The 55,794-nt window shown below is 61.1% G+C and carries 57 protein-coding genes and 4 tRNA genes (2 of these 61 cut by a window edge); 18 read left to right on the top strand and 43 right to left on the bottom strand.

Annotated elements, in window-relative coordinates; all coding sequences use genetic code 11:
* Positions 1-254: the 5' portion of a 50S ribosomal protein L14 gene (gene rplN, locus VLL26_RS10520; protein ID WP_342319019.1), read on the bottom strand. 115 nt of this gene lie to the left of the window's left edge; the window shows 254 of its 369 coding nt (coding positions 1-254); the start codon lies at positions 252-254; the stop codon falls past the left edge of the window.
* Positions 255-555: 301 nt separating this feature from the next.
* On the opposite strand from rplN, the gene VLL26_RS10515 reads away from it, so the two are divergent.
* The 6 genes from VLL26_RS10515 (at position 556) to VLL26_RS10490 (ending at position 7,348) form a co-directional block, all read left to right on the top strand.
* Entirely contained in the window at positions 556-1,038 is a 483-nt protein-coding gene (locus tag VLL26_RS10515) for a carboxymuconolactone decarboxylase family protein (RefSeq protein ID WP_342319018.1), read from the top strand.
* A gap of 57 nt (positions 1,039-1,095) precedes the next feature.
* Positions 1,096-1,428: a DUF6457 domain-containing protein gene (locus VLL26_RS10510; RefSeq protein ID WP_342319017.1), complete on the top strand. Its 333-nt coding sequence runs from the start codon at positions 1,096-1,098 to the stop codon at positions 1,426-1,428.
* A gap of 21 nt (positions 1,429-1,449) precedes the next feature.
* Complete coding sequence (fdhD, locus tag VLL26_RS10505) at positions 1,450-2,283, top strand: formate dehydrogenase accessory sulfurtransferase FdhD (protein ID WP_342319016.1); 834 nt, start codon at positions 1,450-1,452, stop codon at positions 2,281-2,283.
* Positions 2,284-2,438: 155 nt separating this feature from the next.
* Positions 2,439-4,127, top strand: a complete 1,689-nt coding sequence (locus tag VLL26_RS10500) for an ABC transporter (RefSeq protein ID WP_342319015.1) — start codon at positions 2,439-2,441, stop codon at positions 4,125-4,127.
* Positions 4,114-5,742, top strand: a complete 1,629-nt coding sequence (locus VLL26_RS10495; protein ID WP_342319014.1) for a GTPase — start codon at positions 4,114-4,116, stop codon at positions 5,740-5,742. The genes VLL26_RS10500 and VLL26_RS10495 overlap by 14 nt, the downstream gene beginning before the upstream one ends.
* Before the next feature lie 61 nt (positions 5,743-5,803).
* The gene (locus VLL26_RS10490; RefSeq protein WP_342319013.1) at positions 5,804-7,348 is read left to right on the top strand and encodes a bifunctional hydroxymethylpyrimidine kinase/phosphomethylpyrimidine kinase; all 1,545 of its coding nucleotides are present in this window, start codon (positions 5,804-5,806) and stop codon (positions 7,346-7,348) included.
* 20 nt (positions 7,349-7,368) lie between these two features.
* Here VLL26_RS10490 and VLL26_RS10485 read toward each other — a convergent pair whose 3' ends face one another.
* The 12 genes from VLL26_RS10485 to rpsJ all read right to left on the bottom strand — a co-directional run bounded on the left by VLL26_RS10485 (position 7,369) and on the right by rpsJ (position 14,815).
* The gene (locus VLL26_RS10485; protein ID WP_342319012.1) at positions 7,369-9,453 is read right to left on the bottom strand and encodes a PhoX family protein; all 2,085 of its coding nucleotides are present in this window, start codon (positions 9,451-9,453) and stop codon (positions 7,369-7,371) included.
* Between the two features lie 188 nt (positions 9,454-9,641).
* Entirely contained in the window at positions 9,642-9,926 is a 285-nt protein-coding gene (gene rpsQ, locus VLL26_RS10480) for a 30S ribosomal protein S17 (protein WP_342319011.1), read from the bottom strand.
* A 2-nt stretch (positions 9,927-9,928) separates the two neighbouring features.
* A complete protein-coding gene (gene rpmC, locus VLL26_RS10475; RefSeq protein WP_342319010.1) occupies positions 9,929-10,159 on the bottom strand; it encodes a 50S ribosomal protein L29 in 231 nt (76 codons plus the stop codon).
* Positions 10,159-10,575 (bottom strand): 50S ribosomal protein L16, encoded by a 417-nt coding sequence (gene rplP / locus VLL26_RS10470; RefSeq protein WP_342319009.1) that lies wholly within the window; start codon positions 10,573-10,575, stop codon positions 10,159-10,161. The genes rpmC and rplP overlap by 1 nt, the downstream gene beginning before the upstream one ends.
* Positions 10,576-10,578: 3 nt before the next feature.
* Positions 10,579-11,322 (bottom strand): 30S ribosomal protein S3, encoded by a 744-nt coding sequence (gene rpsC / locus VLL26_RS10465; protein WP_342319008.1) that lies wholly within the window; start codon positions 11,320-11,322, stop codon positions 10,579-10,581.
* A complete protein-coding gene (gene rplV / locus VLL26_RS10460; protein WP_342319007.1) occupies positions 11,322-11,681 on the bottom strand; it encodes a 50S ribosomal protein L22 in 360 nt (119 codons plus the stop codon). Before rplV ends, rpsC begins: the two co-directional genes overlap by 1 nt.
* A gap of 3 nt (positions 11,682-11,684) precedes the next feature.
* The gene (gene rpsS, locus VLL26_RS10455; protein WP_018017481.1) at positions 11,685-11,960 is read right to left on the bottom strand and encodes a 30S ribosomal protein S19; all 276 of its coding nucleotides are present in this window, start codon (positions 11,958-11,960) and stop codon (positions 11,685-11,687) included.
* Between the two features lie 16 nt (positions 11,961-11,976).
* Entirely contained in the window at positions 11,977-12,816 is an 840-nt protein-coding gene (rplB, locus tag VLL26_RS10450; RefSeq protein ID WP_342319006.1) for a 50S ribosomal protein L2, read from the bottom strand.
* A 25-nt stretch (positions 12,817-12,841) separates the two neighbouring features.
* Complete coding sequence (rplW, locus tag VLL26_RS10445; RefSeq protein ID WP_342319005.1) at positions 12,842-13,147, bottom strand: 50S ribosomal protein L23; 306 nt, start codon at positions 13,145-13,147, stop codon at positions 12,842-12,844.
* Positions 13,147-13,809, bottom strand: a complete 663-nt coding sequence (rplD, locus tag VLL26_RS10440) for a 50S ribosomal protein L4 (RefSeq protein ID WP_342319004.1) — start codon at positions 13,807-13,809, stop codon at positions 13,147-13,149. The genes rplW and rplD overlap by 1 nt, the downstream gene beginning before the upstream one ends.
* Positions 13,806-14,462, bottom strand: coding sequence for a 50S ribosomal protein L3 (rplC, locus tag VLL26_RS10435; protein WP_342319003.1), 657 nt, complete (start codon positions 14,460-14,462; stop codon positions 13,806-13,808). The genes rplD and rplC overlap by 4 nt, the downstream gene beginning before the upstream one ends.
* Positions 14,463-14,509: 47 nt before the next feature.
* Positions 14,510-14,815, bottom strand: coding sequence for a 30S ribosomal protein S10 (gene rpsJ / locus VLL26_RS10430; RefSeq protein WP_003848085.1), 306 nt, complete (start codon positions 14,813-14,815; stop codon positions 14,510-14,512).
* Positions 14,816-15,417: 602 nt separating this feature from the next.
* Between rpsJ and VLL26_RS10425 the strand changes: the two genes are divergently transcribed.
* From VLL26_RS10425 to VLL26_RS10400, 6 genes are read left to right on the top strand one after another with little or no spacing between them, the layout of a single operon-like run.
* Entirely contained in the window at positions 15,418-15,981 is a 564-nt protein-coding gene (locus tag VLL26_RS10425) for an Asp23/Gls24 family envelope stress response protein (protein WP_342319002.1), read from the top strand.
* A complete protein-coding gene (locus VLL26_RS10420) occupies positions 15,982-16,284 on the top strand; it encodes a hypothetical protein (protein WP_342319001.1) in 303 nt (100 codons plus the stop codon). It begins immediately after the preceding gene.
* Between the two features lie 39 nt (positions 16,285-16,323).
* Positions 16,324-16,524: a hypothetical protein gene (locus VLL26_RS10415; protein ID WP_342319000.1), complete on the top strand. Its 201-nt coding sequence runs from the start codon at positions 16,324-16,326 to the stop codon at positions 16,522-16,524.
* Positions 16,524-17,315, top strand: a complete 792-nt coding sequence (locus VLL26_RS10410) for an Asp23/Gls24 family envelope stress response protein (RefSeq protein WP_342318999.1) — start codon at positions 16,524-16,526, stop codon at positions 17,313-17,315. Before VLL26_RS10415 ends, VLL26_RS10410 begins: the two co-directional genes overlap by 1 nt.
* Positions 17,305-17,889, top strand: a complete 585-nt coding sequence (locus tag VLL26_RS10405; RefSeq protein WP_342318998.1) for a DUF6286 domain-containing protein — start codon at positions 17,305-17,307, stop codon at positions 17,887-17,889. The genes VLL26_RS10410 and VLL26_RS10405 overlap by 11 nt, the downstream gene beginning before the upstream one ends.
* A complete protein-coding gene (locus tag VLL26_RS10400) occupies positions 17,886-18,449 on the top strand; it encodes a hypothetical protein (protein WP_342318997.1) in 564 nt (187 codons plus the stop codon). Before VLL26_RS10405 ends, VLL26_RS10400 begins: the two co-directional genes overlap by 4 nt.
* Here the strand turns inward: VLL26_RS10400 and VLL26_RS10395 are convergent.
* The 5 genes from VLL26_RS10395 to rpsL all read right to left on the bottom strand — a co-directional run bounded on the left by VLL26_RS10395 (position 18,446) and on the right by rpsL (position 24,041).
* Positions 18,446-19,138, bottom strand: coding sequence for a hypothetical protein (locus VLL26_RS10395; protein WP_342318996.1), 693 nt, complete (start codon positions 19,136-19,138; stop codon positions 18,446-18,448). The two genes, VLL26_RS10400 and VLL26_RS10395, sit on opposite strands and share 4 nt — an antisense overlap.
* Before the next feature lie 88 nt (positions 19,139-19,226).
* Positions 19,227-20,417, bottom strand: coding sequence for an elongation factor Tu (tuf, locus tag VLL26_RS10390; protein ID WP_342318995.1), 1,191 nt, complete (start codon positions 20,415-20,417; stop codon positions 19,227-19,229).
* A 374-nt stretch (positions 20,418-20,791) separates the two neighbouring features.
* Positions 20,792-22,912, bottom strand: a complete 2,121-nt coding sequence (gene fusA / locus VLL26_RS10385; RefSeq protein WP_342318994.1) for an elongation factor G — start codon at positions 22,910-22,912, stop codon at positions 20,792-20,794.
* 283 nt (positions 22,913-23,195) lie between these two features.
* Positions 23,196-23,663 carry a 30S ribosomal protein S7 gene (rpsG, locus tag VLL26_RS10380; protein WP_342318993.1) on the bottom strand — a complete coding sequence of 156 codons (468 nt, stop codon included), beginning with the start codon at positions 23,661-23,663 and terminating at the stop codon, positions 23,196-23,198.
* 6 nt (positions 23,664-23,669) lie between these two features.
* Complete coding sequence (rpsL, locus tag VLL26_RS10375; protein WP_342318992.1) at positions 23,670-24,041, bottom strand: 30S ribosomal protein S12; 372 nt, start codon at positions 24,039-24,041, stop codon at positions 23,670-23,672.
* A 259-nt stretch (positions 24,042-24,300) separates the two neighbouring features.
* Here rpsL and VLL26_RS10370 point away from each other — a divergent pair, with 259 nt between their 5' ends.
* Complete coding sequence (locus VLL26_RS10370; RefSeq protein ID WP_342318991.1) at positions 24,301-24,909, top strand: DUF1707 SHOCT-like domain-containing protein; 609 nt, start codon at positions 24,301-24,303, stop codon at positions 24,907-24,909.
* A gap of 6 nt (positions 24,910-24,915) precedes the next feature.
* On the opposite strand, the gene VLL26_RS10365 is transcribed toward VLL26_RS10370, so the two are convergent.
* Entirely contained in the window at positions 24,916-26,556 is a 1,641-nt protein-coding gene (locus tag VLL26_RS10365) for a cytochrome c biogenesis protein CcdA (protein WP_342318990.1), read from the bottom strand.
* A gap of 180 nt (positions 26,557-26,736) precedes the next feature.
* On the opposite strand from VLL26_RS10365, the gene VLL26_RS10360 reads away from it, so the two are divergent.
* The 3 genes from VLL26_RS10360 to VLL26_RS10350 are packed head-to-tail and all read left to right on the top strand — an operon-like array spanning position 26,737 to position 28,191.
* Positions 26,737-26,982 (top strand): hypothetical protein, encoded by a 246-nt coding sequence (locus tag VLL26_RS10360; RefSeq protein ID WP_342318989.1) that lies wholly within the window; start codon positions 26,737-26,739, stop codon positions 26,980-26,982.
* Positions 26,983-27,040: 58 nt separating this feature from the next.
* Complete coding sequence (locus tag VLL26_RS10355; protein ID WP_342320203.1) at positions 27,041-27,586, top strand: sigma-70 family RNA polymerase sigma factor; 546 nt, start codon at positions 27,041-27,043, stop codon at positions 27,584-27,586.
* The gene (locus tag VLL26_RS10350; protein WP_342318988.1) at positions 27,586-28,191 is read left to right on the top strand and encodes an anti-sigma factor; all 606 of its coding nucleotides are present in this window, start codon (positions 27,586-27,588) and stop codon (positions 28,189-28,191) included. Before VLL26_RS10355 ends, VLL26_RS10350 begins: the two co-directional genes overlap by 1 nt.
* A gap of 156 nt (positions 28,192-28,347) precedes the next feature.
* On the opposite strand, the gene VLL26_RS10345 is transcribed toward VLL26_RS10350, so the two are convergent.
* The 4 genes from VLL26_RS10345 to VLL26_RS10330 form a co-directional block, all read right to left on the bottom strand.
* Complete coding sequence (locus tag VLL26_RS10345; protein ID WP_342318987.1) at positions 28,348-32,346, bottom strand: DNA-directed RNA polymerase subunit beta'; 3,999 nt, start codon at positions 32,344-32,346, stop codon at positions 28,348-28,350.
* A 109-nt stretch (positions 32,347-32,455) separates the two neighbouring features.
* Positions 32,456-35,950, bottom strand: coding sequence for a DNA-directed RNA polymerase subunit beta (locus VLL26_RS10340; protein ID WP_342318986.1), 3,495 nt, complete (start codon positions 35,948-35,950; stop codon positions 32,456-32,458).
* Between the two features lie 376 nt (positions 35,951-36,326).
* Positions 36,327-37,280 (bottom strand): DUF3068 domain-containing protein, encoded by a 954-nt coding sequence (locus VLL26_RS10335; protein WP_342318985.1) that lies wholly within the window; start codon positions 37,278-37,280, stop codon positions 36,327-36,329.
* A gap of 55 nt (positions 37,281-37,335) precedes the next feature.
* Positions 37,336-38,832: a succinic semialdehyde dehydrogenase gene (locus tag VLL26_RS10330; RefSeq protein WP_342318984.1), complete on the bottom strand. Its 1,497-nt coding sequence runs from the start codon at positions 38,830-38,832 to the stop codon at positions 37,336-37,338.
* Between the two features lie 80 nt (positions 38,833-38,912).
* Here VLL26_RS10330 and VLL26_RS10325 point away from each other — a divergent pair, with 80 nt between their 5' ends.
* Complete coding sequence (locus VLL26_RS10325; RefSeq protein ID WP_342318983.1) at positions 38,913-39,710, top strand: SDR family oxidoreductase; 798 nt, start codon at positions 38,913-38,915, stop codon at positions 39,708-39,710.
* Positions 39,711-39,785: 75 nt separating this feature from the next.
* On the opposite strand, the gene rplL is transcribed toward VLL26_RS10325, so the two are convergent.
* The 11 genes from rplL to VLL26_RS10270 all read right to left on the bottom strand — a co-directional run bounded on the left by rplL (position 39,786) and on the right by VLL26_RS10270 (position 45,940).
* Complete coding sequence (rplL, locus tag VLL26_RS10320) at positions 39,786-40,175, bottom strand: 50S ribosomal protein L7/L12 (RefSeq protein ID WP_342318982.1); 390 nt, start codon at positions 40,173-40,175, stop codon at positions 39,786-39,788.
* A 71-nt stretch (positions 40,176-40,246) separates the two neighbouring features.
* Positions 40,247-40,768 carry a 50S ribosomal protein L10 gene (gene rplJ / locus VLL26_RS10315; protein ID WP_342318981.1) on the bottom strand — a complete coding sequence of 174 codons (522 nt, stop codon included), beginning with the start codon at positions 40,766-40,768 and terminating at the stop codon, positions 40,247-40,249.
* A gap of 355 nt (positions 40,769-41,123) precedes the next feature.
* Positions 41,124-41,834, bottom strand: a complete 711-nt coding sequence (gene rplA / locus VLL26_RS10310; protein WP_342318980.1) for a 50S ribosomal protein L1 — start codon at positions 41,832-41,834, stop codon at positions 41,124-41,126.
* Between the two features lie 77 nt (positions 41,835-41,911).
* On the bottom strand, positions 41,912-42,340 hold the full coding sequence (gene rplK, locus VLL26_RS10305; RefSeq protein ID WP_342318979.1) for a 50S ribosomal protein L11: 429 nt from the start codon (positions 42,338-42,340) through the stop codon (positions 41,912-41,914).
* Between the two features lie 176 nt (positions 42,341-42,516).
* Positions 42,517-43,353, bottom strand: a complete 837-nt coding sequence (nusG, locus tag VLL26_RS10300; RefSeq protein WP_425292321.1) for a transcription termination/antitermination protein NusG — start codon at positions 43,351-43,353, stop codon at positions 42,517-42,519.
* A gap of 309 nt (positions 43,354-43,662) precedes the next feature.
* Positions 43,663-43,983, bottom strand: a complete 321-nt coding sequence (gene secE, locus VLL26_RS10295) for a preprotein translocase subunit SecE (RefSeq protein ID WP_342318977.1) — start codon at positions 43,981-43,983, stop codon at positions 43,663-43,665.
* Positions 43,984-44,004: 21 nt separating this feature from the next.
* Positions 44,005-44,080: transfer RNA gene (locus VLL26_RS10290), tRNA-Trp, on the bottom strand.
* 63 nt (positions 44,081-44,143) lie between these two features.
* A tRNA-Met gene (locus VLL26_RS10285) sits at positions 44,144-44,215 on the bottom strand.
* Positions 44,216-44,250: 35 nt separating this feature from the next.
* Positions 44,251-44,323, bottom strand: a tRNA-Thr gene (locus VLL26_RS10280).
* Positions 44,324-44,764: 441 nt separating this feature from the next.
* Positions 44,765-44,847 (bottom strand) — tRNA-Tyr (locus VLL26_RS10275).
* Positions 44,848-44,923: 76 nt separating this feature from the next.
* Positions 44,924-45,940, bottom strand: coding sequence for a polyprenyl synthetase family protein (locus tag VLL26_RS10270; RefSeq protein ID WP_342318976.1), 1,017 nt, complete (start codon positions 45,938-45,940; stop codon positions 44,924-44,926).
* 153 nt (positions 45,941-46,093) lie between these two features.
* Between VLL26_RS10270 and VLL26_RS10265 the strand changes: the two genes are divergently transcribed.
* Complete coding sequence (locus VLL26_RS10265) at positions 46,094-47,320, top strand: geranylgeranyl reductase family protein (RefSeq protein ID WP_342318975.1); 1,227 nt, start codon at positions 46,094-46,096, stop codon at positions 47,318-47,320.
* A gap of 2 nt (positions 47,321-47,322) precedes the next feature.
* On the opposite strand, the gene VLL26_RS10260 is transcribed toward VLL26_RS10265, so the two are convergent.
* The 9 genes from VLL26_RS10260 to feoB all read right to left on the bottom strand — a co-directional run.
* Complete coding sequence (locus tag VLL26_RS10260) at positions 47,323-48,009, bottom strand: demethylmenaquinone methyltransferase (RefSeq protein ID WP_342318974.1); 687 nt, start codon at positions 48,007-48,009, stop codon at positions 47,323-47,325.
* 23 nt (positions 48,010-48,032) lie between these two features.
* Entirely contained in the window at positions 48,033-49,259 is a 1,227-nt protein-coding gene (locus VLL26_RS10255; protein ID WP_342318973.1) for a glycosyltransferase family 4 protein, read from the bottom strand.
* A 68-nt stretch (positions 49,260-49,327) separates the two neighbouring features.
* A complete protein-coding gene (locus VLL26_RS10250; RefSeq protein WP_342318972.1) occupies positions 49,328-49,756 on the bottom strand; it encodes a DUF3592 domain-containing protein in 429 nt (142 codons plus the stop codon).
* Between the two features lie 9 nt (positions 49,757-49,765).
* Positions 49,766-51,388, bottom strand: coding sequence for a 2-succinyl-5-enolpyruvyl-6-hydroxy-3-cyclohexene-1-carboxylic-acid synthase (menD, locus tag VLL26_RS10245; protein WP_342318971.1), 1,623 nt, complete (start codon positions 51,386-51,388; stop codon positions 49,766-49,768).
* 14 nt (positions 51,389-51,402) lie between these two features.
* Entirely contained in the window at positions 51,403-51,990 is a 588-nt protein-coding gene (locus tag VLL26_RS10240; protein WP_342318970.1) for a hypothetical protein, read from the bottom strand.
* A 43-nt stretch (positions 51,991-52,033) separates the two neighbouring features.
* Positions 52,034-53,614 (bottom strand): SLC13 family permease, encoded by a 1,581-nt coding sequence (locus VLL26_RS10235; protein ID WP_342318969.1) that lies wholly within the window; start codon positions 53,612-53,614, stop codon positions 52,034-52,036.
* 85 nt (positions 53,615-53,699) lie between these two features.
* Complete coding sequence (locus VLL26_RS10230; protein WP_342318968.1) at positions 53,700-54,650, bottom strand: o-succinylbenzoate synthase; 951 nt, start codon at positions 54,648-54,650, stop codon at positions 53,700-53,702.
* Positions 54,651-54,659: 9 nt separating this feature from the next.
* The gene (locus VLL26_RS10225) at positions 54,660-54,920 is read right to left on the bottom strand and encodes a MarR family winged helix-turn-helix transcriptional regulator (protein ID WP_342318967.1); all 261 of its coding nucleotides are present in this window, start codon (positions 54,918-54,920) and stop codon (positions 54,660-54,662) included.
* Positions 54,921-55,794, bottom strand: partial view of a ferrous iron transport protein B gene (feoB, locus tag VLL26_RS10220; RefSeq protein ID WP_425292270.1) — the 3' end only. Its footprint extends 1,064 nt past the window's final position; 874 of the gene's 1,938 nt are visible here — the last part of the coding sequence; its start codon lies off the right edge, out of view — the gene reads right to left on this strand; it ends in the stop codon at positions 54,921-54,923. It abuts the gene before it with no gap.

Below are 55,794 nucleotides of genomic sequence, written 5' to 3'. Positions count from 1 at the left end.
ACGGCAGCGTTTTCGTCGAATGAGATGTAGGAGCCGTCTGGGCGACGGGTTTCCTTTTTGGCGCGCACAACGACGGCGCGCACAACTTCGCCCTCCTTGACGTTGCCGCCGGGGGCGGCTTCTTTCACGGTGGCGACGATTGTGTCGCCAATGCCGGCGAAGCGTCGAACGGAGCCGCCGAGCACGCGGATGCACAGGATTTCGCGTGCACCGGTGTTGTCGGCGACCTTCAGACGCGATTCTTTCTGAATCACTATGGTCTCCTGACCTGGTTGTCTGTGCGCGAGATTTCCGTCCTGCACGCACGTGGTCAATTACGTTTGCACTTTCGCTTATCGACGAACACCCGCTACCGTTGGCACAGTTGACGGGCGTCGAAGGGTCTCGGGGCGCATACTCGGAAACACGTATCCACCCCGACCAGCTTGAGGCAACTGTGGTATTGAACCACACTTGGGGCTTTAAACCCAAATTTGTTCCTGCTCTTTCAGGCGTGGAAGCGGTTGGGTTTCCTTCCGCCTGTAAAGAGGGTGTCACATCACGTAGTCTGGCGGTATGGCTGAAATGCGTCCCCAATTAACCGGCGAGGGTTTGCGCTCTTTGCTTCCGATGGTGAAGTACTCATCGAAGAATACTCCGGAGCGTTACCGCCACTTAGTGTCCTTGCGCGCCTCCGTCATTAACGACTGCCGTGCCTGCATCACAACGCACCGCCGCGATGCGCGGCGCGACGGGTGGAGCGAAGATCGTATTCTTCGCGCCGAGGATTGGACTAACTACACGGAGTCCTACGACGAGAAAGAAACCATTGTGCTGCGTTTGACCGATGAAATTACCCACATCGACGGCTACGAATCGATTTCTGACGAATTGTGGGACCGGGCCGTAGAGCTGTTCGGCATCGCCGGCACCCACAACATTTTGGTCAGTATCTTCGCCATCAATACGTTCAACCGGCTCAGTATCACTACCCGCACAGACCCGCAGATCATTAAGGGCACTATTGACTTCGACCTTGACTACGACGCCCACCTGTAGCCACCCCCGTGACTATCGTTGTCACGCAGTCGTTTAACACAGCGAAGGAGCACCATCGTGCCTGAATCGGATTCGCCTTCCGAGCGCCTTAACTCCACCCATGCCTGGCTTCATTGCTTATCTGAGGCTTTCGGTGTCTCCCCGGAGATTACCCGGCAGGCTGTGGGCCCTGTCCTTGACATGACTGCGCGGGTGGCCCACAACGGCCCGGCGCGACCCGCAGCACCAACTACCGCTTTCCTCGTCGGGTTGGCTGCTGGCCGCGCAGCAGGTGGAGGTGCCGAGACTAACGCTGAGGTCATGGCCCGAGTCGAGGAACTCATTGACAAGGTCGATGAGCTCCTCGCTGCCCGCGCCGCGGCCGCTGGCGATAACGGCTCGCGCGCCTAATCTGCGAAGGGTTCGCTCATAATGGGAAGGCTCAACCGTAAATTCGCAGTCACCCGCGTCAGCTCAACCGCCGACGGCTTCTATCAGGACACCCGCGCCGACACAGTCAGTGTGGAAGAACCTCTCGAGATCCGGGTCGGTGGCACAACGCTTACCTCAACCATGCGCACCCCAGGCCACGATATTGAGCTTGCCCACGGCTGGCTCTACGCCGAGGGATTGATCACCTCGCCGGGCGACGTTTCCACCGCGCGTTATTGCGCGGGGGCGGTCGGCCCCGAAGGGGAAAACACTTACAACCTGCTCGATATTGACCTTGCGGGTGCTGCGCGCCAGATTCCGCTTGAGGCCATCAGGCTGACACCGACTTCCAGCGCCTGCGGGGTGTGCGGGACGCAATCGATTAGCGAGTTACTGCACCGCACCCACGCGCCGATCTCACCCCTCGCGCTGGATCCGGGTTTGGTGATGCTCCTGCCAGAAAAGCTGCGTGAGCACCAGAAGCAATTTAACAAAACCGGCGGCATCCACGCCGCCGGCGCTTTCGACTTAGAGGGCAACCCCATCGTGGTGCGCGAGGACATCGGCCGGCACAATGCGGCGGACAAAGTCATCGGTCATCTGCTGCTCAACGGTGCGCTGCCCGCGAAGGACACGATCCTCGTCATGTCCTCCCGGGCTTCCTTTGAGCTTGTGCAAAAAGCAGCCATGGCCGGGTTTCCGGCCTTGGTGGCGGTTTCTGCTGCGTCCTCCCTGGCGGTCGAGCTCGCCCGCGAAGCCGGGATGGCATTGGTGGGCTTCGCGCGCGGCGATCGGTTCAACCTCTACGCCGGAGAGTTGTCGCGGTCACATTAGGTCGCTGTGGGCCATGCTTTGCGACGTCAGCGTGATAACCGGCGCCTGTCAACGTCACCTGGGTTGCCTTCTGGTTTTGCGGCACGGCGCGGCCCTGACCTTTCCGCCGGGGTTTTCATCCGCGGTGGACGCGCTGGTCTGGAACAATATGAGAGATGACGCATCCTGACACCAGTGCCGTCGCCCGGCTGCGCGACGCCCTCCGCGAGCTGCGGTTGGAGGGGGCGGGGGCCGAGGAAGCCACGGCTGTCGCCGACCAGCTCGACGACTACATCTTGCCGCGCCTGACCAACATTGACGCTCCCCTGCTTGCCGTGGTCGGCGGATCAACCGGATCCGGGAAGTCCACGCTGGTCAACGCCGTTCTCGGCGAGCAGGTAACAAACCCGGGTGTGATCCGCCCGACTACCCGCCAGCCCATTTTGGTGGTCAACCCGGCCGATGCGGACTGGTTCGGATCCTCACAGGTGTTGCCGGGATTGGCGCGCTCCCACGGCGCGGGCGATGAGCAGTCCACAACTTTGCGTGTGGTGTCTACCGCTGCGGTGCCCGAGGGTTTGGCGCTTCTCGACGCCCCCGATTTCGACTCCATCGACGACCGCAACCGCGCTTTATCCTCCCAACTGTTGGCCGCCGCGGACCTGTGGTTGTTCGTCACCACCCCGGCGCGCTACGCCGACAATTTGGTGTGGAACTTCCTGCACGACGCCGCCGGGCGCGACATTGAGGTCGCGGTGGTGCTCAACCGTCTCGACGCGGACGCCGCAGAGACCGTCCCGGACGACTTGCAGCGCATGATGGCGCAGGCCGGATTAGGCGGTGCTGGCCTCTTTCGCGTGCCCTTCATTCCCGGTCTGGAGGCTAACCTGCCTCAGGAGGCGATCGACCCCTTACGTGAGTACCTGCACAAGTTGGCGAAAGACACCGCTGCCCGTCGGCAAGTTGCTGGCAAAACCGTCGCCGGTGCGTTGGAGGCTGTGGCGGGGCGTGTGCTAAAACTCGCGCAGATTCGCGAGGACCGTGAAGCTTTCGCGAAGCAACTCGCGGCGGCTATCGACGAGCACTACGCGGCTGCGGTCGCGCACGTGGGCGATGCGACGTCCGACGGCAAACTGTTGCGCACCGAGGTTTTGGACCGCTGGCAGGACTTTGTGGGAACCTCGGATCTTTTCCGCGGTGTGGAGAAGTGGTTTTCCCGCACCGTTGACCGCCTCGGATCGGCGCTAAGCGGGCGGCCCACCCCCGTGCGAGAGGTCGAAACCCAATTGGAAACCGGCCTGCACGCAGTCATTGTCGACGCGGCCGATACTGCCGCGACCCGCTCCTGGTCCCACCTTGGCGCCGTGGCCCCCGACGTGCGGGCTGCGGCTGCTCCTTCGCTGTCTCGCGCCAGTGCCGACATTTCTGAGAAAGCCTCCGCTTTGGTGCGGGCTTGGCAGGAAGACTTACTCAATCACATTCAGGAAACCGCGGGCCAAAAACGGCAGCGTGCCCGCATCATGTCCCTCGGCCTCAACGTCGCCACCGTGGCCCTCATGTTGGTCGTCTTTGCCTCTACTGCTGGGCTTACCGGTGGCGAGGTTGCCATCGCGGGAGGCTCTGCGGTCGTGGGACAAAAACTGCTGGAAACTATCTTCGGTGAGGACACGGTGCGCCGCATGGCGGCCCGCGCCCGTGAAGATCTAGACGCTCGCCTCAACGCGCTCTACGCCGCGGAGCGTGACCGCTTCGACCCAATTTTCGACGAGCTCAATGCTGGCATCAGCGCCGCTGATCTGCGCGAGAGCGCGAAGCGGGCCTTGGTTGGCGGGGCAACAAAAGGACCTGACGATGGCGCTGTTTAAGAAGAAGACTTCACTAGGTGAGCGCCTTCAGGCTCTTGCTGAGGCCGCTGCTGTGGCCGCAAACTACCTCGCACCCGCCGATCTCCAGCGGCTTGAAGCCGTGGCCACGGCGGGCGCCGAGCGCCGCGCATTGTCGGCTGAACACACGGTCATTGGGTTTTTCGGCGCCACCGGATCCGGCAAAACTTCACTGTTCAACGCCGTCGTTGGTGAAGATTTGGGAACAGCGGCGGCACGTCGGCCCACGACCTCCTCGCCGTTAGCTGCGGTGTGGGAACCGGCCGGTGCCGAGGAACTGCTGGACTGGCTTGATGTGGAGGACCGCCGCAACCGCGTTGGCGAGTTCGCGCCCGGCGCCGGTCCGGTGATCCTGCTGGACCTTCCGGATTTTGACTCCGTTGAGCTGTCGAACCGTGAAATCGCCTCCAGGCTCGCTGCCCAAGTCGACGTGCTCGTGTGGGTCACGGACCCGGAGAAGTACGCCGATAGCGTCATCCATGACCATTTCATCCGCCCACACGCCAACCATTCAGCGGTCACACTCGCTGTTTTGAACAAGGCGGATAAGCTCGCCGAAGCTGATCGCCCTGTGGTGTCCAACTCTTTCGCGGGCCTGCTGCGCGCAGATGGCTTGCGCAACGTCCAGGTCATTGCCACATCCGCCACCACCGGGCTGGGGGTGGCGGATCTGCGCGGGGCGATTGCCCGCGTCGCGCAGGCCCACACCGCACAGACCGCGCGCATCGAGGCCGACATTCAGGCGGTGACACGACCGTGGGTGGAGGCAGATGGGCGCAAAGTGAAGGTACCGGGGGACGTCGACAAGCGTGCCAAGCGCGACATGGACGACGTGCTCACAAAAGCCGCGGGTGCGGACCGGCTAAGCCAGGCGACCGCTGCTGCCTACCGCAAACGCTTGCATCAGCGCACCGGCTGGCTGCTTACCTCCTGGATCTCGCGGCTGCGCCCCGACCCGCTCAGGCGCATGGGATTGCGGGACGAAGCAGATGAGTTGGGGGTGCATCGCTCCTCAATGCCGACACTTGACGCCGCGTCGAAGGCCGTGGCTAACAAAGGGGTGCGCGGTTTTGCTGCACGTGCTTCTGAGGGGCTGCCGCAGGCCTGGGCTTCGGCGATCACGGAGCGCGCCGAAGCTATCACCACAACTTTGCCCGCCGAGTTGGACCGCGCTGCTGCGCGCACTCGCCTGCCCGCCGAACCATCGAAAGCCTGGGCTCTGGCAACTGTGCTGCAGTGGATCGCTTTATGCACAGCTTTTTTCGGTGTGATGTGGTATCTCGTCGCCGCGTTGTTGCCGGGGGCGTTGCTGCCGCTGATGGGTACGTTGGGCTATGGCACTGAGCTTATCCCCCAGATCGAAGGGTGGCCCATCCCCACCCTGTTGATTTTGGCAGGAGTCATTTTCGGCATCGTGCTCGGCATGGTCGCCGGTGTTTTCGGTGGCGTGATCGGCTCCGGGATCAAAAGACGCACCCGCGCCGCGCTGCGCCGGGAGGTGGAGGCTACCTCCGCCCAACACGTCGTCGAACCGCTGTCCAGTATCAGGCGGGACTACGCGAGTTTTTTGGCCGCGGTCACTACCGCTGGGCCCTAAACTGCGGGCGGGGCCGTGGAAGATCCCCCGGTGGCCGCCGAAAGCGTGTAGATAGTGTGGTATGACAAAGCAGCAACCTCGAGTTCTCACCATCGCCGGAACCGACCCGACCGGCGGGGCCGGCGTGCAGGCCGACCTGAAATCCATCGCCGCGGCTGGCGGCTACGGGATGTCCGTGGTCACCGCGCTCGTCGCCCAGAACACACGCGGAGTTCGCCAGGTTCACACCCCGCCGCAGGAGTTTCTGCGCGCGCAGCTTGACAGCGTGTTCGATGACGTAAGCGTCGACGCAGTCAAGGTGGGCATGCTTGGCGACGCCACCACAACCGCCACCGTGTCCGATTACTTAGCTTCCCACCCTGTGGGCACCGTTGTCGTTGACCCCGTCATGGTGGCTACCTCCGGCGACCGCCTGCTCAGCGAAGACGCCGAGGACGCCCTGCGGCAGTTCATCCGCGACCACGCTACCGTGGTCACCCCGAATATCCCGGAGCTGTCCGTCCTCACCGGCACCCCAGCTGCGAGCACTTTTGATGAAGCCATCGCACAAGGTGCCAGCTATGCCCGCAACACAGGCGTCTTTGTTTTAGTCAAGGGCGGCCACCTTAGCGGAGATGACGCCTCTAACGCCCTGGTCACACCGTCCGGCGAAGTGCACCGCGTGCATGTTGCCCGCGTGGACACCCCCAACACGCACGGCACCGGTTGCTCTTTGTCTGCAGCCCTCGCAACCCGCCTGCTTATCGACGCCACCCCAGCCCACGCCACCGAATGGGCATCTGCCTGGCTACATGAGGCCATCGCCAACGCGGACGCTTTAAACGTCGGGCAGGGCCACGGTCCGGTCGACCACTTCCACAGGATCAGGCGCTTGGCGGCTTCCGCAGACACCACGCCGTGGGAGGTCAACCCGCCCTTGCCCACCACGGAGCTCATTGCCCCGCGGATTGCCGCGGCTGGGCCGCACACGCAGGCGTTGTGGGACCGCGCCGCCGCGAAGGTGTGGCCGGACACGCTTGCCCTGCCGTTTATTGCGGCGCTTCGCCACGGCACCCTCTCCCCGCAGGACTTCGAGTTCTACCTCGCCCAGGACGCCTATTACCTCGGCGAATACGCCCGTGCCTTGGCAGCGGTTGCCGCCAAGGCACCGGACACCGAAACGCAGATTTGGTGGTCGCAGTCCTCTGTCGAAGCCACCGCTGGTGAAGCGGAGCTGCACCGCACCTGGTTTGCAGCGCGCGGTATGGACACCACTGTCGAGCCTTCCCCCGTCACCCTGGGCTACGTCAGCTTCCTCAAGTCGGAAACAGCTTTGTCCGATTACGTTGTCGCCGCCGCGTCCGTGTTGCCCTGTTTTTGGCTTTACGCGGAGGTCGGCTTAACTCTTGCCGACGCCAACCACCCCAACCACCCTTTCGCCGAGTGGCTCAACATGTACGGCGGCGAAGACTTCATTGAAAGCGCGGCCAAAGCCATCGCGGCGACGGAGGCCGCGCTTGCCGACGCCACCGAGAAACAACGCGAACTGGCCGCCCGGGCGTTTATGAACGCGTGCTTCTACGAGCGCGAGTTCTTCGACCAGGCGGCCCGCCGCGGAGCCTCATGATCCCTACTTAACTAACCACGTTAGGCTTCGACGCCGATCTTCTGGCCGTTTTCACGCCACACCATGGCAACAGCCGGGCGCGGCACGGCGGAGCCACCCTCAGGCCAGTGCGACCCAGGGTTTTCAAAGGTGGCGTCGTCGAGCTCGCCCGGGTGCTGCACGTTGACCAACACACGCTGATCGTCGACGATCGGTCCGCAGGTTTCGGCGCCGACCGGCACGGTAAGGAAGCACTTCACCTGGCCGCGGTTGTCCCCTTCGAGGCCAACGGCGTACAGGCCGTCATTGCTTTTAAGCGCATTGCCATCCGTGGAAATCCACAAGTTGCCATAAGTGTCGAAGGCAATGTTGTCCGGGCAGGAAATCGGCGAAACCTTGGACTTGTCGAAGCCCCCGAAGTAGGAACTGGCAGCCTCAGGATCGCCGCAAACCAACAGCAGGTTCCAGGTGAAATCCTCGCCCGCGTGGTCATCGTCGATCTCCATGACAAGACCGTTTTTGTTCTCCGCGATTGGGGCGTACTCCATGACGCCCTCCTTGCTCTTTGCGGCGTTTTCGCCGGTCGCACCGCGGTAGGAATTGTTAGTTAGCGCCAAGTAGAGCTTGCCGGAAATTGGGTTGGCCTCGAAGTCCTCCGGGCGATCCATCTTGGTTGCGCCGACTTCGTCGGCGGCCAAACGGGTAAACACTGCGACCTCCTCAGCGCTAAAGCCCTCCACGTGGGATTCGGCACCGTCAGCGGTGGCGGTGAGCAACTTGTGCCACTTGCCGGTGCCGTCGAACTTGCCGTCCTGCGGCAAAGCGCCGTCGCCAAGGATCTCCTCAGCGGGAGAGTTACCTTCGAAGGAGGCGACGTAGAGCGTGCCCTCGTCCAGGATGGTCATGTTGTGCTGGATGTCACCCTCCTTGATTTTCTTGGAGGAGACGAACTTGTAAATGTACTCGAAGCGTGCGTCGTCGCCCGAGTAGCAGACCACGGTTCCGTCCTCCGTCACGTAGATATTGCCAGCTTCGTGCTTGAAGCGGCCCAGTGCGGTGTGCTTGACCGGGGTGGAGTTCGGTTCGAGCGGATTGACCTCCACAAGCCAACCAAAACGGTTCAACTCGTTGGGTTCTTTGGCCAGGTCGAAACGGTCGTGCACCGTTTCCCACTTGCGTTCAGAGGCCCCCTCCACAGCACCGAGACGTTTCGCGTCTTCGGCGGCGCGCTCGTTGTCAAGCGCCTCCCGGTTGGCAAAGTACTGCTCGAAGTTCTCCTCCCCCGAAAGCACCGTTCCCCACGGAGTGATGCCACCAGAGCAATTGTTAAACGTGCCCTCTACGCTTTTGCCCTCCGGATCAGTGCTTGTCTTAAGCAGATCCGAACCCGCTGCCGGACCCGTGACCTCAAACATGGTGTTCCCGGTGATGCGGCGGTTCAGCGGACCGAACTCACGCTTGAGCTCTCCAGTTTCTCCCACCTTGGACACCTCAACGATGGAAAGACCGTGGTTTGCAATACCAATGTTGATCTGTTCCTCGGTCGGGTTTTCCTTATCGTAATTCGGGAACATGTGCGGCTCGGTCGTGTATTCGTGAGAGCAGACGTAGATGAGACGGTTCGAGTCGTCCGGGTGCTGTAGGAGACCAGCGAAGTCGTTATTGAAACCGAATTGGCGCGCAGCATCCGCAGCCGTCTGGTTCTCAGCATCAAACTCGGGGGCGTCCTCATAAATCGGATCCCCCCAGGCGATCAGAACAGAGGTCGCGTAGCCTTTCGGCACAATAACCTTATCTTCCGTATTTGCTTCGACGCTGCTGAACTGCATTCCCTTACGCGGTTCGATGTCGGCTCCGGTCCCTGCGTTAGACGGAGCGGCAGCGGTGGCTGACCCCGACGGGTTTTGCTCCCCATCTGCCCCGCACGCCGCCAAAGCGGCGCCGCCACCGATGGTGACCACGCCGAGGCCGAAGCCCTTGAGCACACGGCGACGCCCCATCACATCACCGAAATAGGCGTTGTTTGAAGTATTGGTACATTCCCCGAAGCAAGCGTTACCACACTTGTACGTGCAGGTTAACGATGAACGGCTGGAAGCGAACAAGTTGAAGCCCTTGAGTGTCACGGTAAGATTCCCCAATCTCGGATGACGTGAAAAAGTCCTTTCGGCACACTAGCCAGGCGGAATCTTATGAAGCGTGGTTTACCAGACAATGACGCCTGAGTGAAAACTTGGCGACAATTTGGCGCTGGATGCGAGCAAGGGAAAAGCCCCGCACGCAGGCGGGGCTTCACCTAGTGAAAAGGGCTGCTTTAGCGGGCCTTCTCAATGATCTCGATGAGACGGAAGTGCTTGTCCTTCGACAGCGGGCGAGTCTCCTCGATGCGGACAAGGTCGCCGACACCGGCGGAGTTGTCCTCGTCGTGCGCCTTGACACGCTTGGTGGTGCGCACGATCTTGCCGTACAGGCTGTGGGACTTACGGTCCTCAACCTCAACCACAATGGTCTTGTCCATCTTGTCAGATACGACGTATCCGCGGCGGCGCTTCTGCACCTTCTTCTCGTTCGTTGCTTCGTTCACGTTTGCCTCAGTCATGGTTATGCCTCAGCTCCCGGAACGACAGACAAGCCGAGCTCGCGCTCGCGCAGCACGGTGTAGATGCGTGCGATGTCGCGCTTGACAGTGGAGATGCGGCGGTTGTTGGTCAACTGACCGGTAGCGAGCTGGAAGCGCAGGTTAAACAGCTCCTCCTTCGCCTCGGCCAGGCGTGCGCGCAGCTCGTTGTCGTCGAGCTCGCGGAACTCAGATGCGGGGGTACCGATAGCCATTAGAACTGGTCCTCCTTCTTAATGATGCGAACCTTCACCGGCAGCTTCGCACCAGCACGGCGCAGAGCCTCCATAGCGATCTCCTGGTTCGGGTAGGACATCTCGAAAAGGATTCGTCCCGGCTTGACGTTAGCGACCCACTTCTCCACCGGGCCCTTGCCGGAACCCATACGCACGCCGAGCGGCTTTTGGGTCAGCGGGCGGTCCGGGAAGATATTGATCCAGACCTTGCCGCCGCGCTTGACGTGGCGGTTGATCGCAATACGTGCGGACTCGATCTGACGGTTGGTGATGTATCCCGGCTCGAGAGCCTGGATAGCGTAGTCGCCGAAGTTGATGGTGTTGCCACCCTTCGACATGCCGCTGCGCTTCGGGCGGTGCTGGCGGCGGTACTTCACGCGCTTAGGAATAAGCATGTTTTAGCCCTCCTGCTTCTGCTCTGCGCGCTGGCGGCGCTGGCCACCGCGACGGGGGCGGCGATCGCCACGGCCGCGGCGCTCACCAGACGGAGCGTTAAGCTCAGACTCGCGCACGCCACCGACGACGTCACCCTTGTAGATCCAAACCTTGACGCCGATGACGCCGAAGGTCGTGTGTGCTTCCGCAATGCCATAGTCGATCTCCGCACGGAGCGTGTGCAACGGCACTCGACCCTCGTGGTAGCGCTCGACGCGAGACATCTCGGCGCCGCCCAAACGGCCGGAGGTCATGACCTTAATACCCTTGACCTGCGGGTTACGCATGGCGGATTGGATAGCCTTGCGCATCGCGCGACGAAACGCGACACGGTTGACAAGCTGCTCAGCGATGGACTGCGCCACCAAAGCGGCGTTCGCATCGACGTTTTTGACCTCGAGGATGTTCAGGGCAACCATCTTGCCGGTGAGCTTTTCCAGCTCACGGCGGATGCGCTCTGCCTCGGAGCCACGGCGACCGATGACGATGCCGGGGCGAGCCGTGTGGATGTCCACGCGGACGCGGTCGCGGGTGCGCTCGATGACGACGTCGGCAATGCCGGCGCGCTCGAGGCCCTTGGACAAAAACTCACGGATCTTGATGTCTTCTTTGACGTAGTCAGCGTAGTTCTTGTCGGCGTACCAGTGGGACTTCCAGTCTGCGGTGATGCCCAGGCGCAGGCCGTGTGGGTGAATTTTCTGGCCCATTACTTAGCCCCTTCCTTGGACTCGACAACGACAGTGATGTGGGAAGTGCGCTTCCTAATTTGGAAAGCGCGGCCCTGAGCGCGCGGCTGGAAGCGGCGCATGGTCGGGCCTTCGTTGGCGTAAGCCTCGGAGATGACCAGGGTGCGCGGATCCAGGCCGAAGTTGTTCTCGGCGTTGGCGGCTGCGGAAGCAACAACCTTTGCAATCGGCGTTGCGGCGGACTGCGGTGCGTACTTCAGGATTGCGAGGGCCTCGGACACGGACTTGCCGCGGACGAGAGCCAACACGCGGCGGGCCTTCATCGGGGAAGTGCGGACGAACTTGGCCGTCGCGGATGCAGTGGTGATCGTGTCAGCCATTGCTTATCGACGTCCCTTCTGTTCCTTAACGTGACCCTTGAAGGTCTTGGTTGGTGCAAACTCGCCGAGCTTGTGGCCGACCATGGACTCATCGACGAACACCGGGACGTGCTTGCGGCCGTCGTGGACGGCGAAAGTGTGACCGATGAAGTCGGGAAGAATGGTCGAACGGCGAGACCAGGTCTTGATGACCTGCTTGGTGCCGGCCTCGTTTTGAGCATCCACCTTGTTGAGGAGGTGCTCATCGACGAACGGGCCTTTCTTAAGGCTGCGTGGCATGTCTGTTTACCTCCTCTTAGCGCTTCTTGTTCTTCGAGCGGCGACGGCGCACGATCATGTTGTTGGAGTAACGGTTCGGGTTGCGGGTGCGGCCTTCCTTCTGGCCCCACGGCGACACCGGGTGACGGCCACCCGAGGTCTTGCCCTCGCCACCACCGTGCGGGTGGTCAATCGGGTTCATGACAACACCACGAACCGTCGGACGCCATCCCTTCCAACGCATACGACCGGCCTTTCCCCAGCGGATGTTGATCTGGTCGGCGTTGCCGACCTCACCAACGGTGGCGCGGCAGCGGATGTCAACGCGGCGGATCTCGGTCGACGGCATACGCAAAACAGCGTAGGAACCTTCCTTACCGAGAAGCTGGATGGAAGCACCAGCGGAGCGGGCCAGCTTGGCGCCAGCGCCCGGCTTGAGCTCCACTGCGTGGATGGTGGTACCGGTCGGGATGTTGCGCAGCGGAAGGTTGTTGCCAACCTTGATGTCCGCGTTCGCACCCGACTCGACGATGGTGCCCTGGGTCAGACCCTTCGGCGCGATGATGTAGCGCTTCTCACCATCGAAGTAGTGCAGAAGTGCAATGTTTGCGGTGCGGTTCGGGTCGTACTCAATGTGAGCAACCTTGGCCAGCACGCCGTCCTTGTCGGAGCGGCGGAAATCGATCACGCGGTAGCGGCGCTTGTGGCCGCCGCCGCGGTGACGAGTGGTGATGTGGCCGTGCTGATTGCGGCCACCCTTCTTCGGGAGCGGGCGCAGCAGGGACTTTTCCGGAGTGGAGCGGGTAAGCTCCTCAAACTCGGAAACGGAGCTGGCGCGGCGACCCGGGGTTGTCGGCTTGTACTTGCGAATAGCCATAATGTGTCCTTTTCTATCGAGTCACTTAGACGGCTGCGCCGCCGAAGATGTCGATGGAGTCGCTGCCCTCGCGGAGGGTGACGTAGGCGCGCTTGGTGTCCTTGCGCTTGCCGTAACCAGAGCGGGAGCGCTTGCGCTTGCCCTCGCGGTTGACGGTGTTGACCGAAGCGACATCCACGCCGAAGATCTCCTCCACGGCGATCTTGATTTGGGTTTTGTTCGCGGACGGGTTGACCAGGAAGGTGTAGGTATCCTGCTCCATCAGCGCGTAGGTCTTTTCGGAGAGAACCGGTGCGATGATGATGTCACGCGGGTTGACAATCTTTGCCATTACTTATCCTCCTCCACAACGCTGGCGCCGGTGTTGCCGGCATTCGCGAGGGTGTGGAGTGCCTGCACCGAAAACACGAGGTCGTCGGCGTTGAGCACGTCGTAAGTGTTAAGCTGCGCCGGCTCAAGAATGCGCACGCCCGGCAGGTTCCTTGCGGACAAGCGGGAGTTGCGATCCTCACGGCCGATCACAAGCAGAACGCTTTTGCGGTCGGTCAGGCGCTCAATGAAGGCGCGGGCGGACTTCGTCGACGGGGTCTGGCCCGGGACGAGATCCTCGACTACGTGGACGCGGTTGTTGCGTGCACGGTCGGTCAAAGCACCTGCGAGAGCAGCCTTGATCATCTTCTTGGGGGTGCGCTGCGCATAGGAACGCGGCTGCGGGCCGTGGACGATGCCGCCGCCGGTAAAGTGCGGCGCGCGGATCGAGCCCTGGCGGGCCCGACCGGTGCCCTTTTGGCGCCACGGCTTGCGGCCGCCGCCACGGACTTCACCACGGGTTTTAGTAGCGTGGGTGCCCTGACGGGCAGCCGCAAGCTGCGCGGTGACGACCTGGTGCATCAGCGGAATGGATGCCTCACGGTCGAACAGCTCTGCCGGCAGGTCAACGGAACCGTTGGTCTTACCGTCAGCAGTGTGAACGTCAACAGTCAGGTTCGTCATGCGTGAGCACCGCCCTTCACTGCGGTCTTGACGGTAACAATGCTGCCCTTGGCGCCGGGGATAGCACCCTTAACCAGGATCAGGTTGTTGTCGCCGTCGATGCGTTGGATCTTCAGGTTCTGGGTGGTAACGCGGTTGCCGCCCATCCGACCCGCCATGCGCTTGCCCTTGAAGACACGGCCCGGGGTGGCACAGCCACCGATGGAGCCGACGCGGCGGTGAGACGCCTGGTTACCGTGGGAGGCGCCCTGGCCAGCGAAGCCGTGACGCTTCATGGCGCCAGCGAAGCCGTGGCCCTTGGTGGTGCCGACGACGTCGACGTAGGTGTCACCGTCGAAGATGTTCGCGGTGATCTCCTGGCCGACCTCGTATGCCGAGGTGTCATCCATGCGGATCTCGGTGACGTAGCGGCGCGGGTTAACGCCGGCCTTCTTGAAGTGGCCGGTGTTTGGCTTGTTGACCTTACGGGCAGCGATGTCGCCGTAAGCAATTTGGATGGCAGAGTAGCCATCGGTTTCCGGGGTGCGAATCTGGGTGACCACAGCAGGCCCAGCTTCGACGACGGTGACCGGGATAACTCGGTTTTCCTCGTCGAAGATCTGGGTCATACCGAGCTTTTTGCCCAGAATGCCCTTGATCTGGTTGTCAGACATTATTTGTTCTCCACTAAGAGTTGGGGGTTCTCGGTGTTTCTCAGTTACTACTGAATGTTCACGTCGACGCTGGCCGGAAGGTCGATGCGCATGAGGGCGTCAACCGTCTTCGGCGTCGGGTCGAGGATGTCGATGAGGCGCTTGTGAGTGCGCATCTCGAAGTGCTCGCGAGAATCCTTGTACTTATGCGGAGAACGAATAACGGCGTACACGTTCTTTTCAGTGGGCAACGGCACCGGCCCAACGACGCGGGCACCCGTGCGGGTGACCGTCTCGACAATCTTCTTCGCGGATGCGTCGATTGCCTCGTGGTCGTAGGCCTTGAGCCTGATGCGGATCTTCTGTCCCGCCACGCTTACCTCTTCCTCGCATCCCCACATTCCATTAACAGGAAGCGGTGGGGTTGTAGCTTCTAGTTTCTCTATAACGTTGTCCGGGCTGGGCCCTTGGCTCAACGCCAGTGTCTTTTCTGACTGCCATGACACATCCGGGAGATGAGGCGCACGGCAAAATAAGCGTGCTGCATCAGTGCTTCCGCCAAAGCGAACAACAATCTCGCTCGGGTGTCAGACTCGAAAGGGCGCGTGACCCTTGCGTACTGCCGCTGTTGATTTGCCATGGCCCTTCTCCGGTCCCCGCGAGCGGGGGCCTTCATGTTGAAGGTGTCATGTTTGCCCACCATCGCACGCCTTGAAAGGCGCACCATGCTCAGGCAACCTGCCTATTTAAACATGCCTCCAGCACAAATGCAAGCCGCCTCGTGCCGCCCACCTTTGTATCTCAAGTTCATACCAACTCAGCAACGTCCCCCTGCCCCTCAGCAAACGGGTGTAGCCTCCGGTAGAGAACCCCATTTTTTTCGTCGCGGCGATGCCATCGCTTCTGGCGCGCAGACGCGGGGGATGCCCAACAACCGAAGTTCATTGCGCACATCCAAACGTCCAGGAGGACAAACATGACTGACAACACCAGCAAGAACACCAATTCCACCCCGAACCCGGGAACCGTCGCAGCAGAGAACACTTCCTCCGGGGCCTCCGCCTCCACTACGGCCGGCGAGCAGGTTCGCCCGCGCAACGAGAACCTCGACACCGACCACGGCACGACCGTGATCGACGACACCGTTGTGGGCAAGATCGCAGGAATCGCCGCCCGCGAAGTCTCCGGGGTACATAACTTGGGTGGCGGCGCCGCGCGCATGTGGGGAGCGGTGCGCGAATCGCTAACTTCTTCCACCAACGTTCAGCAGGGCGTCAATGTGGCGGTCGAAAGCGGCCACGCCTCCGTGGCCGTGGCGATTATCGCCGAGTACGGTGTGGCCATCCACGAACTGGCCAACGCGATTCGCGAAAACGTCACCGTCGCAATTACCCGCATGACCGGCCTCGTCGTCGACCGAGTCGATGTGACCGTCCACGATGTGAACCTGCCCCACCAAGACACCGACACCACTGAGTCGCTGGCGCAGAACTCTGGATACGATGCCTCCGTCTCCGGCCAGCAACGCCTGGAGCAGTAGATGACCTCCCCGGTACTTGACCGTGCGCTTGTGGAGGCCGCGCGGGACGCGGCCCTGTCCGTGCCCGGCGTCGCTTCGCTGCACGCCGGTCGTTACGGCGAGGTGGCGGTGCTCCTTCCCGGCACCCGGGTAATGGGTCTGCGCCGCGTTTCACGCGCCGGTGAAGACGGTCTTGAGGTACACCTCGTTGCGCAGTACAAGGCGTCTCGCAACATGCACGACGTCGCCGATGAGGTGCGCACCGTCGTGTCCGAGGCGACCGGTTTGCCCTTCGTCGACGTGGTCGTCGCCGACGCCCAGTAGAGAGACGCCAAGTAGATACTCGAAGAAAGAAGTAGCGCTATGAATTTGCTGTCCAATAAGACTGCCATGGGGGTGCTGCTCGGTGTCGTCGTGGCGTTTTTCGTCACCTTCGGCGGCTGGCTCGGGCTCATGTGGCTTATCCTTTTTGCCGCCCTCGGTGGTGTCGTCGGTGCCCAGCTTGATGGCCGCCTCGACTTGGCGACGATGATCAGCACGACCTCCGGCAGGGGACGAAGCTAATGGCTTCTTCCTTCCATCTCAACGAACGGGCCGTCTCGCGCATCGCTGAGGCCGCAGCCATGGATGTACCCGGATGTCTGAGGATAGATGCGAAGTTGGCGGGGCTGGCCAGCCGCGGCCTGCCACGGGTGGAGTCCCGCATCAACCGGGTGGCCTCCTCCGTTGTCGTTGAAGTGGAGATCGCGACGGCTTTCCCTGCCCCCATCGCAAACATCACTGAGGTCGTGCGCGAAGCCATTACCAAACACATACAAGCCCAAACAGGGTTGGAGGTAACCCGCGTGGACATCACCGTCGCGGACACGATCGCCTCGGGTTCGCTTTCTCCCGCCGGGCGAGTAACGCGCGAGGAGGTGGCCTCCCACCCGACCTTCTTCGTCACTACACCAATTACAGTTACAGCCTCCCGCGTGTCCGCTCCGGTTACTGCACCGCGCAAGGAATTGGTGCCGGTCGAGGTTTCGCCGCTGCTGAAAGAAGTTCGCTCACCTACCATGGCACCTCGCGTTTTTTTGAGGCCGATCGAAACGCCACCACCGGTGGCTCTGAAACAGGTTGAGGCTCCGAAAGCAACCGCTGCACGAAGCGTGAAAGCACCGAAGCCCCTCAAGTTGCGAGACATCACTGTCTCGCAGACACGAGCAACCTCACGCTCGGTTGCGGCTGCTCCCGTGGAAGTTCGCCACGTGCGCCGCCCTTCCCCCTCACCTGTTTATATCCCTCGCGCGCCGCAGCCGCAGCCGCTGCGGCCCGTCACAATCAACCCGGCGGTGAAGTACCTTGACCTCTAAAGAAAACGACTCGCCTCGCGGCCCATTTCCCGGGCACGAGCCACGCGGTGTCGCAACGGTGCGGTGGTTGACCATGCTCATCGGCCTCGCCGTTGTGGCTGTCGCGGCCGTGGGTGGTCGAGATCTGTGGCAGCGCTACGGCGCGAAAACCACTGATGACTCCTGGATTGCCAAGGCGTTGAGCTGGCTCGGCACCTACCCCGTTGATATCGCCGCCGTGATCGTCGGCATCTTCATATCGGTGCTGGGACTTTACCTCATTTTTCTGGCGGTCAAACCGCGGCCGCGCACGCACGTGCCGGTTGATTCGACAGCCTCCATTTGGTTGCGGCCGGTCGACATCGCCCGCAAAGCGACGCATACCGCACAAGAGCAGACGGGAACCCACCACATCCGCTCCCAGGCCACCCGTTCGCGGCTTCGCGTCCAGGTGCAAGACGACGGCAACGGAGAGCTTTTACGTGAGCGTCTCGCCGCTTCTTTGGCGGAACAATTCCAGGGACTTCGCAAACCACCCACCATCAACGTGAAGTTGACCCCCGGTGCGCAGGGAACCCAGGAGGTAACACCATGACCCGAGCACTAGCCGTTTTTGATCGCTTCATCGTTTTTATTTTCGGTCTTTTGTTGCTCGCTGGCGGGCTCATTCCGGCCGCGTACTATTGGGAGATCCCTTACGTCTCCCATTTTCTTGATACGCAGATCGACCGTGGCAAACTTGTCAATGTCCAATCCTATTCGTGGTTTGACACCGCGTTAATCGTCACGACAGCGCTTTTGGCGTTGCTAGGGCTGTGGTTTTTACTCGCCAACATTCAAAACCGCTCTTTTAGCAACTCGCCTCTTTCACGCGACGATGGAGACGGTGGAACGACAACCCTCAACATCAGACGCATTGCGGAGGCTGCGTGCGAACAGCTCGAACTGAGCCCATTGATTAGCGCTGCCAAACCGGCCGTCCAGATGTTGGGTAAACGCCCCACTGCAACCTTCACTGTTTCAGCTCCTCCTGGCGCACCTTTAAAAGAGGTGACGCGTCTTTTAGAGCTAAGCGACGAAGACATCGCGCAAGCCTGCGAGGGAGTCGATTTCGACACCGTCTACAAGCTGCAATTTAACCGTGTGGGCACCTAGTTAACTTCCAACGCCACGATTCTTTCTACGCGCCCCAGCTCCACGGCCTCACCGCCGTCGGCTGGGGCGAGTATCATCTCCGCCCCCACTTCGCAGTACATACTGCTCCAATCCAACTCGCTGAAGCTGATTGTGCGGCGCGCCTGCACCCACAGCTTTACCCTCGGCCCGACGATCACCCGCGCGTCGCCGCGAAGCTGAACAAACCAGCGCCTGCCACCAACGTCGCTGCGCCGCAAATGCCCTATTTCGTGCGCGGTGTCGGCAATTCTGGTGGCTAGCTTGACCACACCCACTCGGTGCTCAATTCCCTGCTCGTCCTTCATCACTAAGGGACGCCCGGGCCCGGTGCGCCGCAAAGATACAAAGCGCCACACGCTAGGCATGGAGTGTTTTCCTCGCCCATCGCGCACAACCACCGTGTCACCAGCCAAGGTGACAAGCCGTTCGGGGGAAATCGTCTCGATGTTTAGGTGGTGGGGCGGGTGGGCGTCGATAAGCGAGGGATGCTCATGTTCGATTTTGGCGAGGATCTCCACGGTTTCGGAGTCGGTGCTGGCCCACCCCACCCCATGGTTGGCCAACACTCCGAGGAGCGCTCCCAACGTGAGATCGGGCTGGCCCTCCCATGTTCGTTGAAGAGCCTCCATGACGCGGGGGATGCGGGTGGGATCGTTGTGCTCGTACACGGATGAAAAGTTTACGCGCACGAAAAAGCCGCCCCCCTTATCGGAGAGCGGCTCATAGTCGGTGACCGCGGTCAGACCGATGCGTCGATTAATCGATGATCTTGGTCACGCGGCCAGCGCCGACGGTGCGGGAGCCTTCGCGGATTGCGAAGCGCAGACCCTCGTCCATGGCGACCGGCTGGATCAGCTCAACGGTCATGTCAACGTTGTCGCCCGGCATGACCATCTCGGTGCCTTCCGGCAGACGCACAACACCGGTCACGTCGGTGGTGCGGAAGTAGAACTGCGGACGGTAGTTGTCGAAGAACGGGGTGTGGCGGCCACCCTCGTCCTTGGACAGGACGTAGACGGAACCCTCGAACTTGGTGTGCGGGGTGTAAGCGCCCGGCTTGATAACAACCTGGCCGCGCTCAACGTCCTCACGCTTCAGGCCGCGCAGCAGCAGAGCCGCGTTGTCGCCAGCCTCAGCGGTATCGAGAAGCTTGTTGAACATCTCGATGGAGGTAACGGTGGTCTTCTGGGACTTCTCCTTGATGCCGATGATCTCAACCTCGTCGTTGAGGTTCAAAACACCACGCTCGACACGGCCGGTGACAACGGTGCCGCGACCGGAAATGGTGAAGATGTCCTCGATCGGCATGAGGAAGTCCTTGTCGGTCTCGCGCTCCGGATCCGGAATGGAGTTATCGCAAGCATCCATGAGCTCGACGATGGACTGAACCCACTTGTCGTCGCCCTCGAGTGCCTTCAGAGCGGAGATGTGGATGATCGGAGCTTCCTCGTCGTAGTCCTGCTCGCCCAGAAGCTCGCGGACCTCCATCTCGACGAGCTCGATGATTTCCTCATCGTCGACCATGTCGCACTTGTTCAGCGCAACGAGGATGTAAGGGACGCCAACCTGGCGAGCGAGCAGAACGTGCTCGCGGGTCTGCGGCATCGGGCCGTCGGTGGCGGCCACAACGAGGATGGCGCCGTCCATCTGAGCAGCGCCGGTAATCATGTTCTTGATGTAGTCGGCGTGGCCCGGGGCGTCGACGTGAGCGTAGTGACGCTTCGGGGTGTTGTACTCAACGTGGGAGACGTTGATGGTGATGCCGCGCTCGCGCTCCTCGGGAGCCTTGTCGATGGCCTCGTAGTCGAAGGCCGTGTTCTCATCCGGGTAGGCGTCAGCCAAAACCTTGGTGATGGCAGCCGTGGTGGTGGTCTTGCCGTGGTCGACGTGACCGATGGTGCCGATGTTTACGTGCGGCTTCGTACGCTCAAATTTAGCCTTTGCCACTGCATGTCCTCCTGGACTTCAGGGTGGCTACGACCTTCGCAGCCACGTGGTTTACATTTCGCCTTGACCCGCACCAGTTCTCACCGGGCGCGCGACAATGGCCATTTCACAATGTGCCAGTTACATGATCCTAGATCCTCTTGGACCGTTTTTCAAACCGTCCAGCACCCCTTCACGGAGCCTGCCGGGCGGATCATACGGGCCTACGTTCATGTAGTCCGTTAGTGAGAGTAACGGCCGGCTCAAAGCCCGCAGCGATCAGGGCGTACCCACCCTACAAGCTGCGAGACTTTCAGCACGGCCACTACTCCTGTGACGCCCCGGCCCTTTCCTGACACGGTAAAAGAGCCGGGACCATGTGGCGTCAGCGCAACCTAGTTGCCGTTGCGCTCGTCAATGATCTCCTGGGCAACGCTGGACGGAACTTCACCGTAGGAGTCAAACACCATGGTGTAGTTCGCGCGGCCCTGGGTGCGCGAGCGCAGATCGCCGACGTAGCCGAACATTTGGGAGAGGGGCACGATAGCGCGGACAACCTTCGCGCCGGAGCGATCATCCATGGAGTTGACCTGCCCGCGGCGGGAGTTGAGATCGCCGATGACGTCGCCCATGTACTCCTCTGGGGTGACAACTTCGACGGACATTAGCGGCTCAAGCAGGACCGGCTTCGCCTTAGCGACGGCCTCCTTGAGCACCTGGGACCCAGCCATCTTGAAGGCCATTTCCGAGGAGTCAACTTCGTGGTAAGCGCCGTCTTCCAGCGTGGCTTGGATGTTGACCAAGGGGAAGCCGGCGAGGTAGCCGTACTGCATGGCGTCCTGGATGCCAGCGTCGACGGAGGGGATGTACTCCTTCGGCACACGGCCACCGGTGACCTCGTTGACGAACTTGTAGGTAGCGGACTCGCCTTCTGCGAGGGTTTCCGGATCCGGGTTGTAAGGCTCGATGGAGACGATGACCTTCGCGAACTGGCCGGAACCGCCGGTCTGCTTCTTGTGGGTGTAGTCCAGCGACTGCACCTTCTTGCGGATGGTTTCGCGGTAGGCCACCTGCGGGGAGCCGATGTTAGCCTCAACCTTAAACTCACGCTTCATGCGGTCGACGAGGACGTCGAGGTGAAGCTCACCCATACCGCCGATGACGGTCTGGCCGGTTTCCTCATCCAACTTGACGGTGAAGGTCGGGTCCTCCTCCGCCAGCTTCTGAATGGCGGTACCCAGCTTTTCCTGGTCCGCTTTGGTCTTGGGCTCGATAGCAACCTGAATAACCGGATCCGGGAAGTCCATGGACTCCAGGATGATCGGGTGATCCGGGTTGCACAAAGTGTCACCGGTGGTGGTGTTCTTCAGCCCAATGAACGCGTAGATGTTGCCGGCATCAGCGTGCTCAACCGGGTTTTCTTTGTTCGCGTGCATCTGAAAGAGTTTGCCCACGCGCTCTTTGGACTGCTTGGTCGAGTTGAGCATGCTCTCGCCCGGGATGGCCTGGCCAGAGTAGACACGGACGTAGGTGAGCTTGCCAAAGAAGGGGTGAACCGCAATTTTGAACGCGAGGGCGGAGAAAGGCTCCTCAACGGAGGGTTTGCGGGTCATCGCCGTCTCACCGTCGACACTGACACCGTGAACCTCGCCGATGTCTAGCGGGCTTGGCAGGTAGTCCACAACAGCGTCGAGCAGCGGCTCGACACCCTTGTTACGGTAAGCGGTGCCGCAGTAGACTGGGTAGATCTCGGAGTTGACAGTCATCTTGCGGATGGCAGCCTTGATCTCCTCGATGGTCAGCTCCTCACCGCCGAAGTACTTCTCCATGAGTGCTTCATCGGACTCGGCGACAGCTTCGAGTAGCTTCTCGCGGTACTCATCAGCCTTATCCTGCAAGTCGGCCGGGATCTCACCGATCTGCGGCGGGGTGCCAGTCTCAACCTTGCCCGGCCACAGGTAGGCCTTCATCTCGACGAGGTCGACGACACCGTCGAAGTCGTCCTCAGCACCGATCGGAATTTGCATAACCAACGGCTTCGCGCCGAGACGGTCGATGATGGTCTGGACGGTGTGGTAGAAATCAGCACCGAGCTTGTCCATTTTGTTGACAAAGCAGATACGCGGAACGTCATACTTGGCGGCCTGACGCCACACCTGCTCCGACTGCGGCTCAACACCCTCTTTGCCATCGAAGACGGCGACAGCGCCGTCGAGGACGCGCAGGGAACGCTCAACCTCAACGGTGAAGTCCACGTGGCCCGGAGTGTCAATGATGTTGACCTGGTTTCCGTTCCAGAAGCAGGTCACCGCGGCGGACGTAATGGTGATGCCGCGCTCCTTTTCCTGCTCCATCCAGTCGGTGGTTGCGCCACCATCGTGAGTCTCGCCGACCTTGCGGTTGATGCCGGTGTAGAAAAGGATGCGCTCGGTGGTGGTGGTCTTACCGGCGTCGATGTGGGCCATGATGCCGATGTTGCGGACCTTGTTTAGATCCTTAAGCACTTCTTGTGCCACGTCTATTACCCCAATGTGTCGATTGTCGACGTTGTGTCTGCGGGCTAACCCGCCGGACAGGCAACGTCTCTGTGAATATTTATCTTGGTCAATTCTGCCACTTTTTGAATGATGTGGCAGTGCAGGCGGATGACGTATCCGCCGTAGCCTAAAAGTTTCACGCCCGGTAGAACGAATCCCGGTAGGCGTCCGCTGCGTCAGCGAGCAGCGTTATGCAGTTCACTGATGCGCGTTAACGGCGCGTACCGGGATTGTTCGTGCAAGCGTGCCACAGCCGTGGTAATTACCAGCGGTAGTGGGCGAAGGCGCGGTTGGCCTCAGCCATCTTGTGCATGTCTTCGCGGCGCTTGACCGAGGCACCCAGACCATTGGAAGCGTCAAGGATCTCGTTAGCGAGACGCTCGATCATGGTGTTCTCGCGGCGCTGACGGGTGAAGGTAACCATCCAGCGCAGGGCGAGGGTGGTGGAGCGGCCCGGCTTGACCTCAACCGGAACCTGGTAGGTGGCGCCGCCGACTCGACGGGAGCGCACTTCGAGGTCCGGGCGAATGTTGCCCAGGGCCTTTTCTAGGGTGCCAACCGGATCGGTGCCGGTCTTTTCGCGGCAGGCTTCGAGGGCACCGTAAACGATGCGCTCGGCGGTGGACTTCTTACCGTCGAGGAGAACCTTGTTCACGAGCTGAGTGACGAGCTCGGAGTTGTAGACCGGGTCCTTGACAACGGGACGCTTCGGTGCTTGCTGCTTACGCATTGTTTATTACTGTCCCTTCTTCGCGCCGTAGCGGGAGCGAGCCTGCTTGCGGTCCTTGACGCCCTGGGTATCCAGTGCGCCGCGGATGATCTTGTAACGGACACCAGGCAAGTCCCTCACACGGCCGCCGCGAACGAGGACCATGGAGTGCTCCTGCAGGTTGTGTCCCTCACCCGGGATGTAGGCGGAGACCTCGATGCCTGAGGTCAGACGAACACGAGCAACCTTGCGGAGGGCGGAGTTCGGCTTTTTCGGCGTGGTGGTGTACACGCGGGTGCACACGCCGCGGCGCTGCGGCGAGCCCTTCAGGGCGGCCGTAGCAACCTTGCCACGCTTGGAGTGGCGGCCCTTACGGACCAACTGCTGAATAGTTGGCATTGCTAATCCTTACTTCATTGAGACTGTGCGCGGGCGCTTGGCGGCACCCGCCGCGACCGAATGTCATCCAAACACGCAAAAATGGGGGCTCTTTTCCGGGGCCCTGCCGCAATGCGTGTGAATCACCTTCGCGGACGTCGCGAGAAATTCACCTTTCCCGCTGTGTCCACCAAATGATCCATCCGATAAACACACGAGAAACCTTCAACGACAATAGTAGATGGTTGACTGAACTCCAAATCCTCCATACACTTGCGTTGTGAACTCCTATGATGTGCCCGACGTCCCACGTCGGCGTGCCAGCAACTGGGAGCGCGAAGAAGTCTCGCGCGTGCTTTCCAGCGCATTTAGCGACGGCCAGCTCTCCTTAAGTGAGTTCGACGAGCGCTCCGCCACAGTGTGGGAAGCTACGTGGGCAGATGAACTGAAGTCACTGACTGCGGATCTGGCGCCTTTGCCTACGCCTTCTCGTGCCGCTTCACCGCTCGACACCTCGACATTGGTCGACCCGAACGCGACAGGTTCAGGCCACACTTTCTCGGTACTGGGTGTCAGCGAAATGAAAGGCACATGGGCAGTTGCGCCGCGGCACCTCAGCTTCACGCTGGTCGGGGAAAACACTCTCGATCTGCGTCAGGCTGTGCTGACAAGCAACGAAATTGTCATAACGTGCATCTCCATCCTCGGCGTGATCAACATCATCGTGCCCGACGGCGTCCACGTCATCAGCGAGGGGGTGGGAATCTTAGGAGAGTTCAAGCACACCTCCAGAGACGGTGCCTCCCAGCCAGTGAACGCCCCTATCATTCGCCTCCGCGGGTGGGCCCTGCTCGGGGAAGTGACGATCACTTTCTTCCCCGAAATCTAACAGCACTCACCCGAAGGTGAGGGAGTATAAACGCACCCCTTCACTAGGGTTGATGCGCAACACTGCGTCGAGAGGCACCGAATCTTTGTAGAGGTCAAGGGTGCCGTCAGAAACCTCGAAAGTTCTCTGCTGCCCGCCAGGGTAGCTCACCGTGACCTCCCCCTGACCCGCAACGACAAGCTGCACCCATGCTGCGTGCACATTGACGGCCAGCTCCCCGCCTACGGAGCGAATCGACTCGCCTTCGAGCTCCCACGGCCCCGACAGTTCAAATTCGCCCCGTCGTGGCGCAGGCCTGACACCGAAGTCGTGGATGCCCGGCGTGTAGTTGCGCGCAGTGGTATAGCGGGCGCGTTTCGTCCCCAGGTAAGTCTCCGGGTTTCGCCCCTGCGTTGACTCTTTGTGTGGACCACCTTCGACAGGCTCCGGCAACTTAACGCCCGGATTGCTTTGCCGAAGAAGTTCGCGCAGCACCTTTTCGCTCTCCGCGTAGGATCCCTCACCTTCGACGATGCTACGCACGTTTCCTTCGGCGTCGATAATGTAGCGCGCCGGCCAGTAGCGATTGCCGAAGCTTCGCCACGTCGCGAAGTCGTTGTCCTGCGCCACCGGGTAGTTGATCTTTTCCTTTTCAACAGCGCGCTTCACATTTGCCAAGTCATGCTCGAAGCCGTACTCGGGGGAGTGTACGCCGATGATTTGAAGGCCGACGCTGCTGTAAGTGTCGTAAAGCTTGGTGATGTGCTCGCCCGCACGCTGGCAGTTAATGCAGGCATACGCCCAGAAGTCCACCACCGTCACCGGGGCCTCACCCGGCGCAACCGGGGCCGGTGTGTTGATCCAGTTTTCCAGGCCGACGAGCTTCGGTGCCGGCCCACAGTCATGCAGTTGTGCCGGGTCAGCTCCACGGCACTCATCAAGGACGCCATCGAAATGCTGGACGGAAGCCAAGGTGTCGTCGACAAGCTGGCTGCTGTTAAACGCCCGGTTCAACCCAGCCGACCAATCCGGCAACGAGCGTTGGATCGCCGCCGGGACTTTAAGCGCGAGAAGCAACGTGAACACGAGAATCACCACGCCGATGCCGCGACGGTAGCGCTGCACCCAATCAACCCGGCTGCCGATCTTGCTGCCCGCGAGCGCAAAAAGAAACAGCGGAACCGCCGAACCCGCCGCGAACGCGAGCGTCAACGCCACCGTTTTCCACCCGATCTCACCGGTGCTGCCAGCCACCGTCACCGCAGCCAAAACTGGTCCCGCGCACGGCACGTACACCGCACCTAACGCCAACCCGATAACAAAACTGCCTTTGCCGCGGGCCTTGTCCTGCAAGGCAGTTGGCCGTGGCACAGCATCGAAAGGTTTCTGAATCAACTGCCCGACCTGCGGCACAATCATGCCGAGCCCGACCAACAAAAGCATCACAATGCCCGCCCAATGCAGTACCGACTCAGGAAGGCCGAGCAAGCCCAAAGCCAGGGTGCCCACAAGCGCAATCGCGGCGAAGCTGAGCACCATTCCGGCGATCACCCAGCCAGGTCTTCGCCCCACAGCAACACCCAGCACCACCGGCAGCACAGGCAGGATGCACGGCGATATTCCCGTCAACACTCCACCGACGAAACCCACGATTATCACGCCGAGCATTCTTTACTCCTTCTTTTCGTGCTCCTTGTGCTTACGGAATGCACTACGGAACAAAGCGCCTTGGGGATCGCACCAAAATTTTTCCAATCCGGTGTGCGTTAGGTGTCCGTATGTAAGAGATAGATGGCCCGATTGGGGGTCGTCGTCAAGCACAAACCATCGATCACGAGGAGAGAACAGATGTCTTTGACAACTGCACGTATTGCTTCCGCCGCTGCCGCACTGCTGCTTGCCACCGGGCTTAGTGCCTGCAACGACTCCGACAAACCGGCCATGGACAGGGACATGGGCACAGACACGGACACGAAGATGTCCGGCGCAATGACCTCCTCGCAGATGCCTTCCTCCGCCATGATGAGCCCTGAGATGATGAGCCCGGCGATGGAGCCGAGTGAGTCCATGGACTCGATGGCCCCCTCTAACTAAAGGCACATCACCTGTGCGCAGGGTGCTACATTCAGTACCCGTGGCAAGTCCCGGGGACCTGGATATCGATGAGCTGATGCTGCTTGTCGCCAGTGGCGACGAAGCGGCCTTCGGCACGCTTTACGACGCCCTCGCGCCCCACGTCCTCGGCCTCACCACCCACATCCTGCGCAACCGAGCACAGGCGGAAGAAGTCACCCAAGAAGTCTTCATCGAGGTGTGGCGCGACGCCCACAAATTCGACCCAACGCAAGGCAAAGCTACATCCTGGGTGCTGCGCCTTAGCAAGCTTCGCGCCATCGACAGGCTCCGGAGCTGGCGCAGCGCCCAAGCCCGCGACCAAGCCGACTACGCTGAAAGACTCACCACGTGGGTCGCAGCAGAAGACGAAGCTCACGCGCACCTTGAATCTCAGGCGCTGCAGGAGCTTATCGATTCAATCGGGGAGCCACACCGCACAGCGTTGATGCTGGCCTACTTCGGCGAGATGTCGCACAAGGAGATTGCCGAAGTTTCCGGAGTTGCCCTGGGCACCGCCAAGACCAGAGTTCGCGACGGACTGAAGAAACTGCGCTACGCCTTAGGCGTGAAGGGAGGCATCTGATGGAGCCGCAGCAACGCCGCGAACTCGATGAATTGATGGAGGGCTCCGCAACCCCCATCGCACCCCCCGACGAACTTAAGCTTTCCATCATGTCGGCTATAGCCACGACTCCCCAGGTAAGCAGCCTTGCCGCTCACCGCCGCGCGAACCGCTCAACACGCTTTTTTGCTGCTGCAGCAGCCTCTTTTGTCCTGCTCACCGGAATCGGTTCGGTGGCTTTCTTCTCCTCCCGGGCGCCCGAACCGGATTCCGTCACGGCCGCCGGAATCGACGAAATGCACGCCATAATGGACGCCTCCGATCTGCGGCAGGGCACAGCCGACGCAATGGGCGCCAGCCTGGACATTGTTGTCAGCTCCGGGATGGGAAAGGGCGGGGCCATGGTCGACGGCCAGCCCGCGCTCGGCAACGGCATGGGCGCCCAAGTGTGGGCGGTCATGTCTGACGGCGCCATGATGTCGGCGGGGGTCATCGGCCAGGAACCGCATGACAGTGTGTGGATGCCGCTGCCCGGCGATACAGTCTCTGTCATGGTCACCGAGGAACCCGCCAACGGCATGCCGCAGCCAACCGGCCCGGTGCTTGCCGTCGTGGACTTCCAGTAGCTGTTCGGCCCTACCCTTTTTCCACCCCACCTCCCCGACACCTACAGAACCCACCCGCCGTGGATTCAGCGACGGCAAAGAAAAACAGGGATACCCCCGAGACGCAATCTCGGGGGTATCCCTGTTAGCAGCAGACCTAGCTAAAAGCCAGAAACACTAGATCTGGTCGAAACCGTACTCGTCTAGCGGGACGGACGCGCCAGTGAACTCGCCGTAGCCGTCGTCTCCGTAGATGGAGTCGCCGAAACTTGGGATCGAGTAAGCCGCGGAACGTGCAGCCTCGGTCGGCTTGACCTGGATGTTGCGGTAGCGGGAAATGCCGGTACCAGCCGGGATGAGCTTACCGATGATCACGTTCTCCTTCAGGCCGATGAGCTTGTCGGAGCGCTTGTTGATGGCGGCGTCGGTAAGCACGCGCGTGGTCTCCTGGAAGGAGGCCGCAGACAGCCAGGACTCGGTCGCCAGCGACGCCTTGGTAATGCCCATGATCTCGGAGCGCATCTCCGCTGGCTGACCGTTTTCGGCAACAGCCGCCGCGTTGACCTGGCGTGCCTCTGCAAGGTCAACCAGGGTGCCCGGCAGGAACTCGGTAGTGCCCGAGTCGATGACGGTGCCGCGGCGCAACATCTGGCGGATGATGATCTCGATGTGCTTATCGTGAATCGACACACCCTGGGTGCGGTAAACCGCCTGCACCTCGTCAATGAGGTGCTTTTCCACACCGCGGCGGCCGAGAACCTCAAGCACATCGTGCGGGTCGGCGGCGCCACGCAGCAGGCGATCACCCACATTCACATGGTCACCTTCGCGCAGGGAACGCTCAATCATGGCGTCCGGGTTGGACTCCATGGGGCGACGCACCTGGGCCAAGCCCTGGCGCTTGGACAGCTTCTCATACACCACCACATCGGAACCGTCGTCCGGGTGGATCGTGAGAGTCCAGAAGTTGCCCTCGTCCTCCAAGGTGATCGTGCCAGCAACGGAAGCAATCGGGGCGCGGTTTTTCGGAACACGCGCCTCAAACAGCTCCTGCACACGAGGCAAGCCACCGGTGATGTCGCCGCCGACACCACCTTGGTGGAAGGTACGCATGGTGAGCTGGGTTCCCGGCTCACCAATAGACTGAGCGGCGACGATACCGACGGCCTCGCCGATATCGACCAGTTTGCCAGAGGCCATGGACTTGCCGTAGCACTTGGCGCACACGCCGGTAGCAGTCTGGCAGGTCAACACGGAGCGAACCTTCACCTCGGCCACGCCAGCAGACACAAGGGCTTCGATGCGCTCCTCGGTCAGCTCCACGCCGCCCTCGAGAATGGTGGTGCCTTCGGAGTCTTTGGCATCTGAGGCAAGCACACGCCCAGACACGGAAGTCTCAACCAGGTCGTGGCGCACCCACGTGCCGCCGACCTGCTCCGCAACTGGAACCTTGACACCCTGGTGGGTGCCGCAGTCATCCTCGCGGACAATGACATCTTGGGCGACGTCGACAAGGCGGCGGGTGAGGTAGCCAGAGTCAGCGGTACGCAAAGCGGTATCGGCCAGGCCCTTGCGGGAGCCGTGGGAGTTGTTGAAGTACTCCATCACGGTCAGGCCCTCACGGAAGGAGGTCTTGATCGGGCGGGTGATGTACTCACCGCGCGAGTTCACGACCATGCCCTTCATGCCGGCCAGGGTCCAGATCTGGCGCATGTTACCGGCCGCACCGGACTTCACGATCATCGGAATCGGGTTGTCGTCTGGGTAAAGGTTCTCCACGGCCTGACCCACCTTGTTGGTGGCGTCCTGCCACAGTTCCACCAAGCGGTCGTAGCGGTTTTCCTCGGTAAGAGCACCCTTTTCCCAGAACTTACGCTCGATTTCCTCGGCTTCCTTCTCGTACTGCTCGAGCACCTCAAGCTTATTCGGAAGAACCAAAACGTCAGACATGGAGATGGTCACACCGGAACGCGTCGCCCAGTAGAAACCGGCGTCCTTCATCTTGTCCAAGGTCTGCGCAACCGTGATCATCGGGTACTTCTCCACCATCGATTGGATGATGTCGCCCAACATGACCTTGTCGGAGCCGCTGCCCTTACGGACCATAGCGCCTTCCTGGTACGGGAAGTTGAAGGGAAGAAGCTCATTGAACATGATGCGGCCGAGCGTGGTTTCGGTCATCCACGCCTGGCCCTTCTCCCAGCCGTCAGGGAACTGCTCGTTTTCAATTTCCACGGTCGGGCGCAGGTGATCGATACGCACGCGAATCGGCGCTTGCAGGCCAAGCACCCCACGGTCGTAGGCCATGATGGCCTCGCGGTAGGACGAGTACACGCCCTGGGCTGGCCCGTTTTCATCAGCAGGCCTGTAGCGGCCTTCGCCGCCGAGTTCGGACTCGCCCTTCATCATGGTGAGGAAGTACAAACCGGTGACCATATCGAGGCGCGGCATGGCCAGCGGCTTGCCCGAGGCAGGCGACAAAATGTTATTCGAGGACAACATGAGCACGCGGGCTTCGGCCTGTGCCTCAGCGGACAGTGGCAGGTGAACTGCCATCTGGTCACCGTCGAAGTCGGCGTTGAAGGCCTCACAAGCCAACGGGTGCAACTGGATGGCCTTGCCTTCGACGAGCTTCGGCTCGAAGGCCTGGATACCCAGGCGGTGCAGCGTCGGCGCGCGGTTGAGCAACACCGGGTGCTCGGCAATGGCTTCTTCCAAAACATCCCACACCTCGGGGCGCTGGCGCTCAACCATGCGCTTGGCGCTTTTGATGTTTTGCGCGTAATCGTTGTCCACCAAACGCTTCATCACGAAGGGCTTGAACAACTCAAGCGCCATCAACTTCGGCAGGCCACACTCATGCAGCTTGAGCTGCGGGCCAACGATGATGACGGAGCGTCCAGAGTAATCGACACGCTTGCCCAACAGGTTCTGGCGGAACCGACCCTGCTTGCCTTTGAGCAGGTCAGACAGCGACTTCAGCGGGCGGTTGCCCGGCCCCGTGACCGGGCGGCCGCGGCGACCGTTGTCGAACAAGGCGTCCACGGACTCCTGCAACATCCGCTTTTCGTTATTCACGATGATCTCGGGCGCACCGAGGTCGATCATGCGCTTGAGGCGGTTGTTGCGGTTAATCACACGGCGGTACAGGTCGTTCAGGTCGGAGGTGGCGAAACGGCCACCATCGAGCTGGACCATGGGGCGCAGCTCCGGCGGAATAACCGGAATGGCGTCCAAGATCATGCCAGCCGGGTCGTTGCCGGAGCGCTGGAAAGCCGCCACAACCTTCAGGCGCTTGAGGGCACGAACCTTCCGCTGGCCCTTGCCCTCAGCGATGATGGTGCGCAACTCCTCTGCCTCAGCCTCAAGGTCGAAGTTGCGGATCAGGGTCTGGATGGCTTCCGCACCCATCCCGCCGGTGAAGTAGTCCTCGTAGCGGTCCACGAGTTCCTCATAAAGGTTCTCGTCGATAACCATTTGCTTCGGGGCAAGTTTGACAAAGGTTTGCCAAATCTCGTCGAGACGCTGGACCTCACGCTCACCCGCTTCGCGGATGTGGGTCATGTCCTTGTCTGCAGCCTGCTGCACCTTCTTGCGGGCGGAGGCGTTCGCGCCGACGGCTTCAAGCTCGGCGAGTTCTTCCTCAAGTTTCTGGGCCCGCTCGGCGATCTCGGAGTTGGCGTCGGCTTCGACTTCCTTCTTCTCCAGGATCATCTCGGCCTCAAGGGTCGACATGTCGTTGTGACGGGCTTCGTCGTCAACGCTGGTGATGATGTTCGCAGCGAAGTAAATGATGCGCTCGAGGTCTTTCGGCGCCAGGTCAAGCAGGTAGCCAAGGCGCGAGGGCACACCCTTGAAGTACCAAATGTGGGTCACCGGCGCGGCCAGCTCAATATGGCCCATGCGCTCGCGGCGCACCTTGGACTTGGTCACCTCAACGCCACAGCGCTCACAGATGATGCCCTTGTAGCGCACGCGCTTGTACTTGCCGCAGGCGCACTCCCAATCGCGGGTGGGGCCGAAAATGCGCTCGCAGAACAGGCCGTCCTTTTCCGGCTTGAGGGTGCGGTAGTTGATGGTTTCGGGCTTTTTGACCTCGCCGTGGGACCAACGGCGGATGTCGTCGGCGGTAGCCAGGCCAATGCGAAGCTCGTCGAAGAGGTTTACGTCAAACACGTAAATTCCCTTTCACCTCCCCCACGCGGGGAGGATCGATGGTGGTCTAGTTTCTGTGCGTTCGTCCGGGCGTCGAAAAGCATGCGCTTGACGACGCCCGCCTGGCGTTCTATGCGGGATCCGCCGTGCTCTCGTCGCGCGAAAGGTTGATGCCCAGCGAAGATCCGGCTTGGTCGAACTCGTCATCGTCGCCGGACAGCTCCATCGGAATGCCGTCGGTGGACAACACCTCAACATTCAGGCACAGCGACTGGAGCTCCTTGAGAAGGACCTTGAAGGACTCCGGAATACCCGGATCGGGGATGTTATCGCCCTTCACAATCGCCTCGTACACCTTCACGCGCCCAACCACATCATCCGACTTGATGGTCAAAAGCTCCTGCAAAGTGTAGGCGGCGCCGTAAGCCTGCATCGCCCACACCTCCATCTCGCCGAAACGCTGACCGCCGAACTGCGCCTTGCCGCCCAGCGGCTGCTGCGTAATCATCGAGTACGGGCCAGTGGAACGGGCGTGAATCTTCTCGTCCACCAAGTGGTGCAACTTGAGCATGTACATGTAGCCGACGGAGATCGGGTACTTAAACGGCTCGCCAGAGCGTCCGTCATACAGCTTGGTCTTGCCGTTAGCATCGACCATGACATCGCCGTCGCGGTTCGGCTTGGAATTGGCCAGCAAACCAGCGATCTCCTCGTTGGTGGCGCCGTCAAACACCGGGGTGGCAGTCAGCGACTCCGGCGGAACGTCGTAGAGGTGCTCCGGCAACGTCTCCAAAAGCTTCGCGTTGGCGGGATCATCCGGGTTGACGGTCCAGCCGGCTTTGGCCAACCAGCCCAAGTGAACCTCGAGGACCTGGCCAATGTTCATCCGGCGCGGAACACCATGGGTGTTCAAAATGATGTCCACGGGGGTGCCGTCCTCCATAAACGGCATGTCCTCCTCGGGAAGGATCTTGCCCACAACACCCTTGTTGCCGTGACGCCCCGCCATTTTGTCGCCGTCTTGAATCTTGCGCTTCTGGGCGACGTAGACGCGGATCATCTCATTGACACCTGGAGACAAATCGTCGTCGTCCTCCCGGGAGAAACGACGCACGGCGATGACCTTGCCCGTCTCACCGTGCGGCACCTTCAGGGAGGTGTCGCGCACTTCGCGGGCCTTCTCACCGAAGATGGCACGCAGCAGGCGCTCCTCCGGCGTGAGCTCCGTCTCACCCTTCGGAGTGACCTTACCGACGAGGATGTCGCCGTCGCGCACGTCCGCACCGATGCGGATAATGCCGCGCTCATCAAGGTCCTTGAGAACCTCATCGGAGACATTCGGGATCTCGCGGGTGATTTCCTCGGCGCCGAGCTTGGTGTCGCGGGCGTCGATCTCGTGCTCCTCAATGTGCACGGAGGTAAGGATGTCCTCCTCCACCACACGCTGGTTCAAAATGATGGCGTCTTCGTAGTTGTGGCCTTCCCACGCCATGAACGCGACTAGGAGGTTGCGGCCCAAAGACATTTCGCCGTTCTTGGTGCCGGGGCCGTCAGCGATGACCTGGCCAGCTTCAACGCGCTCGCCCTGGGAAACGATGGGGGTCTGGTTGTAGCAGGTGCCCTGGTTGGTGCGCTCGAAGGTGCGCAACATGTAGGTGTCCTGCACACCCTCATCATCCATGATGGTGATGAAGTCGCCGGTCACGTTGGTCACCGCGCCCGCCTTGGCGGAAATGACGGTGTCGCCCGCGTCGTAGGCGGCGCGCTGCTCCATGCCGGTAGCCACGTACGGGGCCTCCGGGCGCAGCAGGGGCACAGCCTGCTTTTGCATGTTGGCGCCCATCAGCGCACGGTTTGCATCGTCGTGTTCCAAAAACGGAATCATTGCGGTTGCAACGGAGACCATCTGGCGCGGAGAAATATCGAGGTAATCGACACCTTTCGGGCCGACAACACCGATGTCGCCGTCCTTGAGGCGGACCTCGATGCGCTCACTGGTCAAGGTGCCGTCCGCGTTCATCGGGGTGGCCGCCTGCGCGATGGCGTAACGGTCCTCCTCGTCAGCGGTGAGGTAGTCGATCTGGTCAATCAGCTTGCCGTCGTTGACCTTCTGGTACGGCGTCTCAACAAAGCCGAAGGCGTTGACGCGCGCGTAAGAAGACAAAGCGCCGATCAAACCAATGTTGGGGCCTTCCGGAGTCTCGATCGGGCACATGCGGCCGTAGTGAGACGGGTGAACGTCGCGGACCTCGATGCCGGCGCGCTCGCGCGACAGGCCGCCCGGGCCCAGCGCAGACAAACGGCGCTTGTGGGTCAAACCGGACAGGGAGTTGTTCTGGTCCATGAACTGCGAGAGCTGCGAAGTGCCGAAGAACTCACGGATCGCCGCCGAGACAGGACGGACGTTGATCAATGAGGTCGGGGTGATCGACTCGGCGTCCTGGGTGGTCATGCGCTCACGCACGACGCGCTCCATGCGGGACAGGCCGACACGGACCTGGTTTTGAATCAGCTCACCCACGGTGCGCAGGCGACGGTTGCCGAAGTGGTCGATATCGTCGGTGCCGATCGGGATGATCTCGCCTTCCGGGGAGGTCATCTCAGTTTCTCCTGCATGCAGGCGCACCAGGTACTCAAGCGTGGTGGCGATGTCTTCTTCGGTTAGGGTCATCAGACCCTCGTGGTCGCCGCCGAGCCCCAGCTTGCGGTTGACTTTGTAGCGGCCGACGCGCGCAAGATCGTAACGCTTCGGGCGGAAGAAGGCGTTTTCCAGCAGTGACTGCGCCAAATCGCGCGTCGGCTGCTCACCGGGGCGCTGCTTGCGGTAAATCTCCAGCAAAGCCTCGTCCGTGTTAGCCACACCGTCGGATTCGAGAGTGGACATCATGATTTCGGAGAAGCCGAACCGTTCGGTGATCTTCTCGGTGGTCCAACCCAGGGCTTTAAGCAGCACGGTCACCGGCTGGCGGCGCTTACGGTCGATGCGCACGCCCACGGTGTCACGCTTGTCGACGTCAAACTCGAGCCACGCACCTCGCGAGGGAATGACCTTCACGGAGTGCAGCGGACGCTCGGTCGACTTGTCGATCGTTTCGTCGAAGTAGACACCCGGGGATCGCACGAGCTGGGAGACGACGACGCGCTCCGTGCCGTTGACGATGAATGTGCCCTTGTCAGTCATCAGCGGGAAATCACCGATGAACACCGTCTGGGACTTAATTTCCTGGGTGTCGTTGTTGATGAACTCCGCGGTCACGTACAGCGGCGCGGAGTAGTTGATGTCTTTGTCTTTACACTCGTCAATGGTGTACTTGACGTCTTCGAAGCGGGGCTCCGACAACGACAGGCTCATGTTGCCTGAGTAATCCTGAATCGGGGAGAGCTCCTCGAGGATGTCCTCGAGGCCGCTGGTCACGCGCACATTGTCGCCGCGCAGCGCCTGCTCGCGCTCACGCCACTCCTGCGTGCCGACAAGCCAAGCGAAAGATTCAAGCTGAACGTCGAGAAGCCCCGGAACCGTAATCGGCTCTGCGATTTTCGCAAACGAGTAACGTTGCGGAGCTCCGGGGATATTGGCCATTGACATGGTCTGGTGGGAGACTGCCAAGTTGGGTCCTTCCAGCACCTCACGCGGGCCCCGAGGAACTGCTCTGGCTGACAGTTACCGCCGGGAAATCCGCTGGATAAGTTAGCATTCGGTCTGCTGTGGAAGTTCCGCCCCCAAAATGCACAAAGCCACCTTGTCAAATGCGTTTTCCCGCACTGCATTTGCAAGGTTTCTGCACACACTGGAGACGGCTTCCAGCGCAACGACTTAGCTTATACAAAAGTCAAGGCATTGTAAAGACTCCCCCATTTCCCCGCAACACCACCCCCGGTGTCAACCCCGCGAACTCCGCTCGCCGTCGAGTGCGGAGTTTTTCCTCGCTTGCCGGGAATCCTACCATCGAAGCAGGAAGATTCGGCAAACGCAGGGCGTGTTTTCCGCCCAAAATCTGCGCTTAAGCGGCGTGCCGCCCCCGTGACCTGCGCTTATTTCCCGAGCGCAAAGCGCCAATTACTCCAATCAACGCCAACACCGCACCAAGCGCGATCACCGCGATCGTCACCGACCGCGACTGCCCCTGCGAATACACCGCCCCAAGTTGGCCCGCAAGCTTTTCGACGTCGCCTTGCTCCATCCCGGCGTCATAGCGAATAATTTCCTCCAGCCGCTGCCCCGCAACATCGCCATAGAAGTCGTCGACCCGCTCCTTGACCCCCACCACCAGCCCGGAGATCTGATCCACCGTCAATTCTCGGTGCGCCGAATGGTAGTAGAAACTGCGTATTTGCTCGCCTTCCGGGCCAAGAATTGTTTTTGTGTTTCGCACGTCCGCGTACTTCAGCGCAACATTGGTCGGTGCGACATGTTGCTCGAAACGGTAGACCCTTCGACCTTCCACTTCATCTTCTCCGACGAAGGTAGCGGGCACTGTTTCCCGCAGATGCGGCTCAAAGACATCGTAAGTTTCTTGAGCCACATCCGCCGGAAACTTCAACCACACTCCCCCCTTTTGCACCACCGCATCCGGAGTTGCCATCACCGCGCTCACGCGCATAGCAGACACAGGCAGCCCCGTCCCCCGGTCCATCTCGTAGGACCAGGTGGAGGCGGCAACGAGGTTATCGAAATCCCTCTCCGCCGCACCCGCGCGCAAAGAATCCCCAATCCGGATTCCCACCGAGTCCTCGTCCGCGGGGTTTTGAATCTGCATGTGCAACTGCCTCGTCACCGGCACCGACTCACCACGATAGGTCCCGTTGTCATCGGTGAGCGTCCACGTGGTGTGTTCTAAATCGAGGGGAAGGCGAGCGTCGCCAAGCAAAAAGCGCGGCGCAACCACCCCACCGGCGATCAAAGCAATACCAAGGCCGGTGAGCAGAACCGAGAAAATACGGGAGGCGGACAGCATGAAAGCTGATTGTATAGCAGGCACAAAGCTCCCTCCCCGCCTGCCACCTTGAGCATCACCGCAAAATGTCGCGGCCCAACTTCAACGCCGCCGCCAAAGTATCCGCCCACGCCGGACGGGGAACAACATTGTCCATCAGCGTCACAAACCTCGTCTGGGTCACATTACGTGGCTCGGTGTACTTGGTAATACCGCCGTCGCCGTGACGACGCCCCGCACCCGACTTCTTCCACCCGCCCATCGGCGCGTCAATCGCGGACCATCCAGGCGCATAACCCTCGTTAATGTTCACGGTGCCGGTTTCTAGCTGCGCCGCCAAACGACGCCCCGTCTTCGGGCTCGCCCACACAGACGAGTTCAACCCATAGGTGGTGTCATTGGCGCGCTCGACCGCTTCCTCGTCGGAGTCGACGACCTCGATATACACAACAGGGCCAAACACCTCGGAACGGTAAAGCTCCGCCTCCTCTGGCACATCTGTCAGCACAGTGGGAGCAAAGAAAGCCTCCCCAATCTCCGGCAAACGACGACCACCCGTGAGCACCTTCGCGCCCTTAACCACCGCGTCGTTGACAAAACCTTCCACCTTCTCGGCGTGTTCAACCGAAATAAGCGAGCCCATATCAATATCCCAATCGTGGCCACCCCCAAGACGCAAGTTCTGCACCTTAGACACAAATGCCGGAATAAACTCATCGGCGACATCGCGGTGAACATACATCCGCTCGATAGAAATGCACAGCTGACCAGAGTTGCCAAAACACGCCAACCACGCCCCGTGCGCGGCACGCTCCACGTCGGCGTCATGCGCAACAATCATGGCGTTTTTGCCACCTAACTCCATCGAATAATCAATCAGGCGGGCCGCCGCCTGCTGGGCGAGCACCTCACCTGTAGCCGTAGAGCCGGTAAACATGAGGTAATCACATTCCTCCACAATCGCCTGACCTACCTCAGAGCCGCGCCCCGTTATCACCTGGAACACATCCTTCGGCAGACCAGCGCGCTCCAGAAGCTCAACACCCGCAAGCGCCGACAGCGGTGTTTGGGAATCTGGCTTGAGTACGATCGCGTTGCCGGCCATCAAAGCCGCAATCGCATCGCTGATCGACAAAGACAGCGGGTAATTAAAGGGCGCAATAATCCCCACCACTCCCTTCGGTGGACGCTGCTCCCATGTCGAAGCCAGCAGCGGCATCACAGGCTTGCGGCTGCGCTCCTTGAGCAACCTCTCCGCCTTGTAGCCGTAATGTCTTGCGGTCAAGGCGACGTCGAGCACCTCCTCCAAGGAGGACAGGCGGGCCTTGCCGTTTTCGTCTTGGATCGTGTCCATGAGCCGCTCACGGTTGTCCAGGACGAGGTTGTGAAAGCGCAGCATGATCTTGCGGCGCTGACGAAAACTCGTGCTCGCCCACCGCTTCTGGGCGATCCGGGCACGCTCAAATGCTTCCTTAGTCTGTTCCTTCGTATGCGCCGCAACAGAGGCGATGACCTGCCCGGTGGCAGGGTTGATAACCTCAGTGCTCTCCTGCTCCCGCAACGGCTGAACCATAAGAAATATACCTCCGGAAAGAAAAATATTTTGGCCCCAATCCTATACAAGCGACTACAAGGACATCTAGGGTCAATTCCATGAACCAACCACATTCGGGCACGAAATCAATCTTTATTTCCGGAGGCGCCACCGGCATAGGTAAAGAAACCGCAAAGCGGATGCTCGAGCGCGGCTGGATCGTCGGCTGCTACGACATCGTCGACGTGGAATGGGGCGACGAAGTCGACGCAACGCACGTGCCCGGCACACTCATCACAGGCCACCTCGACGTACGTAAATGGGAAAGCTGGCAAGCCGCGCTGGCCGACTTCACCTCCCACACCGGCGGCACCCTCAACGGGTTTTTCAACAACGCCGGGGTCATCGTGGACGGCAAACTCGCCGACCAAGACCCTGAACGCATCCAGTGGCTAGTCGACGTCAACGCCGTCGGCGCAACCTTCGGGGCCAAAGCCTGCCACCCCTACCTCAAACGCACCAAAGGTGCAGTCATGGTCTCCATGTGCTCCGCCTCCGCCATTTTCGGCCAACCCGATGTGTCTACCTACTCGGCCTCAAAGTTCTACATCAAGGGCTTAACCGAGGCACTCGCCTTGGAGTGGGCCCAGGACAAAATCCGCGTCCACGACCTCATGCCCCTGTGGGCCAAGTCGAAAATCTCGGAGGTCAACGCCAGATCCATCAACACTCTCGGGGTCAACCTCATCCCCGACGACATCGCCGCAGTCGCTGAACGAGTGTTAACCACCACAAACCTCTACAGCAAAAAGAAAATGCACCACACCGTCAGCAAAACCGACACGGTATTTAAAACCCTCGCCGACTTCTCCCCCGACATGCTCAAACGCTACATCAACAAATTCCTGGTTGGGTAGAACCGAAGAAACACAGCCAAACAAAAAGCTCCCCGCCGGAAGCGGGGAGCTATATGTGCGCGCAAGGCAGCGAGATTACTTGAGGGTAACCTTCGCGCCAGCCTCCTCGAGCTTGGCCTTGGCAGCCTCGGCGTCGTCCTTGTTGGCGCCTTCGAGGATAGGCTTCGGGGCACCCTCGACCATTTCCTTGGCGTCTTTCAGTCCGAGGCCCGGAACGAGCTCGCGGACCACCTTGATGACACCGATCTTCTTGGCGCCAGCGTCCTCGAGAACGACGTCGAACTCGTCCTTCTCATCGGCAGCGGCAGCCTCGCCACCAGCCGGAGCACCTGCGGCAGCAACAGCAACCGGAGCGGCAGCGGTAACGTCGAAGACCTCCTCGAATTCCTTCAGGAACTCGGAAAGCTCGATGAGGGTCATTTCCTTGAACTGCTCAATGAGCTCGTCCTTAGACAGCTTAGCCATAGTGGCTTCCTTTCTTTTGTGGGCCACCTCTCAGGCAACCCGGATGTTTAGGGTGTTAACTTGTGCGTGACTTACGCAGCTTCGCCCTGCTTGTCCTGCAGCGCAGCGACAAGGCGAGCGGTCTTGGACGCCGGAGCCTGGAACAGGCCGGCAGCCTTTGCCAAAGAGCCCTCGAAGGCACCAGCAAGCTTGGCCAGGGTGGTCTCGCGGTTATCCATCTCAGCGATGGCGTCAACCTGGGAAGCATCCAGGACGTTGCCGTCCATGTAGCCGCCCTTGATCACGAAAGCGTCGTGATCCTTGTTGAACTTCTTCATCACCTTGGCGGCGTCGACAGCCTCGCCCTTGATGAAGGCGACGGCGGTCGGGCCGGTCAGAAGATCATCGAGACCCTCAATGCCCTGCTCGTTTGCAGCAATCTTGATGAGGGTGTTCTTGGCGACGTGGTACTCGACATCGAAACCGAGCTCACTACGCAGGTTCTGCAGCTGACCAACGGTCAGACCGCGGTACTCGGTCAGTACAACAGAGCTGGCCTGCTGGAACTTCTCCTTCAAAGCAGCCAACTCGCTGACATTCTTCGGGTTTGCCATGACACACGCCTCCTTCCAATTTACGTCTTGTCCTTAAATCCGCCCGGGACAATAAAAATTGCCCCGTGCAGAAAGCACGAGGCACCAGGAAAGGTGAGCCACGTTCCTCCTGCGTGGGCCGGCCCCTGGAGTGGGACACCTTCGGCCCTGAAACCTCAGGGCGACCGACGGTCTTCGGTGAAACTTGAGCTTGGGGCGGAGATGTCCTCCCCATTCAAACTTCGTCCACGAACTCTAGCGCATCTCCTCCTCGAACAACAAATCGCTGTCCGGCAAGGTTCTTTGAGGCGCGTGGGACACAAAAGGCAAAAGTCCCCGCGCATAACGCGCAGGGGCTCAGTTACCGCAGAAAGGATTAGTCCTTCTGGGCGTATTTCTTCTGCACAGAAGTATCGACCGGAACGCCCGGGCCCTGCGTTGCAGAAACCGTGACCTTCTTCAAGTAGATGCCCTTCGCGGAGGACGGCTTGAGGCGCAAAACTTCGTCCAAAAGCGCGCCGTAGTTTTCCGCGAGCTGCTCCGGGGTGAAAGACGCCTTGCCGATCATGGCGTGCAGGTTTGCAGCCTTGTCCACGCGGAAGGCGATCTTGCCGCCCTTGACATCCTGGATCGCCTTGGCGACATCCGGGGTGACAGTGCCGGTCTTCGGGTTCGGCATCAGACCGCGGGGGCCAAGCACGCGGGCCACACGGCCGACCTTGGCCATCTGGTCGGGGGTTGCGATCGCAACATCGAAGTCGATCTTGCCTTCGTTAATCTGCTCGATCAAGTTGTCGGTGCCGACAATGTCAGCGCCAGCTTCCTCAGCGGCGGTTGCCTTATCGCCCTCAGCGAAAACAGCGACGCGGACAGTCTTGCCGGTGCCGTTGGGCAGGGAGACAGTGCCGCGCACAAGCTGGTCGGCCTTGCGCGGGTCAACAGACAAACGCATGGCGACGTCGATAGTGGCGTCGTATTTATCGGAGGAGGTCTCCTTCGCCAAAGCGACAGCGTCAAGCGGGTGGTAAAGCTTGGCACGGTCGACCTTGGCGAGCATTTCTTCGTAACGCTTGGATTTCTTGGCCATGTTGAGTTCCTTTCCTGTTATGACAAACAGAGGGAGTTGTGGTGCGGGCCTGGCCGGCCCTGCCACAGGGAAAATGTTTACTTCTTGACGTCGATACCCATAGAGCGGGCGGTGCCGGCGATGATCGCTGCGGCAGCCTCGATGTCGCGGGCGTTGAGGTCAGCCTTCTTCGTCTCGGCGATCTCCTTGCACTGCTCCCAGGTCACAGAGCCGACCTTCTGGGTGTGCGGAACGCCAGAGCCCTTGTTGACACCAGCGGCCTTAAGCAGCAGCTTCGCGGCTGGCGGGGACTTCAAAATGAAGTCGAAAGAGCGATCCTCGTAGACGGTGATCTCCACCGGGATGATGTTGCCGCGCATGGACTCGGTGGCGGCGTTGTACGCCTTGGTGAACTCGACGATATTAACGCCGTGCGCACCCAGCGCCGGACCAACCGGCGGTGCCGGGTTAGCCATGCCTGCCTCAATTTGCAGCTTAATCAGGCCGGAGACCTTCTTCTTAGCCATCGAATTACCTCAATTCCTTGGTACGGCCCCAGACACGATGACTTGTCAGGAGCTTCCGGATGCCTGGCTACCTCAAAAACAGCGCTCAGGCCACCGGGGATCTACAAACGAAAACGTCGCGCATGACAAACACACGCGACGATCCACTCTACGGCCCCTACCGCCGCAGAAGCAAACTACATGATCCGCTCGATCTGGTCAGCAGTCAGCTCCACCGGAGTCTCACGGCCGAAGATGGACACCAGCGCCTGAATCTTGCCGGTTTCCTCGTCGATTTCGGAGATCGTGGCGGACACAGAAGCCAGCGCACCGGTGAGGATGGTGACGGCCTCGCCCACCTTGTAATCGTGCGCGAGCGGCGCCGGCTTGATCTCCTCCGGCATAGCCACCACAGTTTCGCCTTCGCCTGCTGCACCGGACTTCGCAGCCGCACCGTTATCTGAGCCTTCCTTCGGCATGAGGAACTTCGCCACGTCGCGGTGTTTAACCGGGGTGGCGTTGCCTTCGTTGCCCACGAAGGAGGTAACTCCCGGGGTTTCCCGAACCACGGACCAGGCGGCGTCATTCATGTCCATACGCACCAAGACGTAGCCCGGCAGAAGCTTACGCTTGACCAATTTGCGCTTGCCGTCCTTGAGCTCTGTGGCCTGCTCAATCGGCACAACAACATCGTAAATCGAATCTTCCACCTCAAGCGTCTGGATTCGCATGTCGAGGTTGGTTTTGACCTTATTCTCGTAGCCAGAATAGGACTGGATAATGTACCAGTCACCGGGAAGCTTCTTGAGCTCTTTGGTGTACTCGCGCAAGCGGCTGCGGTAAGCCGCGTCGCTCGACTCCTCCACATCCCCTCCGAGAGCACTCTCGGCGCCCGCAATGTCGCCCTCCTGAGCCGCACCTTCCGGCTCTGCCTCCTGCGAGTTTAGTTCCTGAGAATCCCCTTCAGACTGATCCTCAGCGGCAAGGCGCGTCGGCTCAGTTTCCGGCTCGACAGCACCGCCCTCGGCAATCATGTCCTTTTGCGCCTGCAACTCTTTGTCGTGGCGCGGCGGCAAATCTTCAGCACCTGCGGACTCCTTGAGCTCCGGGTCGGTCTCCGGCTGCACAGGAGCACCCTCGTCGATCATTTCTGTCTCGTTGTTTTCGACCTTGTTCGTGGTGTCTTTGGGCATCGGTCTCTCCTCGCCTCGTGGGGTTAGCTTTAAGTAATCGGCGGTTTGCTGCTCCCAGCCTACCCACGTGGTGCGCGGCGGCGGGGGCAATAAATTATCCCGCCCTCCCCGAGGTTGGGGCGGCGGGATGCGCTTGTCTGAAGATTATAACTAACGGACGAAGATTTGCTCAATTACCCAGCGGCCAACCCAATCAACACCCCACACCAAAGCGGTGAGCACGATGAGAAAACCAAAGACAATCAGCGTGTAGTTAAGCATCTGGCGGCTCGTCGGCCAGATGACTTTGCGCATCTCGGAGACAACTTCGCCCGGAAACGCAGCGACACCTCCGCCCGGCTTCTCATCAGGCTCTGCGGACTTTTGCAGATCACGCTTCGCCTCATAGGAGCCGGACGAAGTGGGAGAAGAACCGCGCAGTTGACGCTTACCCGTCGGCTGCGCCGGGTTCTGTGCATTCGGATTCGTCACAGTTCTCCTCCACTAAACGATTGGCAGGGGCGACAGGACTCGAACCTGCAACCTACGGTTTTGGAGACCGTTGCGCTACCAATTGCGCCACGCCCCTAGGGCACTGCCAAAGCAATGCGCCCACCCTACCATGGGCGCTGGAGCGCCCAGTTTAGGTAAGTAGCGATGGAGAGAATTGAACTCTCGACACAGCGATTATGAGTCGCTTGCTCTACCACTGAGCTACACCGCCTTGTGCTTATGCCAGATTACTCCGACAAGCAACAGAGCCCCCTATCAGAATCGAACTGATGACCTTTTCCTTACCATGGAAACGCTCTGCCGACTGAGCTAAGGGGGCACAGCCTCTTTGTTGTGAGTCTCGCCTTTGCTTAACCCGCTCCGTTGAAGCCTTGAAAAGATTAACCCACTATCTTCACAAGCGCCAAATCGCCTGTTCAATTATCCTTTCTGCGGTGCGATCGCCGCTGCGCAGCAACCGCAAGCCTGCCGATTCCACTATCAGACAGTTGCGCCTGCGAAAGCAGCGGGCAGTTTCTCCTCGCCGCAGCCACCTTGGGTTCCGGCGAAAAGCGCCGGGCGGAGAAACTTCCACACAAAGGTCGAGCCCTGCCGTTTTATACCCTTTTAGTGCCCTGCTTTTTATCGCCGAATATGGGGTTAAGTAGCAGAAAGTGTGTCTAACTTTCAGCATTATTACTGATCAGAACGGGTAAATCGGGCGGGAACTTAGCCAAACAGCAAGTAACCCGCCACCTTGAAGGTGGCGGGTTACTTGCTGTGCCAGGTAGAAGATTCGAACTTCTGAAGGCATACGCCGGCGGATTTACAGTCCGCTTCCTTTGGCCGCTCGGACAACCTGGCATGCACGATTGGTGCGGTGACTACCTTACAACACGGTCGTAGATTGTGAGCAAATCACCAGTTCAAACGCCCTAAATTATCCCACGCGCTGGACGGTGTAGGTGGAGACTTGGCGCAGGGCACGGTTCGCGGGGCTGTCGGGCAGTGAGTCGAGGTGCTGTTCGGCGATGTCGAGGTAGCGGTGGACCTCCTCAAGTGCGCGCTGTCTCCCCGCGGTCTCGCTGATCAAGGCGAGGGCGTGCTCGACGTCTTCGTCTTTGGTCAATGGGCCGGTGAGCAGTTCACGCAGCTCAGTTCCGGCTGGTGAATCTTCCCGCATGGCGTAGAGCACAGGCAAAGTAAAAACGCCTTCTCGCAGGTCGGTGCCGGGGACTTTGCCGGACTCAGAGGAGCTGGAGAAGATGTCGATGATGTCGTCGACTATTTGAAAGACCATGCCGATCGCCGCACCGACGCCCTCGCAGTGCTCCACGATCTCTTTGCTGGCGCCCGCATGGCGGGCGCCCAGGTGTGCTGCGGCGGCGATGAGGACACCGGTTTTTTCTTCGATGACTTTCAGGTAATGCTCCACTGGGTCACCGCCGCGGGCGCCGACGGTTTCGCGCATTTGCCCGGTAACGAGGAGGCGGAAGGTGTCAGCAAAGTAGTTGACGGTTTCGGTGTCGATCTCGCTCATCGTTTTGGAGGCGTGGGAGAACAAGATATCGCCGGCAAGGATGGCGACGGTGTTGCTCCATCTGTGGTTGGCTGAGTCGACGCCGCGGCGTTTGGCGGCTTCGTCCATCACATCGTCGTGGTACAAGGTGGCCAGGTGCACCATTTCAGTGATCGCGGCTGCTTTGATGACGTTTTCTGTGTGCGGCTGTGGCCCGAATTCGCTGCACAGTAGCGCCACTAATGGGCGGAAGCGTTTGCCGCCGGCTTGGACGAGGTGTGTGACTTTGTCCGTGATGAATTCTTCGCCCGTTCCGAGTCTTTCTCCGAGCAGCTTTTCGACTGCCTCCATTCCCCGGCGCATACGGGCGGTGAGGTCGGCGTCGCCGAAGTCCATGGTGAAATCACGTGGCTTTGGCGGTGTAGGGCCGTTAGTCATCAATGACGTCCTTGCAGGTCGATTACCTCGCCCGGCGGTTTTTGTCCTTGTTGTCGGGCAGTTGAATGTCGCACTTAACCGTAGCCCACCGATACGTCGCCTTGCATGAGCGGGTCACCGAAGTCTATCAGGGCTGTGCGACAATGTGAGTCCATGAACAGCAGTTGGGATGTGGTTGTTGTGGGAGCTGGCCCTTCGGGGTCGGTTGCGGCTGTGTCCACGCAGAAGGCGGGCTTGCGCACGTTGCTTATCGACGCCCAGCCGCCCCAGCGCGACAAAACCTGCGGCGATGGCTTGACCCCGCGCGCCGTCAAGACGTTGCGCGATGTGCGCCTTGAGCATGTTCTTCCTGCTTACCGCAACAACGGGCTGAAGCTGCACGGCTTCGGTGGTGATGTCACTGCCCCCTGGCCGGGAGGTTTCTACGGCAGCGAAGGCTCCGCCGTGGCCCGCAAAGATTTCGATGCCGCCTTGGTTTCTGAGGCTGAGCGCGCTGGCGCAACCGTGTGGCAGGACTGTCCGGCAACGGCGGTGGAGGTATCTGCCGAGGGCATCACTGCGATTGACACTCCGCGCGAGCGGATCGCCCCCAGGTGGGTCATCGTGGCCGACGGGGTGCGCTCCCCGGTGGGCAAGATGCTAGGGCGCATCTGGCACCGCGACGAGGTGTATGGCATCGCCGCGCGCTCCTACTGCACGAGCCGGCACGCCGGAGAGCCGTGGATGCACTCACACGTTGAGCTTGTCGACGACACCGGCACCACCCAACCCGGCTACGGCTGGATCTTCCCACTCGGTCAGGAATCAGGACAGGTCAACCTTGGCTGCGGCGCTTTGTCCACATCGAAGCGGCCAGCGAAGATCAACACCAAAAAGCTGCTGCATTTTTACGCCGAGCAGCAGCGTCCCGGGTGGGAGCTGGGTGCCCCGCAGTCGGTGACCAGTGCGATGTTGCCGATGGGCGGGGCGGTATCCAATGTTGCAGGGCCGAATTGGGCGTTGATCGGCGACGCCGCGGCGTGCGTCAACCCGCTCAACGGGGAAGGCATCGACTACGGCATGGAAACTGCGGTGATGGCGGCGGCTTTGATCGGGGAGGGCAAGGATTTGACTCTTGCGTGGCCGGACGCGTTGCGCACCGCGTACGGGCAGGCGTTTTTGCTGGCCCGCACTGCGGCTCGGGTCCTTACGTACCCACAGTTTCTGCCGTTGGCGGGGCCGGTGGCGTTACGGGGGCCGGTGGGCAAGCGAATCATGCCGGCGGCGGCGCGCCTGATGGGCAACCTCACCACCGACGCTGACCGCGATGTCATTTCGTGGGTGTGGCGCACCGCGGGCGAGCTAACACCGAAACGCGGCGCGTTGTGGGACGCGGCCTGATTTTAAGCCTTGACGGCGCTGTGTAGCGCGACGATCCCGGCGGTCAGGTTCTGCCAGCCGGCGTCCGTCCAGCCGCTGCGGTTAATGGCTTGGGCGAGCTCCTCCTGGCCGGGCCAGGCGCGGATGGAATCCGCAAGGTATTCGTAGGCCTCCGGGTTGGAGGAAAACACTCTGGCCACGGCGGGCACCACGCGCGGCAGGTATTCCTTGTAGACGGTGCTGAACACGGGAACGACCGGGGTGGAAAACTCGTTGACTGCAAGACGCCCGCCCGGCTTGGTCACGCGCGCCATCTCGCGCAGCCCGGCCTCGAAATCGTGGACGTTGCGCAGCCCGTAGGAAATCGTCACCGCGTCGAAAGTTTCGTCGGCGAAGGGCAGGTGCATCGCGTCGCCGACAACCTTCGGCACGGCGCGGTCCTTGCCGGCAGCGAGCATGCCCTGGGAGAAATCGCAGGCAACGACCCACGCACCCGATTTGCCGAGCTCGACTGTGGATACGGCCGTGCCGGCGGCGAGGTCAAGTACCCTCTCCCCCGGTTTCAAGGCGAGGCGCGCGCGGGTGCGTCGGCGCCAGTGCTTGTCTAAGCCGAAGGACAGGATGGTGTTGGTGGTGTCGTACTTGCTCCCCACAGCGTCGAACATTCCCGCGACGTCGAAAGGGTTTTTCTCTAGGTCTGCCTTGGCCATAAGGGTGTAGCTTACAGTTCGCGCTACGCGCTGCGCCGTGAGGTCGGCAGGACCTTGCGGGCTTTGTCGGCGGTCCTCATCGCCCAGGCGGGCACACCGAACTGGCGGCCAAAGACGTGGATGCAGCCACGGTTGTAGCCGCTGATCGCCTCATCGTAGTAGCCGAGGAGCTGCTCGCACAGGGCGAACCAGGTTTTGTCAGCCACCGAGGCCCGTGCGTTGAGGCGCAGCTCATTGTGGCGTGCTTCATCGAGCAGGGCTGCGACCGCATCGGGCAAGTCCTTGGTGAAGGTGTTGACGTCCAGCAGCAGACCGTTGTAGTTGTCCTCGATCAGGTCAATCGGCCCGCCGGCGCGTGGCCCGATGGTGGGCACGCCGCTGGCTTGTGCTTCTTGGATGGTTTGGCAGAAAGTTTCGAACTCGCCGGTGTGGACAAATAGGTCCAGGCTGGCGTAGGCGCGGGCCAGTTGAATCCCGCTGAGCGCACCGGCAAAAACGGCGTTGGGGAGCGCTTTTTCGAGCTCGACGCGCTCCGGGCCGTCGCCGACGATGACTAGCTGAATTTTCGGGTCCGCCACCAGCGCCGAGAGGCGGTGGATTCCCTTTTCCGCGGCGAGGCGTCCGACGAAGCCGACGATCTTTTTCGAGCCTGTGGGGTCCCACTGGCGGCGCAGCGTTTCGGAGCGCTTCTCGGGGTGGAAAAGTTCGCTGTCCACCCCGCGGCCCCAGTGGTGGACGTTTTTGATGTGGTGCTTTTCCAGTTCGCGGATCGCTTCGCTCGACGGTGCGAGGGTCAGCTCGCAGCGGTTGTGGATATTGCGAGTCCATTCCCACGCGATGCTCGACAGCAGCGAAAGTTGGTACTGGGTGGCAAAACCGGCCACGTCGGTTTGGTAGAGCGCGACAGCCGGGATGCCCATCTGCATGGCTGCGAAAGCCCCCGCGCCGCCGAGGACGAAGGGGCTGGCTAGGTGCACAACATCCGGTTTGAAATCGCTCAGCGCGTTGATGACGGCGGTGGTGGGAACTCCGATGGGCAAGGAGTCCACGAGTGGGACCATGACGGTGGGCACCCGCACGATCTCGAAGCCGAGGTAGGCCGGGATTTCCTCCTGGAAATCTCGCGCCCCAGGCGCAACGACGATGGCCTCGTGACCGGTGGCGTGCAGGTGTTCAAGAACCCGCAGGACCGAGTTGGTCACGCCGTTGACGTTGGGAAGGAAAGATTCAGCGACGATTGCGACCCGCATGCTTTGCAACCTTTCACACCTATTTAAAAAACCCGTGCACAGAAGACAAAATCCGCGTGAACTCCTCCTTAAGGTAGCCTAGCGCGTCGGCGAGTCAGCGTCTCGCGGCTCACCGCCAGCCACGCTACCGCGGCAATGAGCGTGGCTGTCGCCGCCACGGACAGCGCGGGAACAATAGCCAGCGTCCAGCCGCGGCCCTCCACTTTCACGAGGTCACGATCGGTTTGTGCATAAGTTACCCAGACGCGCTGCCCCTCCCCCAGGCCCGTCGGGTAGAGCAGCCCGTAGCGTGGCGAGTGGTACAGCCCTTCCTCATCCTGGTATTCCACTGAGGTGCGGGTGCGGCTGACGTCGGTGACCGTCGCCAAGCCACGGCCCGGATCAGACATGATGCGCGCGTCGTTAAGTGCGGGGCCGACCACCATCGAAACCGCGCCGAGCATGGCGCAGGCATAAAGCAGCATGATGAGCTGCAGGATGCGACGTTTCCAGAACATGGCTTTGGGTTATTTCCGCAACCGGGCCGCCAGGTCGCGGCGGGTGCCGCGAGTGGTGCGGGCCTCGATGATGGTGAGGGGCTCAGGCGTTTCGGTGTCCTCGACAAGTGCCGCGATGAGATCTGCAAGGCTATCGGCGCGGCGATAGGCCGCACCATAAGCTTCCGCCAGCTTGTCAACACCCACCCCATGCGGCGTCCCAAACGCCCGTTCAAAGTCGCGCCGGACCCCCTCCGCACCAACTTCGAGCGCCTCAAAGATTCCGCCGCCGTCGTCGTTGGCCACCACGATAGTCAAGTTGCCCGGGCGTGGCTCATCGGGGCCGATGATGAGGCCGTTCACGTCATGCAGGAAGGTTACGTCGCCTATCAAAGCCACGGTGCGCGGCGCACGGATGTCATCCGGGTGCAGCGCCTGCACCGCCAACGCCACACCAACCGCCTGAGAAACCGTGCCGTCAATTCCGGCGGCACCACGCGCACTATAGGTGGACACACCGTCGAAGGGCAGGCCGACGAAGCTGGCGTCGCGCACCGGGTTCGATGAGCCCAGCACCAACGTGTCTCCCACCGCGAGAGTGTCGGCCACCGCAGCCGCAGCATGCAAACCGGTGAAACCGTACTGTTGATCAGCCAACGCTTCGCGCACAGTCTGCGCACCGACATCACCAGCAGCCTCGCAAATTTTCAGCCAGGTACTGCTCGGCTGACCCGTCACGTTGACGCGGCTGCCGCGGCGCGTGGGCCGGCCCGTGAAAGTCTCGGTGCGGCTAAGCCCAATGACCTCAATGTCGGGATCGGCAAGCAAGGCCAACACGTCACGGTGCAAAGTCGGATGGCCCACCACCACGACCTGCTGCGGCTTCGTCGACGCGGCGAAGTCACCGCCGTCATGGCTAATCGACACCTCGGGCTGCGCGAAAAACCGCGCCGCCAGGGGATGGACCTGATGAAAAGGCGTCGGCGCAGTCGGCTCTGCAATGGTGGGCACGTGTTCGAGCCCGGGCACCTCCCAGGCCTCGTCACCGGCGATGACCAACGTGTCGCGGTCTAGGTCGATATCCACCACCCCGTGGTCGATCCTGGGCGCAACCGTGCCCAAACGCCCCGGCCCCACCCCGACCCGGCGCGGGTTTCCCGCGGCCTCCGGCAAGGCCTCTGGCACAAGAGGGGTGTCGAAGGCAACATTGATGTGTATTTGGTCGGCGCTGAAATCGAGCTCTGTCACGTCATCTACCGAAGCCACGTGCTGGGTGTTGGCGTAGCGACCAAAAATCCCTCGTTGCCAAATGGTTTGGCTCGCTCCGGTGCCGAGCAGGCGTTCCGGGCGGTCTGCGCTGACGATGACGAGCGGCACGTGGGACATGGACGCCTCAATCACTGCCGGGAAGGTGTTGGCCACCGCAGTTCCTGAAGTCATCACCACGCCCACGTGGCGACGCTGGAGCCGCGCCATCCCCAGTGCCGTAAAGGCGGCGGAGCGCTCATCAATTCGTACATGCACTGTCAGATCCCGGCGCGCAAGCAGAGCATAGGCCAAAGGCGAGTTGCGCGAACCGGGGCACAAGACCACATCGGTGAGGTGGTTCGCCAGCATCTCAACGACGTGCGTGGCGACGTCCATGCTGCTCATGGGGCGTAGCATCCCTACCTTCCCTGGGTAGCGCGGTCAACTTCGTTGAGCAAACTCTCGATATAACGGTCGAGCTCGCCTTGAATATCCGCAGGCAAATCGGAGGGGATTGCCGTCGGCAACTCAGTGGGAAGGACGGGCTCATTTGCTCCCTCACCCTCAGGGAAGATGCTGGGACGCTGCGTGGTGGTCAGCGTGGCGGTGGCCGTGTGCGTTTGTGTCACAGTCACTGTCTCCGGTGGCTGGTCCTCCTTTTCGGCAGCCCCACGCCAGAGGAACATAAACACCACCGCAGCAAGGGTGGCAAGCACTGCAACCGCCCCGAGGGCACCACCCGCGGAAGGGGAACCAAACCTGCGCCGCGCAAAGGCCCCGTCTGCGTAGACCCCATCTGCGAAGGTAGACGCCGTGTACGTCGGCGCAGTGTAGGTCGGTTCCGAATAGGCAGCTTCAAAGGCAGGTGCCTGATAGTAACTGGTTTGCGCAGTTTGCTGCTGGGCAGGATCCGGAAAGTACTGTTGTGGACGCTCCGGCTGCGGGGGCTGGTGCGATGCCCACGGCCCCCACCGGAACAGGCGAGTTTCGTCGTCTTTGCGGTTCATAGGGACAGAGTAGCGCGTAAAGCGCCTTTCATTGCCCCTTAAGCTAGAGAACCAACCCAAACACACCCACAGCGACGAAGTACGTCACCAGGGTGATCAGAACTAGGGCGATAGCGTTTAGCCACACGCCACCTTTGATCATTTCTCCCATCGTGACATAACCGGAGGAGTAGGCGATAGCGTTCGGCGGGGTCGCCACCGGCAACATGAAAGCACAGGTCGCGGCTAGAGCGACCGGGATACACAGGAGCAAGACGTTGGCCGGGTTGGCGTCGGTAAGCCCGATGCCCACAGCAACACCACCCATGATCGGCAGGAAGGTCGCGGCAGTAGCCGTATTGGAAGTCAACTCGGTCAGGCCGAGCACAAGCGCTGCGACAGCAAGCAGCAACAGGATCATCGGCAACACCGCCAAGCCCTTCGCTGCCTCACCGATCCACAGCGACAAGCCGGTCTGGGTAAACATCGCCGACAACGACAAACCACCGCCGAACAACAGCAGCACGTCCCAGGGCAGCTCGTTGGCTGTCTTCCAATCCAGGATCCGAGTACCTTCCTTCGTCGCGGGGACGATGAACATGAGCAGGCCCGCAATGATGCCCACGATCGCGTCCTCGTAGGGGAAATCCCAACCGAATTGAGTCCTCGCCAACGGGATGACAATCCACGACACGGCGGCGATCAGGAAGATCAGGCCGACAGTTACCTGGGGGAAAGTCCAGGGACCAAGTTGACGGATCTCGTCACGAATCAGTTCCCGCCCGCCAGGGATTTCATCCACCTCGGGTTTGAACACGGTGATGAGCACGAACCAGGCAATGAAAGTGAAAACGATCGCCAGTGGCATTCCCACAAGCATCCATTGGCCGAAGCCGATGGTGTAATCGTGCGCCTCTTTCATGTACCCGGCCAACAAGGCGTTCGGCGGAGTACCAATCAGAGTGCCCAACGAGCCGATGGAGGCGGAATAAGCGATGGCGAGCATCAGCGCGGAGGCGAATTTCTTTTGGTGCTGCATGCCACCGACAGAATCGGCCGTAAGCTTCAACACGGACACGCCGATCGGCAGCATGACCACAGCCGTCGCAGTATTAGACACCCACATGGACATGAACCCAGTGGCGATCATGAAACCCAAAATGATGCGCTTCGGGCTGGTGCCCACAAGCGAGACGACGATCAGCGCCAAGCGGCGGTGCAAATTCCAACGCTGCAGGCCCAAAGCCATGAGGAAGCCGCCCATGAACAAAAAGATCGTGGAAGACGCATAAGGGCTGGAAACTGCACTGAACTTCGCCACACCCATGACCGGGAAGACTGCAATCGGGATCAAGGCCGTGGCCGCTAGCGGGATCGCTTCGGTCATCCACCACGCCGCCATCAAGACGGTCGCGGCCGCAACCACACGCATAGCACCGGCGTCGTAGGTCACCTCCGGGTCCGCGCCCGGCGAATTGGCCACCGTTTCAGCCGCGCCGGAGGGAAAAATCATATAGACGAACGCTGCGAGCAGCACGCCAGTGACCAGGCCGACTACCTGGCGGCGCCATTCGCGTGGGTCGGGTGGGGTGGCGAGGTCGCCTTCAGACAACCTCGAAGAATCGTGGGTCACGGGGGTAGACATTTGAGCTTCCTTCCCAGGTATATAAGCTGGCTTCCCCCTTACCTAAACACAACCGGTCAAAAGCGTTATCACCATTGCTGCCACTTCACCCCCTAATGTGGGGAAGGCTTTGTGCCACACGTTCGAACCACCAGTCCCGCCGGTGCGCTGGCGCCGCCAGATCCGCCAAACGCGCGGGATCGGGGGTGGTACGAGTGACCTCGAGACGGCCATCAACAATCTCGCGCGGCGCGGCCACATCCTCAATGAAAAGTCGCTGTGTCGCCAGCCCCGCCGCCCGCGAGCCAGCCAGCTTCGCCGCCACTAAGCCCGCGTCAATACCCACGGCGGTATCCAAGGCGCTGGCAACTGTCAGGTCCAAACCAAGCTCCGCACCGAGCGCAAGAAGCCGGCGCACCCCTCCCAACGGGGCAGGTTTGACCACACCCACATCCGCCGCGGACGCCTCCACCACGCGGTACGGGTCGGCGGCACGCCGAATCGACTCATCCGCCGCAATCGGCGTGGCGATACGCCTGCGCACCTCGGCCAGCTCCGCCACCGTGGCGCAGGGCTGCTCAATGTACTCCAGCTCCCCCAGCGCGGCGGCGGCTTGCACCGCTTCGCCGACAGACCAACCCCGGTTGGCGTCAACACGCAACGTAGCGTCCGGGCGCGCGCGGCGCACCGCGGCGACGCGGGCTAAGTCGTCGTCAAGCGACTGGCCCTTCTCCGCCACCTTGATTTTGAAAGTGCCCACCCCCGGGTAGCGTTCGAGCACCTCGGGCACCCGCGAGGCGGGCACCGCGGGCACCGTCCCGTTGACCTCCACCCAACCGTGCGCCTCGGGCAGGCCCACAAACGCGGCCTCAATCCCGGCAGCAAGCCAATGAGCCGACTCCGAAGGGCCGTACTCCACAAACGGCGAAAACTCCCCCCAGCCAGCGGGACCGTCGATAAGCAGGGCCTCGCGGGTGTCAACCCCACGGAAGGTCACGGCCATGGGCAGGGCAACCACGTGGGCGCGCTCAAGGATGCTGTCAAGGGTGGGCAACATGCCCCCAGGTTAGTTCTGGTTCTCGCGCCGACCGAGCACCAGTGCCACCGGGCCTTGCTGGATCGAACACGCCCCGTTGGAAGAACAACTGCCGCAACCGCCGGCGGCACAGGAGGAGTTCAAGCCCTCACGGCGCAGTTGCCCCATCGCCTCAAGGCGCTCAATGACGGCGTCAACGGTGGAGCGGGTTAAGCCGGTGCGCTGGGCGATATCGGCGCGCCCGGTGGCACCAGCGCGGATCTGCATCATCACGGCGGACATGGGGCCCATCTACAGCACCACCTTGAGAATCTGGAAAGTGGCCACCGAAAGCGCCCAGGCGGCGCCCATCTGCACCACCAAGCCGAACATGGTCCATTTCAGGCCGATCTCGCGGCGCTGCGCCCCGAGAGTGGCCACGCACGGGGTGTAGGCAAGCAAAAAGATCATGTACGCCCACACCGCCGCAACGGCGTGGCCGCCAGATGCCGCATCAAAATCGGCGCGGATGCGCTCCGCCAAGGCGGAACGGCCCTGCTCCTCGGGCGCTGAGTCCGAAGGGTCCTCAAGCGAGTAGGTCTGCGCCCAACTGGAGATCACGGCCTCCTTGGCCACGAACCCGGTAATGAGCGGGCCGGTAAGCGACCACGAGCCGAAACCGGCAGGCTCGAACACCGGCGCCAGCGCGCCGGAGACCGCGCTGTAGACGGAGTCCTCGGGGGCGATATCCCCGAAGCTCTCACCCGAGTGTGCCGGGGTGGATTGCAGCGCCCACACCACCACAACAGTGGCGACGATGATCTTGCCGGCGGTTTCGAGGAATCCGCGCAGACGCTGCCACATCACCATCAAGGTGATCCGCGGCACCGGCCACTGGTAACTGGGCAGATCGATGACCAGCGGGTCTGAACCCATCGTGCGCCACAGCAACTTATGCATGGCCAGCCCAGCAAGAACAACCAGCACGATGGAAATGACGTACATGGCGAACACGACTGTGCCCGCCTGGCCTGGGAAGAACGTGGCCGCCAGCATCACGTAAACGGTCAGGCGCGCCGAGCAGGACGTGAAGGGCACGAGCAGCGCGGTCATGCGGCGCTGGCGCTCCTCTGCCAGCACGCGGGTAGCGGAGATAGCCGGCACGTTGCAGCCGAAACCCACGATG

Origin of the sequence: Corynebacterium sp. BD556 (assembly GCF_038452275.1) — a bacterium.
Lineage (GTDB): Bacteria > Actinomycetota > Actinomycetes > Mycobacteriales > Mycobacteriaceae > Corynebacterium > Corynebacterium mayonis.
Note: the sequence above shows the minus strand (reverse complement) of the source record. Positions and strands in the feature narration are given on the sequence as shown.

What these genes read in the sequence shown, in the direction of transcription:
- VLL26_RS10495 (WP_342319014.1), top strand. Translation starts at nt 4,114, where the DNA reads ATGGCGCTGTTTAAGAAGAAGACTTCACTAGGTGAGCGCCTTCAGGCT.
- VLL26_RS10350 (WP_342318988.1), top strand. Translation starts at nt 27,586, where the DNA reads ATGGAGCCGCAGCAACGCCGCGAACTCGATGAATTGATGGAGGGCTCC.
- rplV (WP_342319007.1), bottom strand. Translation starts at nt 11,681, where the DNA reads ATGGCTGACACGATCACCACTGCATCCGCGACGGCCAAGTTCGTCCGC.
- VLL26_RS10410 (WP_342318999.1), top strand. Translation starts at nt 16,524, where the DNA reads ATGGCTTCTTCCTTCCATCTCAACGAACGGGCCGTCTCGCGCATCGCT.
- rplW (WP_342319005.1), bottom strand. Translation starts at nt 13,147, where the DNA reads ATGGCAAAGATTGTCAACCCGCGTGACATCATCATCGCACCGGTTCTC.
- VLL26_RS10420 (WP_342319001.1), top strand. Translation starts at nt 15,982, where the DNA reads ATGACCTCCCCGGTACTTGACCGTGCGCTTGTGGAGGCCGCGCGGGAC.
- VLL26_RS10235 (WP_342318969.1), bottom strand. Translation starts at nt 53,614, where the DNA reads ATGTCTACCCCCGTGACCCACGATTCTTCGAGGTTGTCTGAAGGCGAC.
- rplP (WP_342319009.1), bottom strand. Translation starts at nt 10,575, where the DNA reads ATGCTTATTCCTAAGCGCGTGAAGTACCGCCGCCAGCACCGCCCGAAG.
- fdhD (WP_342319016.1), top strand. Translation starts at nt 1,450, where the DNA reads ATGGGAAGGCTCAACCGTAAATTCGCAGTCACCCGCGTCAGCTCAACC.
- VLL26_RS10260 (WP_342318974.1), bottom strand. Translation starts at nt 48,009, where the DNA reads ATGGCCAAGGCAGACCTAGAGAAAAACCCTTTCGACGTCGCGGGAATG.
- rplA (WP_342318980.1), bottom strand. Translation starts at nt 41,834, where the DNA reads ATGGCCAAGAAATCCAAGCGTTACGAAGAAATGCTCGCCAAGGTCGAC.
- VLL26_RS10240 (WP_342318970.1), bottom strand. Translation starts at nt 51,990, where the DNA reads ATGAACCGCAAAGACGACGAAACTCGCCTGTTCCGGTGGGGGCCGTGG.
- VLL26_RS10360 (WP_342318989.1), top strand. Translation starts at nt 26,737, where the DNA reads ATGTCTTTGACAACTGCACGTATTGCTTCCGCCGCTGCCGCACTGCTG.
- VLL26_RS10225 (WP_342318967.1), bottom strand. Translation starts at nt 54,920, where the DNA reads ATGGGCCCCATGTCCGCCGTGATGATGCAGATCCGCGCTGGTGCCACC.
- VLL26_RS10515 (WP_342319018.1), top strand. Translation starts at nt 556, where the DNA reads ATGGCTGAAATGCGTCCCCAATTAACCGGCGAGGGTTTGCGCTCTTTG.
- VLL26_RS10335 (WP_342318985.1), bottom strand. Translation starts at nt 37,280, where the DNA reads ATGCTGTCCGCCTCCCGTATTTTCTCGGTTCTGCTCACCGGCCTTGGT.
- rpmC (WP_342319010.1), bottom strand. Translation starts at nt 10,159, where the DNA reads ATGGCTATCGGTACCCCCGCATCTGAGTTCCGCGAGCTCGACGACAAC.
- rpsC (WP_342319008.1), bottom strand. Translation starts at nt 11,322, where the DNA reads ATGGGCCAGAAAATTCACCCACACGGCCTGCGCCTGGGCATCACCGCA.
- VLL26_RS10325 (WP_342318983.1), top strand. Translation starts at nt 38,913, where the DNA reads ATGAACCAACCACATTCGGGCACGAAATCAATCTTTATTTCCGGAGGC.
- rpsL (WP_342318992.1), bottom strand. Translation starts at nt 24,041, where the DNA reads ATGCCAACTATTCAGCAGTTGGTCCGTAAGGGCCGCCACTCCAAGCGT.
- VLL26_RS10365 (WP_342318990.1), bottom strand. Translation starts at nt 26,556, where the DNA reads ATGCTCGGCGTGATAATCGTGGGTTTCGTCGGTGGAGTGTTGACGGGA.
- rpsS (WP_018017481.1), bottom strand. Translation starts at nt 11,960, where the DNA reads ATGCCACGCAGCCTTAAGAAAGGCCCGTTCGTCGATGAGCACCTCCTC.
- VLL26_RS10265 (WP_342318975.1), top strand. Translation starts at nt 46,094, where the DNA reads ATGAACAGCAGTTGGGATGTGGTTGTTGTGGGAGCTGGCCCTTCGGGG.
- VLL26_RS10250 (WP_342318972.1), bottom strand. Translation starts at nt 49,756, where the DNA reads ATGTTCTGGAAACGTCGCATCCTGCAGCTCATCATGCTGCTTTATGCC.
- rpsQ (WP_342319011.1), bottom strand. Translation starts at nt 9,926, where the DNA reads ATGACTGAGGCAAACGTGAACGAAGCAACGAACGAGAAGAAGGTGCAG.
- rplD (WP_342319004.1), bottom strand. Translation starts at nt 13,809, where the DNA reads ATGACGAACCTGACTGTTGACGTTCACACTGCTGACGGTAAGACCAAC.
- nusG (WP_425292321.1), bottom strand. Translation starts at nt 43,353, where the DNA reads ATGATTGCCGAGGGCGGTGCTGTCGAGCCGGAAACTGAGCCGACGCGC.
- rplB (WP_342319006.1), bottom strand. Translation starts at nt 12,816, where the DNA reads ATGGCTATTCGCAAGTACAAGCCGACAACCCCGGGTCGCCGCGCCAGC.
- rplJ (WP_342318981.1), bottom strand. Translation starts at nt 40,768, where the DNA reads ATGGCAAACCCGAAGAATGTCAGCGAGTTGGCTGCTTTGAAGGAGAAG.
- rplK (WP_342318979.1), bottom strand. Translation starts at nt 42,340, where the DNA reads ATGGCTAAGAAGAAGGTCTCCGGCCTGATTAAGCTGCAAATTGAGGCA.
- VLL26_RS10230 (WP_342318968.1), bottom strand. Translation starts at nt 54,650, where the DNA reads ATGTTGCCCACCCTTGACAGCATCCTTGAGCGCGCCCACGTGGTTGCC.
- rplL (WP_342318982.1), bottom strand. Translation starts at nt 40,175, where the DNA reads ATGGCTAAGCTGTCTAAGGACGAGCTCATTGAGCAGTTCAAGGAAATG.
- VLL26_RS10330 (WP_342318984.1), bottom strand. Translation starts at nt 38,832, where the DNA reads ATGGTTCAGCCGTTGCGGGAGCAGGAGAGCACTGAGGTTATCAACCCT.
- VLL26_RS10490 (WP_342319013.1), top strand. Translation starts at nt 5,804, where the DNA reads ATGACAAAGCAGCAACCTCGAGTTCTCACCATCGCCGGAACCGACCCG.
- VLL26_RS10425 (WP_342319002.1), top strand. Translation starts at nt 15,418, where the DNA reads ATGACTGACAACACCAGCAAGAACACCAATTCCACCCCGAACCCGGGA.
- VLL26_RS10255 (WP_342318973.1), bottom strand. Translation starts at nt 49,259, where the DNA reads ATGCGGGTCGCAATCGTCGCTGAATCTTTCCTTCCCAACGTCAACGGC.
- rpsG (WP_342318993.1), bottom strand. Translation starts at nt 23,663, where the DNA reads ATGCGTAAGCAGCAAGCACCGAAGCGTCCCGTTGTCAAGGACCCGGTC.
- VLL26_RS10415 (WP_342319000.1), top strand. Translation starts at nt 16,324, where the DNA reads ATGAATTTGCTGTCCAATAAGACTGCCATGGGGGTGCTGCTCGGTGTC.
- VLL26_RS10270 (WP_342318976.1), bottom strand. Translation starts at nt 45,940, where the DNA reads ATGACTAACGGCCCTACACCGCCAAAGCCACGTGATTTCACCATGGAC.
- menD (WP_342318971.1), bottom strand. Translation starts at nt 51,388, where the DNA reads ATGAGCAGCATGGACGTCGCCACGCACGTCGTTGAGATGCTGGCGAAC.
- VLL26_RS10400 (WP_342318997.1), top strand. Translation starts at nt 17,886, where the DNA reads ATGACCCGAGCACTAGCCGTTTTTGATCGCTTCATCGTTTTTATTTTC.
- rplC (WP_342319003.1), bottom strand. Translation starts at nt 14,462, where the DNA reads ATGTCTGACAACCAGATCAAGGGCATTCTGGGCAAAAAGCTCGGTATG.
- VLL26_RS10500 (WP_342319015.1), top strand. Translation starts at nt 2,439, where the DNA reads ATGACGCATCCTGACACCAGTGCCGTCGCCCGGCTGCGCGACGCCCTC.